The organism is Micromonospora sp. NPDC003776, assembly GCF_053605645.1.
Window position 1 is genome coordinate 1 of the sequence record NZ_JBSGJR010000008.1, and the last position, 41,214, is coordinate 41,214.

42 protein-coding genes are annotated in these 41,214 nt (G+C 69.0%); 22 read left to right on the forward strand and 20 right to left on the reverse strand.

Translation table 11 applies throughout. The features are described from left to right. Positions 1 to 1,105: 1,105 nt before the first annotated feature. Positions 1,106 to 1,780: a uridylate kinase gene (locus ACWEVO_RS01435; RefSeq protein WP_452305591.1), complete on the reverse strand. Its 675-nt coding sequence runs from the start codon at positions 1,778 to 1,780 to the stop codon at positions 1,106 to 1,108. A gap of 256 nt (positions 1,781 to 2,036) precedes the next feature. Between ACWEVO_RS01435 and ACWEVO_RS01440 the strand changes: the two genes are divergently transcribed. Then, on the forward strand, positions 2,037 to 2,609 hold the full coding sequence (locus ACWEVO_RS01440; protein ID WP_452305592.1) for a GNAT family N-acetyltransferase: 573 nt from the start codon (positions 2,037 to 2,039) through the stop codon (positions 2,607 to 2,609). Positions 2,610 to 2,714: 105 nt separating this feature from the next. Here the strand turns inward: ACWEVO_RS01440 and ACWEVO_RS01445 are convergent, their stop codons facing one another. Continuing rightward, positions 2,715 to 3,446 (reverse strand): carbon-nitrogen hydrolase family protein, encoded by a 732-nt coding sequence (locus ACWEVO_RS01445; RefSeq protein ID WP_452305593.1) that lies wholly within the window; start codon positions 3,444 to 3,446, stop codon positions 2,715 to 2,717. Positions 3,447 to 3,561: 115 nt separating this feature from the next. Between ACWEVO_RS01445 and ACWEVO_RS01450 the strand changes: the two genes are divergently transcribed. Next, the gene (locus ACWEVO_RS01450) at positions 3,562 to 5,163 is read left to right on the forward strand and encodes a DUF885 domain-containing protein (RefSeq protein ID WP_452305594.1); all 1,602 of its coding nucleotides are present in this window, start codon (positions 3,562 to 3,564) and stop codon (positions 5,161 to 5,163) included. A 128-nt stretch (positions 5,164 to 5,291) separates the two neighbouring features. Further along, positions 5,292 to 6,056 carry a phosphotransferase family protein gene (locus tag ACWEVO_RS01455; protein WP_452305595.1) on the forward strand — a complete coding sequence of 255 codons (765 nt, stop codon included), beginning with the start codon at positions 5,292 to 5,294 and terminating at the stop codon, positions 6,054 to 6,056. Between the two features lie 684 nt (positions 6,057 to 6,740). Here the strand turns inward: ACWEVO_RS01455 and ACWEVO_RS01460 are convergent. From ACWEVO_RS01460 to ACWEVO_RS01475, 4 genes are all read right to left on the reverse strand, one after another. Next, the gene (locus ACWEVO_RS01460) at positions 6,741 to 7,145 is read right to left on the reverse strand and encodes a hypothetical protein (RefSeq protein ID WP_452305596.1); all 405 of its coding nucleotides are present in this window, start codon (positions 7,143 to 7,145) and stop codon (positions 6,741 to 6,743) included. A 431-nt stretch (positions 7,146 to 7,576) separates the two neighbouring features. Then, the gene (locus ACWEVO_RS01465; protein WP_452305597.1) at positions 7,577 to 8,071 is read right to left on the reverse strand and encodes a GNAT family N-acetyltransferase; all 495 of its coding nucleotides are present in this window, start codon (positions 8,069 to 8,071) and stop codon (positions 7,577 to 7,579) included. Between the two features lie 79 nt (positions 8,072 to 8,150). Next, positions 8,151 to 8,573 carry a pantetheine-phosphate adenylyltransferase gene (coaD, locus tag ACWEVO_RS01470; protein ID WP_452305598.1) on the reverse strand — a complete coding sequence of 141 codons (423 nt, stop codon included), beginning with the start codon at positions 8,571 to 8,573 and terminating at the stop codon, positions 8,151 to 8,153. 56 nt (positions 8,574 to 8,629) lie between these two features. Next, complete coding sequence (locus ACWEVO_RS01475; protein ID WP_452305599.1) at positions 8,630 to 9,163, reverse strand: DUF6817 domain-containing protein; 534 nt, start codon at positions 9,161 to 9,163, stop codon at positions 8,630 to 8,632. 349 nt (positions 9,164 to 9,512) lie between these two features. Between ACWEVO_RS01475 and ACWEVO_RS01480 the strand changes: the two genes are divergently transcribed. Then, on the forward strand, positions 9,513 to 9,950 hold the full coding sequence (locus ACWEVO_RS01480; RefSeq protein WP_452305600.1) for a VOC family protein: 438 nt from the start codon (positions 9,513 to 9,515) through the stop codon (positions 9,948 to 9,950). Positions 9,951 to 10,463: 513 nt separating this feature from the next. Here the strand turns inward: ACWEVO_RS01480 and ACWEVO_RS01485 are convergent. From ACWEVO_RS01485 to ACWEVO_RS01515, 7 genes are all read right to left on the reverse strand, one after another. Beyond that, positions 10,464 to 12,260 (reverse strand): helicase-associated domain-containing protein, encoded by a 1,797-nt coding sequence (locus ACWEVO_RS01485; protein ID WP_452305601.1) that lies wholly within the window; start codon positions 12,258 to 12,260, stop codon positions 10,464 to 10,466. 237 nt (positions 12,261 to 12,497) lie between these two features. Continuing rightward, positions 12,498 to 12,635 (reverse strand): hypothetical protein, encoded by a 138-nt coding sequence (locus ACWEVO_RS01490; RefSeq protein ID WP_452305602.1) that lies wholly within the window; start codon positions 12,633 to 12,635, stop codon positions 12,498 to 12,500. 294 nt (positions 12,636 to 12,929) lie between these two features. After that, entirely contained in the window at positions 12,930 to 13,979 is a 1,050-nt protein-coding gene (locus tag ACWEVO_RS01495) for a CU044_5270 family protein (RefSeq protein WP_452305603.1), read from the reverse strand. Continuing rightward, positions 13,979 to 14,614: an RNA polymerase sigma factor gene (locus ACWEVO_RS01500; protein WP_452305604.1), complete on the reverse strand. Its 636-nt coding sequence runs from the start codon at positions 14,612 to 14,614 to the stop codon at positions 13,979 to 13,981. Before ACWEVO_RS01500 ends, ACWEVO_RS01495 begins: the two co-directional genes overlap by 1 nt. Before the next feature lie 222 nt (positions 14,615 to 14,836). Beyond that, entirely contained in the window at positions 14,837 to 15,091 is a 255-nt protein-coding gene (locus ACWEVO_RS01505; protein WP_452305605.1) for a hypothetical protein, read from the reverse strand. Positions 15,092 to 15,672: 581 nt separating this feature from the next. Then, the gene (locus tag ACWEVO_RS01510; protein ID WP_452305606.1) at positions 15,673 to 16,569 is read right to left on the reverse strand and encodes a VOC family protein; all 897 of its coding nucleotides are present in this window, start codon (positions 16,567 to 16,569) and stop codon (positions 15,673 to 15,675) included. Next, positions 16,566 to 17,234: a class II aldolase/adducin family protein gene (locus tag ACWEVO_RS01515; protein WP_452305607.1), complete on the reverse strand. Its 669-nt coding sequence runs from the start codon at positions 17,232 to 17,234 to the stop codon at positions 16,566 to 16,568. The genes ACWEVO_RS01510 and ACWEVO_RS01515 overlap by 4 nt, the downstream gene beginning before the upstream one ends. 112 nt (positions 17,235 to 17,346) lie before the next feature. Here ACWEVO_RS01515 and ACWEVO_RS01520 point away from each other — a divergent pair, with 112 nt between their 5' ends. The 12 genes from ACWEVO_RS01520 to dmpG all read left to right on the forward strand — a co-directional run bounded on the left by ACWEVO_RS01520 (position 17,347) and on the right by dmpG (position 28,812). Continuing rightward, positions 17,347 to 18,705 carry an FCD domain-containing protein gene (locus tag ACWEVO_RS01520; protein ID WP_452305608.1) on the forward strand — a complete coding sequence of 453 codons (1,359 nt, stop codon included), beginning with the start codon at positions 17,347 to 17,349 and terminating at the stop codon, positions 18,703 to 18,705. A 249-nt stretch (positions 18,706 to 18,954) separates the two neighbouring features. Further along, entirely contained in the window at positions 18,955 to 19,761 is an 807-nt protein-coding gene (locus tag ACWEVO_RS01525) for an ABC transporter permease (protein WP_452305609.1), read from the forward strand. Beyond that, on the forward strand, positions 19,758 to 20,600 hold the full coding sequence (locus tag ACWEVO_RS01530) for an ABC transporter permease (protein ID WP_452305610.1): 843 nt from the start codon (positions 19,758 to 19,760) through the stop codon (positions 20,598 to 20,600). The genes ACWEVO_RS01525 and ACWEVO_RS01530 overlap by 4 nt, the downstream gene beginning before the upstream one ends. Positions 20,601 to 20,616: 16 nt before the next feature. Then, positions 20,617 to 21,402 carry an ABC transporter ATP-binding protein gene (locus tag ACWEVO_RS01535; protein ID WP_452305611.1) on the forward strand — a complete coding sequence of 262 codons (786 nt, stop codon included), beginning with the start codon at positions 20,617 to 20,619 and terminating at the stop codon, positions 21,400 to 21,402. A 98-nt stretch (positions 21,403 to 21,500) separates the two neighbouring features. Beyond that, the gene (locus ACWEVO_RS01540) at positions 21,501 to 22,481 is read left to right on the forward strand and encodes an ABC transporter substrate-binding protein (RefSeq protein WP_452305612.1); all 981 of its coding nucleotides are present in this window, start codon (positions 21,501 to 21,503) and stop codon (positions 22,479 to 22,481) included. Between the two features lie 8 nt (positions 22,482 to 22,489). After that, the gene (locus ACWEVO_RS01545) at positions 22,490 to 23,281 is read left to right on the forward strand and encodes a 2-keto-4-pentenoate hydratase (protein WP_452305613.1); all 792 of its coding nucleotides are present in this window, start codon (positions 22,490 to 22,492) and stop codon (positions 23,279 to 23,281) included. Continuing rightward, on the forward strand, positions 23,278 to 24,102 hold the full coding sequence (locus ACWEVO_RS01550; RefSeq protein WP_452305614.1) for a 2-keto-4-pentenoate hydratase: 825 nt from the start codon (positions 23,278 to 23,280) through the stop codon (positions 24,100 to 24,102). Before ACWEVO_RS01545 ends, ACWEVO_RS01550 begins: the two co-directional genes overlap by 4 nt. Before the next feature lie 3 nt (positions 24,103 to 24,105). Then, on the forward strand, positions 24,106 to 24,372 hold the full coding sequence (locus ACWEVO_RS01555) for a tautomerase family protein (RefSeq protein WP_452305615.1): 267 nt from the start codon (positions 24,106 to 24,108) through the stop codon (positions 24,370 to 24,372). A 1-nt stretch (position 24,373) separates the two neighbouring features. Further along, the gene (locus ACWEVO_RS01560) at positions 24,374 to 25,816 is read left to right on the forward strand and encodes an aldehyde dehydrogenase (protein WP_452305616.1); all 1,443 of its coding nucleotides are present in this window, start codon (positions 24,374 to 24,376) and stop codon (positions 25,814 to 25,816) included. A 132-nt stretch (positions 25,817 to 25,948) separates the two neighbouring features. Next, positions 25,949 to 26,743, forward strand: coding sequence for an SDR family NAD(P)-dependent oxidoreductase (locus ACWEVO_RS01565; protein WP_452305617.1), 795 nt, complete (start codon positions 25,949 to 25,951; stop codon positions 26,741 to 26,743). 114 nt (positions 26,744 to 26,857) lie between these two features. Continuing rightward, on the forward strand, positions 26,858 to 27,793 hold the full coding sequence (locus ACWEVO_RS01570) for an acetaldehyde dehydrogenase (acetylating) (protein ID WP_452305618.1): 936 nt from the start codon (positions 26,858 to 26,860) through the stop codon (positions 27,791 to 27,793). Further along, positions 27,790 to 28,812 (forward strand): 4-hydroxy-2-oxovalerate aldolase, encoded by a 1,023-nt coding sequence (gene dmpG / locus ACWEVO_RS01575; protein WP_452305619.1) that lies wholly within the window; start codon positions 27,790 to 27,792, stop codon positions 28,810 to 28,812. Before ACWEVO_RS01570 ends, dmpG begins: the two co-directional genes overlap by 4 nt. Before the next feature lie 98 nt (positions 28,813 to 28,910). Here the strand turns inward: dmpG and ACWEVO_RS01580 are convergent, their stop codons facing one another. Beyond that, the gene (locus tag ACWEVO_RS01580; RefSeq protein WP_452305620.1) at positions 28,911 to 29,960 is read right to left on the reverse strand and encodes an aldo/keto reductase; all 1,050 of its coding nucleotides are present in this window, start codon (positions 29,958 to 29,960) and stop codon (positions 28,911 to 28,913) included. Positions 29,961 to 30,072: 112 nt separating this feature from the next. Here ACWEVO_RS01580 and ACWEVO_RS01585 point away from each other — a divergent pair, with 112 nt between their 5' ends. After that, entirely contained in the window at positions 30,073 to 30,549 is a 477-nt protein-coding gene (locus ACWEVO_RS01585; protein ID WP_452305621.1) for a MerR family transcriptional regulator, read from the forward strand. A gap of 258 nt (positions 30,550 to 30,807) precedes the next feature. On the opposite strand, the gene ACWEVO_RS01590 is transcribed toward ACWEVO_RS01585, so the two are convergent. Continuing rightward, positions 30,808 to 31,131, reverse strand: a complete 324-nt coding sequence (locus ACWEVO_RS01590; protein WP_452305622.1) for a TraR/DksA family transcriptional regulator — start codon at positions 31,129 to 31,131, stop codon at positions 30,808 to 30,810. A 136-nt stretch (positions 31,132 to 31,267) separates the two neighbouring features. Further along, on the reverse strand, positions 31,268 to 32,530 hold the full coding sequence (locus tag ACWEVO_RS01595) for an NAD(P)/FAD-dependent oxidoreductase (protein WP_452305623.1): 1,263 nt from the start codon (positions 32,528 to 32,530) through the stop codon (positions 31,268 to 31,270). Positions 32,531 to 32,663: 133 nt separating this feature from the next. Here ACWEVO_RS01595 and ACWEVO_RS01600 point away from each other — a divergent pair, with 133 nt between their 5' ends. From ACWEVO_RS01600 to ACWEVO_RS01610, 3 genes are all read left to right on the forward strand, one after another. Beyond that, complete coding sequence (locus ACWEVO_RS01600; protein WP_452305624.1) at positions 32,664 to 34,202, forward strand: PucR family transcriptional regulator; 1,539 nt, start codon at positions 32,664 to 32,666, stop codon at positions 34,200 to 34,202. A gap of 109 nt (positions 34,203 to 34,311) precedes the next feature. Beyond that, the gene (locus tag ACWEVO_RS01605) at positions 34,312 to 34,809 is read left to right on the forward strand and encodes an ATP-binding protein (RefSeq protein WP_452305625.1); all 498 of its coding nucleotides are present in this window, start codon (positions 34,312 to 34,314) and stop codon (positions 34,807 to 34,809) included. Positions 34,810 to 34,868: 59 nt separating this feature from the next. Then, entirely contained in the window at positions 34,869 to 35,279 is a 411-nt protein-coding gene (locus ACWEVO_RS01610; RefSeq protein ID WP_452305626.1) for a VOC family protein, read from the forward strand. A 231-nt stretch (positions 35,280 to 35,510) separates the two neighbouring features. On the opposite strand, the gene ACWEVO_RS01615 is transcribed toward ACWEVO_RS01610, so the two are convergent. The 3 genes from ACWEVO_RS01615 to ACWEVO_RS01625 form a co-directional block, all read right to left on the reverse strand. Continuing rightward, on the reverse strand, positions 35,511 to 36,098 hold the full coding sequence (locus ACWEVO_RS01615) for a histidine phosphatase family protein (RefSeq protein WP_452305627.1): 588 nt from the start codon (positions 36,096 to 36,098) through the stop codon (positions 35,511 to 35,513). 531 nt (positions 36,099 to 36,629) lie between these two features. Further along, entirely contained in the window at positions 36,630 to 37,571 is a 942-nt protein-coding gene (locus ACWEVO_RS01620) for a phosphotransferase enzyme family protein (RefSeq protein WP_452305628.1), read from the reverse strand. Positions 37,572 to 37,843: 272 nt separating this feature from the next. After that, positions 37,844 to 38,623, reverse strand: a complete 780-nt coding sequence (locus ACWEVO_RS01625; RefSeq protein WP_452305629.1) for an SDR family oxidoreductase — start codon at positions 38,621 to 38,623, stop codon at positions 37,844 to 37,846. A 481-nt stretch (positions 38,624 to 39,104) separates the two neighbouring features. On the opposite strand from ACWEVO_RS01625, the gene ACWEVO_RS01630 reads away from it, so the two are divergent. Next, positions 39,105 to 39,671, forward strand: coding sequence for a sugar O-acetyltransferase (locus ACWEVO_RS01630; protein WP_452305630.1), 567 nt, complete (start codon positions 39,105 to 39,107; stop codon positions 39,669 to 39,671). Positions 39,672 to 40,051: 380 nt separating this feature from the next. Then, a complete protein-coding gene (locus ACWEVO_RS01635; RefSeq protein ID WP_452305631.1) occupies positions 40,052 to 40,615 on the forward strand; it encodes a dihydrofolate reductase family protein in 564 nt (187 codons plus the stop codon). A 70-nt stretch (positions 40,616 to 40,685) separates the two neighbouring features. On the opposite strand, the gene ACWEVO_RS01640 is transcribed toward ACWEVO_RS01635, so the two are convergent. After that, positions 40,686 to 41,177 (reverse strand): zinc-binding dehydrogenase, encoded by a 492-nt coding sequence (locus ACWEVO_RS01640; RefSeq protein ID WP_452305632.1) that lies wholly within the window; start codon positions 41,175 to 41,177, stop codon positions 40,686 to 40,688. Positions 41,178 to 41,214 lie beyond the last annotated feature (37 nt).

The following is a 41,214-nucleotide window of genomic DNA, read 5'->3' on the forward strand; positions in this document are numbered from 1 at the left end:
TTGCGCATACCCAAGGCCAGGAACGCCTCGTTCGGCACCTCGGAGAAGGTGACGGTGGCGATCGGCTCGACGAGCTCGAACATGCGGTGGATCTTGGCCAGTGGGTGCCGCATGTCAGCATCTCCTTTGGTCGTGACCGCGCCCTCGTGGGCGGCCTCTCACACCGCTACGAACGACGCGGCCCGGATACGACAACTCCGGCCGACATCAATCCAGCCAAGATCGGCTTCACCCTCATGCCGCGAGCCGCGCGTTGCGCAGCGTGACTGAACGCCGGCGGGTCGCCGCTCAGTGCCGACGAGCGCCTCGTCGGCCTGAGCCGCTGGGCTCCGCTACGCCTGCTCAGCCGAAATGACTGCATTCAGGAAGGCGAGCACTTCGACATGGCCGGTCACGCAAGCGCCTGCTCACTCATATTCTTGGATGCCTTCGCCTGGCTCGAATGTCAGACTGCCGCAGTGGAGGGCTTTCGGTGTGCGAGCTGCGGTAACACGCTGAGCGTCCCAGTCCGCTTGGTGGAGCTGCCCGTGGGGCCGCACTGGTCGCTCCTGGATTGCCACCACGTGAACCCGCCGCTCCTCGACCCCGGCACTTATGCGATCGACGAGGCCGCGTATGGCCGTGATCAGGTCATCGGTACCTTCGTCCTTTCACCCGGCGACGTACGGGGGACACGCTTCGTCCACAACCTTGTGCACACGGGCTGCTGGTCCCTGGTGGGGTGGAACCCGTGTGTGGCTTGTGAAGGTTGCGGCGCCTTGGTCGCCTCCCGGACGGATGACTGCGAGGTGGCTCAGGAGACGCGCTTTTACCCAGCGATGGTCGTCCGGGAGCCGTGTGACGATGTGCCTGATCGCGCCACGGATCCTTTTGCGCTGATCGCAGACTGGGATAGCCCTGCGCCCGACACCAGAAAACACGGCTGGGTGCCCAGGCCCACCCGCCCTCGTCCCGAACTCGTTGCGACCCGCTGGGGCGGCCGAGGTGTGAAAGAGCAACTCTTTCGAGACGATCCGACAGCCTGACCGGCCGCCGACATCGGACCTCGGTGGTCGGCCCAAGGGATTGATGTGCGGTTCTCTCCGAGAGGTCGGCTCGACCACCGTCAGTGTGCTTGCGTCTCCCAGACCGGCTGCTGGGGATCGTCGTTGTGCACGACGATGTCGACGTGATCGGTCGGGCAGACCGTAGCGAAGTAGAACTGTTGGGAGGGGATGTAACGGCCGCGCCAGCGCCGTTCGACTTCGGCCCGAGATGACACCCGGCGCTCTCGGATCACGGCACGATCCACGGTCTTCTCGAGCGCGGTCGACACGAAAATGCGCAAATCCCACCGGTCAATCAGTTCCGGCCGCATGAGGAAGACGCCGTCGAAGACCAGCACGGCATCGACGGGAGCAGTCGTGACCGGCGGGGACAACGCGGTATCCGCAGTGCGGTCGTAGACCGCGTGCTGGAAGCGTCGATCTCCGCCCGGGCCGAGCGGATCGAGCAGAACCCGGTTCAGGGCGTCGTAGTCGTGGGTGTCGAAGTAGCAACCTTCGGCCGAGTACTCGCCGCGCGGGTAGCGCTGCGCCCGGGAAAAGAGGAAATCGTCAATCGTCGCGCGGATGACATCGCGGCCCTGTTCGCGCAAGACGACGGCCAGTTCGTCGGCGAGGGTGGTCTTGCCGGCGGCGGGCGGTCCGTCGATGGCAACCCGCGTCGGGTGTGCGACCGTGACGGATGCGACTGCCTCAGCCAGGCGGCCGAGCATCTCCTCGCGGGTGCTTTGGTTCATATCCGGCCCCTCTCAGTCTCGCGGAAGGTCGCCGTGCCGAGCCGACCTTAAGCGCGCAGCCTTCCACGCCCGGCCAGTTCCTCGAGTGAGCCCGATTGCCGCCGCATGCAAAGTGGTTGTGGTCGTGGCGCAGCCCGACTCATGCTGGCGCTGGTCGGTCCGTACAGCGTGACAGGTCATGCCGCACTGCGCGCGCTCATGCCGATCGTCGGGCACATCTTCCTGTCCGCTCACCGAGAGAGGCAACATGGCACTCATGCTCCTGCCCACCCCCACGCTGCACACCGCTCGCCTGCGACTGCGTCCCTTCGACGACGCGGACGCGAAGGGCCTCTTCGCGCTGCACAGCAGCGCCTACGTGCTGCGCTACTGGGACTCGCCGCCCTGGACCGAACCTGTGCGCGCCGAGCGGTTCATCACCGCGTGCCGGCAGATGGCCGAGGAAGGCACCGGGGCGCGGCTGGCCATCGACCGTGTCTCCGATGGGGCGTTCATCGGCTGGTGCAGTCTGACCCGGTGGAACCCGGACTACCGCAGCGCGTCGCTGGGCTACTGCTTCGACGATGCAGCGTGGGGCCACGGCTACGCGACGGAGGCCGCGCACGCTCTGCTGCAGTGGGCATACGACACGCTGGACCTGAATCGCGTCCAGGCCGAGACCGACACGCGCAACACCGCATCTGCCCGAGTGCTGGAGAAGCTCGGATTCGTGCGGGAAGGGACGCTGCGGGAAGACTGCGTCGTCAACGGCGAGGTCTCCGACTCGTGGGTGTACGGACTGATCAGGCGGGACTGGCGGCCGTCGCCCGAGCCGGCCCCCGCCCGCTGAGTCCTCGTCCCTGACGAGACGTGCCCCGGGCGCTCCGTAACGCTGATTTGATGGGCGGACGCGGTGCTCCCTCATGCCGTGGGCGGCGGGACGGTCGTCGGGGACTTACGACGGTTCGATCTCGATGGTGACCATGCCGGTCGTTCCCGTGCCGACTTGTGCCACCACCTGGCCGACCGGGTCGATCACGCACGTCGGGCCCAGCCCGATCCGGGACTCGTCACGTTCGCCGGTGACGTCGGCGGAGATCAGCCACATGCCCGTCTCCTGGACCCGTCGCGTGCGGATCTCGTTGTGCCGGTCCTGCCACCAGAACGCCTTCTCGCGGCGCATCATGTTCTGCGCCGGCACCAGCAGCACCTGCGCCCCACCCGCCGCCACCGCGGCCGCGGCTTGAGCGAACCGCGTGTCGTAGCAGATGTTGATGCCGAATCGCACACCCTCGTGGGTGAACACCGGGTAGGTGTCACCCGCGGTGAACACCGACTCTCCGCCGGTCAGGAAGGCCTTGCGATACCCGCCCACCGCCCGGCCACCCGCGATGACCAGCGCCGTGTTGTAGTACCGGCCCTGCCACCGCTCGATCATCCCGAGCACGAGCATCTGCCGGATGCCGGCCAGCCTTGCCAATACCGCAGCGAACTCCGGTGAACGCACGTCGAACGCGTGGCGGTGCACATGCTGGTCGGTGACCAGATATCCCTGCAGGAAGCACTCGGGGAACAGCAGCAGTTCCACGCCCGCCACGTCGGCCCGGTCCGCGAAGTCCTGGATGACGGTCACCGCCGCGTCCACGTCACCGAGGATCTCCGGGGTCTGGCAGGCACCGATCCGCACCACGCCAACCTACCGGTTCGCGCGGTGTTCGCTAACGTCCGTGGAGTCCGGCCCCGCCAACAGGTGAGGAGTTGCTCGCGCACGGCAAAGATCAACAACGACTAGCATCCTCGTCATGATCGAGGACTTCGCCAGCCGGCTCCTGCACGACGTGGCCCGCCTCGACCCCTGCGCGGCGGTGGTCGAGGTCGGCGAGCAGGACATCGACCGGCTCACCGACTACAGTCCGGACGGTCACCAGGCCCGCGCCGATCTCGCCGCCCGCGCTCTGCGCGAGCTCGCGGCCCTGCCCGCGACGAGCCCGCTGCACGCTCACCTCGCCGAACGGCTGCGTACCCGCATCGCCTTCCACGATGCCGGGGAGGACCTGCGCGAACTGCATGCGGCGGCCACCGGCCCCCTGCAGCTCATCCGCCAGTCCGTTGAGGCCGCGGTGCCCGGTCGCGACGTCGAGGGCGCCGCCTACGAGGATGGCTGGGCCCGCGTCGGCGCGCGCCAGGCCGCGATCCCCGCGGCCCTGGACGGGTACGCCGGCAGCCTCCTGCTCGCCGCCGAGCGCGGACACCTGCCGACGCGGCGCCAAGTGGAACTGGTGACACAGCGCTGCCAAAACTGGGTCGACGATGACCTCGCCCTGGTGGAGCGCTACGGCGAGGGGCCGCAGCGGGCGTCGTTGCAGGCCGCCGCGCAGGACGCGCGCGAGGCGTACCAGAGACTGGCCGCGATGCTGACCGCGGACCTGGCACCGCGGGCCCGCGGTGAGGAGGCTTTCGGGCCGCAGCGGTACGGCGTCTGGGTGCGAACCTTCCTCGCTGTCGAGCCGGATCTGCGCGAGCTCTACGAGTGGGGCTGGGACGAGTTCACCGCGATCGAGGCGGAACTGGTCGCGGAGGCGAAGGCCCTGGGCGGGAGCGTGCCCGAGGTGCTCGACCGGCTCGGCAGCCCCGACGCGCCAGGCACCCTGCACAGCCGGGACGCGTTCGGCGCGTGGCTGCAGGAGCTGCTGGAGGCGACCATCGAGCAGCTGCACGGCGTGCACTTCGACATCCCCGCGCCGCTGCGGCGCATCGAGTCCCGGGTGACAGTGTCGGGCGGTACCGCCTACACCGGGCCGTCGCAGGATCTGACGCGGCCGGGCCGGGTCTGGTGGTTTCTCCCCGACGGCCAGGCGAGCTTTCCCACCTTCTGGGCCTACAGCACCGCGTACCACGAGGGCGTTCCCGGCCATCACCTGCAGATCGGCCACGAGGCCTGCCAGGGAGGCCTCGGGCAGCGGCTGAACCTGCTCGGCGGACTCTCCGGCTGCCAGGAGGGCTGGGCGTTGTACGCCGAGCGGTTCATGGACGAGCTCGGGCTCTACGAGCAGCCGGGTGCACGGTTGGGATACCTGTTCATGCAGCTGCTGCGGGCGGCGCGGGTCGTCCTCGACATCGGCCTGCACCTGCGGCTGCCGGTGCCGTCCGGTGGCGGCGCACCCTGGACACCCGATGCGGCGCTGCAACTGCTGCGGGACCGCTGTCATCAAGGGCCCTACGCGTCCGGGGAACTCGCACGTTATCTGGGCCGGCCAGGGCAGGCGCTCACCTACAAGGTAGGGGAGCGGGTGTGGCTGGCCGGCCGCTCATCCTTCCCCGGCGACCGGCGAGCATTCCACCGCCGGGCGCTGGAAGTGGGCTCGCTGGGACTGGACCAGCTGACGGCGGCGCTTACCCGATAACCCCGCGTCGCTCATGCATAATGGTGAATCAAGCCGTGGACCGCGCCCGTAACCGGGTCTGATCTTCTTTGACATCCGGCCACTGGCAATGACGCGGACGTGGGCACGCAAATAACCCGGTGCCGTCGGTGGTCATCTCCGCCACACTGGCCGACGTGGAAGAGGTCGAGGTCGTCGTCGCCCACAACGAGCGCGCGACCCTGCGCGTCGGCGACGTGTTCCTGAAGATCGACGCTGACCAGGCGCGCACCGACGTCGAGGTCCAGGCAATGGCTATGGCGCCGATCCCCACTCCGGAGATCCTGTGGCGCAAGCCGCCCGTGCTCGCGCTCGCCGCCCTCCCCGGTACGGCACTCGGCCGTCTCGGCGAGCCGTCTCCCGCGTCTTCGGACGCGTGGGCCGCGGCCGGTGCCGCCGTACGGATGCTGCACGACGCGCCGTTGCCGCCATGGCCCGGTCGCCGCCTTGACGAGCTGGCGTCGCGCCTGGATCGTGAATGCGAGTTGCTCGTCACGAACGCCGTCCTTCCCGCCGACCTGGTCACGCGCAATCGCCAGGTTGCCGAGGCTGCGCTTCGACCGTGGACTCCGGTGTTCATGCACGGCGACCTGCAGATCACTCACGTGTTCGTCGACGGTGACGACATCACCGGCGTGATCGACTGGTCCGAGGCCGCCCAGGGCGATGCCCTGTACGACCTCGCCGTCCTGACGCTGGGACACGAGGAGCGCCTTGACGACGTGGTCGCCGGCTACGGCACCGATGTCGACCTGGACGTGATCCGCGGGTGGTGGTCGTGGCGAAGCCTGGTGGCGGTCCGCTGGCTGGCAGAACATGGCTTCGACCCGGCCGCGCCAGGCTGCGAGGTCGACGTGCTGAAAGCCCGGATGTGAGCCCGCGCGCCCGCCTGCCGCGAGTGCCGTGCGCGATCTGCGCGTGTTGGGGTGCCCTTCCGATCATGTCGGCGTGTGTGCGCCTCGGCGCTCGGTCAGGCCGTCGTTTCCGACCACAGTCAACGACGGCGCCGCGAGGCCCAGCGGGCCGCCGCCGGCAGCTACGCGGCCGACGAGGCTGGGGCACACAGAAGGCACAAGACCGCGTGAAATGTCAAGGAGCGACCAACGATGTGAGGCGCAGGACGGTCCTGGCCAGCGTGCCAGCCAGGCCGCGATGTACCGAAGCGAGCAGGCAACCAGCGAGCACGAGCGGACGACTGTCGACCCTGGCATCACCTCGGGCAGGCGAACCAAGCACGACCAAGAGCCCGAGTGGCGTACGGGAGGGCATGCCGGCTGCGGTCGGCGAGTTGGCGGTGGTCCCGGATGGCGCCTACTGCGCCTCCGGGGGTTGTGCGCTGGCTCCAGGATGGCCGGGCCTCCCTCTGCGGGGCCAGGTTCGTGGGCGGTTGCGGTAGGCCGTCCCACCCGACGACCCCGGACGAGCCGAGCACCGCCGGGGCCGCCAGCGGCCGTCGGCGCCCCAAGCCGTCTTGACGTGGCGGCCCCAACGGCGGCCGCTCCCACAAGGGCGGGTCGACGGCGACGGGATGGCGAAGCTCCGCCGGCTGGATCAACGCCTCACCAGTCGCGCCACTCGTCAGTCAGTTCCGCCCGGTCGATGTTTCGTCGGGAGGTCAGGCCATCGACATCGATGCCCGCGTCTGTCAGGACGTCGTCGATGTACTCACACAGATCCTCGCGCTCGCCCGTCTCGATCCTGCTGTCGTGTTCCTCATCGATCACGTTGAGAGCCATCACGATCCGCTCGACCGACGCGAAGATCTCGTCATCTGACGGTGACGAGAACGAACGTACGTCTGCTTCATAGGCGTCAAGAGCAGTATCGACAGCAGCGATGAATGCCTCCGGCCAGAGGGCCAGGGCGTAGGCGCCATCGTCATCCTCAGCAAGGGTTCCTGCGGCGATGCGGTGTCTCTGGTCCTGCACCTCGCGGCCCCACTTCGCGGTGGGTCGTGTGATCATGACGCGCAGGCTAGCGATGACGTCTGACAGCAATCGGAGTCGATCAGCTTGGGTGACCAACCGAGTGACCTTCGGTATGCACGCCGACGGACGAAATCGGACGACGGCCGACTGCCGCAGCAGGCAAGCAGCGGCTCACGTGGCCGCTCAAGGACCGCCGATCATTCTTTCGGGGCGAAGGGCAGGTCGCAGCGTGTAAACCCGTTATCGCATGATCCAGCGGTGGATGACGTGATGGAGGTGCAGGCAGGGCCTACTACCAGCGCAAACGGCAAGCCGGTAAGAGCCACCGAGAAGCACTACGCTGCTTGAAACGCCGCCCCGCCGACGTCGTCTACCGAGCCCTGCTCCACGGCGCCAACAGCTCGTCCGGGACTCCCTCTTGACACAGAGAGGCGCCGAAGAGATCACCGGCGCACCCAGTGGCTACGTCAGGTTGTCAGCAGCAGCCACGTATCTGGAGGAAGGTGCGGCTTGCCGGGAACAGCACGCCGTTCTTCGCGGTAGCCCCTTGGGCAGACCTCGACGGCGAGCCGGCGCCAGAAGCGGGCGGCACCTGGGTTTTCCTCCTGGAAGGCGATCTCCCAGTGTCCCGTATGTTTCGCGAAGAGTTGTCGGGCGGCGAGACTGCCGACGCCCGAGCGGCGCACGGCTCGCACGACGAAGAATTCGGAGATGTGCAGGGGCTGGGTCGCCAAGCCGGACACGAATGCGAAGCCCACCGGCCGGGTGTCCTGGCAGATGATGTAGCCGCAGCTGTCTGGGTCAGGGAGATAGCTCTGCAAGGGGCCAGAGGTGAACAGGCCCGTGTCGTCTGGCAGCATGCCCCGGAACTCAGACAGGTCGTGTCGGTACAGCTGCCATAGCCGTTCGATCAGGGGCAGGTCGGCGGGCCGAGTCGATCGAAGGGTGATAGGACTCGGCATGCCGTCATCGTGTCAGATCGACAGGACGTCCCGATCTGGGGCCCAGTGCTCGCTGCCGTCGCCGTGCCCGATGTGGCGGTCAGCTGCGTCGACGAGGGTCACCTCCCAGCGTGCGCACCGCAGTGGAGGACACCGCGGCCAGTTCGGGATGTGCAGGCAGGAAGACTGTGGGGATACCCAGCGACTCGTTCATCCCGGCGAGCTGGCCCTCGGTCTGAAGGTCGCTGCTGTTACGTACGCCGCGGATGATCACTCCTACGTCATGGCGACGGCAGTAGGTGGCGGTCAACCCGCGCCAGGCCGCAACGGTGACGGTGGTCCAGTCGGCCGGCAGGATGGCTCGAACAGCGGCGGCTCGCTCCTGTTCGTCGGCGCCCGGATGCTTGGCGCTGTTGACCGCGACGAGGACGACCACTTCGTCGAAGAGATTGCGTGCCCGGTTCACCACATTCAGATGCCCGGGAGTGAAGGGATCAAAGGTGCCGGGGTAGACGGCACGCACTCGTACGCGACTGGGGGTGGCTGCTAGCGACCGCGGCGCTGGCGATGGTTCGGGTGTCATGGCCGCAAGACCCGCTGCGCATCGCGGATGACCTGCTCGGAGGCCAGCGAGGCCCAGGAGGCGAACAGTTCCCGGAAGTAGGTACCGTGCCGGTCCGCCACCGCAGGGTCCTGCTCGATGACGTCCAGTTCGTTGACGATGCTCAAGTCCGTGAGCGACCGGAGTTGAGTCGCACTCGGCGTTCTCACCTGATCTGCGAAGCGGTCGTACACCTGGCCGGTCTCTGCCAGCTCCCGCCAACTGCGTTTGCGGTCGCAGGCGCCGTACAGATAGACGAGCTCCTCGGCGTCGGCGCCGGCGAGGTCCCGTAGGACAGCACGATCGGCCAGATCAAGCAGGGCGAGGTCGAACCCGTCGGTGCCGTAGACGGCGTGGGTAAGACCGGCGGCTTGGACTTCACTGCTGCAGCCGAGCGCGGCGAGTCGTTCGCTGACTCGACACAGGTGGGCGTACAGGTTGCCCCCGGGATGCGCGATCTGCTCAGCTCCATGCCGGCGGAGCCAGACCCGCACGCCTTCGTCGGTGCTCATGGCCCGACTGTAGGTACCGGCTGTCGGATTCGGTGGCGCCTGGGTGCGAGCGATATGTCACAGTGCGCGGATACGTCCGGCACGGGATCCGGTGGGGGATCCGGAATCGGTGTTCTCGTGCCCGCCGACAGCTGACGAATCCGCTAGAGGCCCTCAAGGTCAGTCAGAAGGTGAGTCAGACGGCCGGGTAACCCGCTCCTACATCCTGAGTGTCAGAAGGCGACCAAAGCAACAGCAATGATCAGCGGTCGACGACACGAGACTGCGCACTTGCCATGCAAGTGACGGTACGGCTCGGCGGTCGCGCATCAGCAGGGCGGCAGCCGAGCGCCCGGCGAATACTACTGCCATGAGCACACCTGCAGCCCTCGCGGACGTAATGATCACCCTTGGGGCCCGTGATCTTCCTAGACTCCGGGACTTCTACCGGGAACTCGGCTGGCCGCAGATCGTCGACGACGACGACTTCGCAGCTTTTGAACTGCGCGGCGTCGTCCTTGCGCTGTTTCCCATCGCTCAGCTCGCTCAGGACGGGAACACCGAACCAGACTCGAGCAGCGGCATCCGTTTCACTATCGGGATCATGGTCGACACCCCGGAGGAGGTCGATCAGTTGACCGAGCAGATGCGCAGCGTCGGCGCTCGGGTTACCAAGGAGCCCGTCGATGCCGAGTTCTTCACCGGCCGATCGGCCTACCTCTGCGATCCCGAAGGCAACTACTTCGAGATCACCTGGGCCGAACCGAACAACCCGATCACCTCGCGCCGTAATCAGAGACGCGAGTGACTGTCGGAGCCGATGCCAGCGGCCGTCTCCCGTCGCCCGGGCTGCCGGCAACCCCCGCACCGCCAGCAGCAGGCAGCCGGTGATGATCACACCCCACACGCTGAAGAAGGCCGCCGAAGACGCCACAGCGCCACACCGAGATCGCCACCCCGGTCAGCAAGGGCGTCGGCACCACCGCGATCTGCAACGCGCTCAACCGCGACGGCGACACCCTGCGCGAATACCCGGCTGGCGGCGGCCGCCAAAGAGCGTCCCACCGAACCCGTCCGTCGATCGCGGAACCGATGAACACGTCGCTTACCTCGTCGAACGTTGGCGGCAGGGCTGCGCCAACGCAGCCCACCTGACCATCGAACTGCGCGACCAGGGCTACCAGGGAGGCGAATGCAACACCACCGGCTGCTGCACACCCTGGCGCGCCAACGCCGTGCCGCCAGCCGGGCGTAGCGGGAGTCCTCGCCGCCACCGGCAATCGGCGATTCGGTTCTCTGGGTGTGAGTTGTCGTCAGCCCATCAGGCGCGGTGGCGGCGGGCCTTTTCGATGACATCCCGGCCATCGGCGTTCTGCTGGCGGGGCGCGTAGCCGGCTTTCCGCAGAGCGGCGATCGTGTCAGCCGTGTTGACTTGGCTGGCCAGAACGGTCGGGGCGAGCAGACGCAGATGGAGCTTCTCCAGCCGCTTGTCGGCGCAGATCTGCGCCAGCAGCGCGGTGTCGTCGCTGACCAGGGTGCTGGCCAGGGGCGCGACCCGTACCGACCCGTGTTGGCGAGCGACGTCGGCCAGCAGGTAGACCAGCGGTTGCGGCAGTGCGCCGTCGGCGATCTTCGTCAGGGCTCTGGTCAGACCTTGCTCGGTCCAGCCCGCGTCGTACGCGCCGCGAACCGTCGTCGGGCTGAACCGCCAGGTCGTCGCCGTGCCGCGGGATTCCACGACGGCGACAGCGTCGAGCAACTCCGCCAGTGCTGGAGCAGGTGTTCCCATCACCACAGCGGTTAGGTCGGCCTGCAGTCGAGCGCTGCGGGACACCTCACCAAGGTCGCCGACGGCCTTGGCGATGTCCTCGCCGTTCAGCAGGGCCTGCCCGGCAGGGCTGATCCCACCCGCGCCGAGGACCCCCAAGGTCACGGCCTCGTCCAGCAGGCCGCGCACCGTCGCAGCGCCGCCGAAAGCCAACGGCTGCCGCCACCACATCCACTGCGCCGCCTGCTCGAGGTCCGACGTCGCCCGGTCACCCAACAGCCGCAGCGCGTCCATCCGGGCATGCGTAGACCAGCCCTCGTCGTAGGCCGGCACCCACGGACCGCTCTGCGACGACGGCAGATAGCGCAGTTCACGCCACGCCTGCAGCATCACTGCCAGCCGGCGGTGCAGACCGAGGCTCAGCCAGCGGTCGTACGCGGCCGTCGGCATAACGCGTTCGTCGAGTTCGGCCAGTCCGGCCTCCTCGGCGACCGCCAGCAACAGCCGGACGGTAGAGACAGGCACGCCAAGCGTCCTCGCCGTCCGAGTCAGCTCGCGCACGCCAACACCGCCGGCCTTGACCGTGGCCAGCGGCTCACGCCCGGCCCCGTCCAGCAGCGCCGACAACAGCCCGGCCACGGCGATGCCCTGCGCCTGGGCGTCGCGGCGCACGGCCGCCGGGTCCGGCGTGTGCCAGGCCACTGACGGTTCCTGCGGCTGGAACGGCGCCCGGTAGTCCGCTCCTCGCACAGCGAGCGCGACCTGGCCCGCCAGCTGATAGTCCTCCCAGGTCACGCGGTAGATCAGCCCGTGTTCCTCGGCCCAGTCCAGTGGATGCACCTGACGGTAGCGGTTTGGATACCGGCTACGGTGCGCGATGCCGCTGCCGCCGTAGCGGCGGATCCGTCCGCCGTCCCGGTCAGCGTCCTCCAACGCTGTTCGCGTCGCTTTGGGCATCCGCTTGACGAGGCCATGCACGTTGTCCGCATCGAGGAAGAAGTTCGCTACCGCCTCCAGCAGGTCCGCCTTGCGGCCCTTCGGAGACAGCCCCAGGTTGCTCGCGACAACCTTCAGATCATCGGCGTTCAACACAGCGGCGAGCTGACCAGCCGACGGACCGACACCCAGGGGACAGGCGAAGACGTCGCCGAGGACGCTGTTCACCGCTAGCCGGCCCCGCAGCCGCACGACCAGCCCTGCGTCGGCGGCACGCTGCAGGTACGGCGTCGCGTCGGCGCCGACCAACGCTGACACCTCCGCCTCGGTGACCAGGCCACCCAACGCCGAGGCCGCCTCCAACACCTGCAGGGTCGGTAGGTCAAGGCCGGCGAGCTGATCATATGGACTCACGGCAGGGCTCCCAGGACATGCGGCGACGCCCTGAATCCAACCGCATGAACCGCATCCGCCTGACGCGACCCCGCCAGCCGCCAAACTCTGCGCCCAGCGAACTGGCCCGCCGCCGGTGGCCCGAAGCCCGGGCGATCTCTGACGCCGGATAAGAAGCAGCTGGCAGCGCCGTCACGGGGTGCGACGCGAACCACCGGCAAGGCTGCCCGAGCTGTGGCCGGAGCAGTATACGTGTCGCTACGCCCGTGCGGTGAGCACGTGGCCCGCACTCCTCGCCCCGAACTTCCGCCACTGCCGGTCGTCGAAAACGTCGCCGAGCAGTTCCCGGTGCGGCCGTTCGGGCTCCTTGATCCGGGCGGCGGAGTGCCGGCGCATGGCGGTGAGCTGGGCCGGCCCGAGCCGTGCGGGTGGCGTTCGAGCAGCTTGCAGCCGTCGCGTTGTGTGGCGTCGAGGTCGTCGGCGAGCCGCCAGCCGACGTCAACGGTGAGCCCGGAGGACATCCGTCGGGCCGCATCTGGCTGTCCATCGGCGCCACCAGGTTGCGGCCCTCGATGGTCCGATTCGTCGTAGACCTGGAGCTGTACGCCGCGACATCGGAGCAGTTCAGTCGGGGCCTGGACGGCATCCATCGTCCAGGCCCCGCCGATGCGGTGCGCCCGATGCTCGGCGTCAGCCGGTCTGGCCGGCCTTGTCGACGAACTTCGCCGCGACCCGGGTGATGGTGAACTGAACCTCACCCCGTTTGGTCCGAATGGGTCCCGTGGGCGACGTGAAGGTGTGGTCCTTGGCCGCGACGGAGCGGTACCCGACGAACTCGTGCGTACCTGCGTCCAGCAGGAGTTGCTCGGAGCGCCAGCCCTCCTGAATCCGACCGACCGCCACCACCGGCCGCCCGTTGACCATGACCGTTCCCGGCTCCTGCGTAGCCCCCGGAACCATGCCGATCGCCCGCCACAGCGCCGCCGCGACCCGCGGCGGGAGCACGTTGCCCTCCAAGATCATGGCGAGGCGGCCGAACAGAAGGCTGTCCATGTCATCCGACGGTTTGAAGTGCGTCGATACGCTGGCGGTCTCTTGCTGCAGTTGGCCGCGCACGGCATCCAGCAGCTTGCCCGGGTCGGTGGGCAGCGCGACCGCCTCGGGATAACCGTTGTCTTGCGTCCACGTGTCGAACTTGCCGGTGTCGGGGTTCCACTCGGCCATCTTCAAGCCGTCGACGCTGAGCCACACCTCGGTGATCTCGTTCTGCCGCTGGCCCTTGTCCTTGGCGATCGAACTCGGGTTGCTCTTGCGGTCCTTGACGTAGACCCACTGGTCCGGGCGGGGCGGCGTGTACGGTTGCGCGGCCGCGTACTGGGCGGCCAGCTCGAACGCGGGGGCCGTGGCGTGCTTCGGCGGTGGGTTCTGCGCCGCATGCTGCGGTGTGGTGTCAGTGAACAGGCTGTCAGCGGGCACGGCGCCGGTGTGCAGGGCCCCGGTACCGACCGCCACGGCGGCGACAGCGGCGGCCGCCAAGCCCGCGGTGGCGAAAAGGAGCCGCCGCTGCACCCGCCGGGCCGCCCCGACGGACTCGCGTTGGTCCCGCTGGATCTCGCTCATCAGAAACTCCTGGAGTTGGCGCTGGCGGCCGCCCGGTAGATCAACCTCCGCCAGTTCCGGCAGCAGCCGGGCCACCTCGTCACGGTCATCGCCGGCGGGCTGGTTCGGGGTCATGTCCATCAGATCTCCTGAACGAACCGGACCGCGTTGTCGCGGTCGACTGTTACCTGTCCGGGGCGGGCCGGCGGTTCCCGCCGCATCCGCTGGGGCTTCACAACACCCCCGGCGACGAGTGCGGTGAGCTTCCTGCGGGCCCGGGAGAGCCGGGAGCGGACCGTGCCCACCGGTACGTCCAGTGACGCCGCAGCCTGCGCGTAGTCCAGGCCCGACCAGACACACAACGCCAGCACCTCACGCTCGGCGCGCCGTAACGACCGCAGCGCCGCCACCACCCGGGTCAGCCGCTCGCGGTCGGCTAGCCGGGCGGTGACCCCCTCGGCGAAGTCCGGTTCCGGTTCGGCATCGGGTAACCGCGCCAGCGCACCCTCGTGGCGCCGCGCGGCCCGGCGCACGTTGCGCGCCACGTTGGTGGCGATGCCCAGCAGCCAGGGCCGCAGCGAGCCGGCCCCATCATCGATGTCGACCCGTTCGCGCAGCCGCCACGCCTCCAGGAACGTCAGCGACACCACGTCCTCCGCCGCCGACCAGTCACCGATCAGCCGGAAGGCATGGTTGTAGACGGCGCGCACGTGCGCGTCGAACAGTTCACGGAACGCCTCAGGATCCCCCTGGCGAACCCGATGGCGCACATTCATCTCCACACGTGATAACTGTCCGCGGCCCACGTCCCGGTTCCCGTCAGGCGCAGTGAAGGGCGCCACGACCCGCAGGGACCGGTTCTACCTGATGAACCGCGTCACCGGCGCGGCGGACGCATGGGTGAACTGTTGGAGCATCCAGTCGGGCTACCTGAAGTGCCGGGTACGCGGGCTGTGCTGGAGACGGCTGCCCGGTGGGGATGTCCGAGAAGGTGGAAGCTATTCGGCGACGCGTAGTACCAGGGATCCTGTTCCGCTGGTTCGCGTCGCGTTGATCGTCCAGCAACCGGCGGTGGGGAAGACCCAGCCGGTGCCCCACTCGTCGCCCGGCCGGTCCCAGTTGCTGCCGCCATGAGGCTCGGGACCCCAGACGGGCTTGACCACTCTTCCGTCGGGACCTGTGGCGCTGATCGCGAAGTCGCCACTGCCGGTCATGCGCCATACCACCTTGAGCTCCTTGCCAGCGGTCAGCACAGGCTCCGTTGGAAACGGCAACGCCCACAGCGTTGCGCCGTGACCGGTGCCCTGCAGGTCCGGGGGCGCACCGGGCCCGGACAGTCGGGCGGTCGGCGGACAACCCGAGGAGGTAGGCGGCGCAGGCTCTGCTGCCTGCTGTTGTCCAGTGACGGACGCCTGGGGTGAGGGTTCGGGTGGGGTGCCGGGTGTGGAGTCGCACCCGGCAACCACGATCACGGAGATCAGACCGAACCACCAGATTCGCATGGGCGAAGAACCCGAAGCCATAGGCGACCGTATCGCGGATCTGCTGAGAGGGTGGGCCCCAAGTCGTCAGCTGTGCCCGCTTCCCGGCCTGCCCGACCGCAACCGCAGCAGTCGGCCGGTCAGCGCGGTGCTACGCAACTGTGCGGGGTCGACCTCGATGTGGCGTCACTGCGTAGTGGCGCCTTCGGCCTGTCATTGCCGAAGGGCACTCTCGATGAGCTCGATTCGGCCCGTGATGACGCTTCCGTCGATCGGGTCCGAAGCGGAATGACCATGCCGGCCGGCGGCGGCGCGGTGAGTGGCCGCGCCGCCTCCGTACGCCTCGGGCGGGTTCAGTCCCAGGTGGCGTCATCCCTGGCCGGGATCTGGTACTGCGTGCTGACCCGCGCCTTGGGGCCGAGCCACATGTCGATGGCTCCCGGTCCGTCCGGGTCGAACCAGCGGGGTGTCCAGGCCGCGTCGTCCTCGATCCGCCGTACGCCGTACGAGTACTCGTAGGTCAGTCCCTCGGGCCCCTTGAAGTACAGGAAGATCGCGGTCGACTGCGGGTGGCGTCCCGGCCCCTGCTCGATCTCGACGCCCTTCTCCTCCAGGAAGTGCCAGTTGCGCATCACGTCGTCGATGCTCTCGACCTGGAAGTTGATGTGGCACAGACCGGGCCGGTCGCCGCGGAACACGGCCAGCTTGTGGTGGACGGGGTCGATGCGCATCAGGCACGCCGCGTCGGTCACCCAGTCGGAGACCTTGGCGTTGAAGTGGGTCGTCCAGAACCGGCCGGCCTCGTAGATGTCCGGTGCGTCCAGGCAGATGTGGCCGAACTCGGTGATGCCGGCAGTGCGGTGGAACTTGACCGGCGTCGGCCTCGCGGTCTGGCCCACCACGAGGTCGACACGGTTGCCGAACGGGTCCTCGAAGGCGACGTACTCGTGGACGCGGCGCGACTTCGCGCCTTCCTTGGAGCCGCGCTTGACGGTCAGGCCAGCCCGCTCCAGTTCGGTCTCCGCGTCGCTCAACGCGTCCAGGTCACGCAGGGTGAAACCTGAGCTGATCACGCCGGACTCTCCTGCCACGAAGGCCAGGCAGTGGTGCCGCTGGTCCGCGCGCAGGTACGCGATCCCGTCCGACTCCTCGACCAGTTCCAAGCCGACGATGTCGGTGGCGAAGTCCACCGCCGTGCGGAGGTCGGCCGCCCCCGACCGCACGTAGGCGATGTCCTTGAGTTCGATCATGATGCCTCCTCGCGGCTGAGATGCAGCCAGATCCGGTGGAGAAGCTCGGGCGCGACGTCGCGCCACGACTGTTGTTCGTCCTCGCTCAGCGGAACCGGTGTTCCGCATCCGGACGCGGTGGCGTTCATGACGGCGGAGGCTTCCAGCACCCACATGCGCGCAACCGCCTCGCCGATCGTGGCGCCGACGGTCACCGCGCCGTTGCCCCGCATGATCAGGGCGGGGGCGCTGCCGAGGGTGTCGGCCAGGGCCTTGGCGCTGTCCTCGTCGCGTACCAGGCGGGGATTGGGGTGTACGGGGACCTCCGGCCCGAGGAACGAGCCCTGGCCGTGTAGCGGCCGGATGGGTACGCCGGCGCTCGCCAGAGCGGTCGCCGTGGGGGGTTGTGCGCGGCAGATCGCGCCGACGTCCGGGCGGGCGACCGCGATCGCCTGGTGGATCCACGCTTCCCGAGGTGTGCCGGGGGTGAGGTCGGCGGCGTCGAGGTTCAGGGACTGGACGGCGTTCGGGCGCATGGTGGCGAGCGGGACCGGTGCCGTGATCAGCAGGGTGTGCGCCGAGGCGCGTGCTGAGACGTGGCCGAAGGCGCTGACCAGCGCGTGCCGGGCGAGCGCGCGGCCGGCCGCGGCGAGTTGTTCGGCGAGGTCGTCGTCGGGCTTGGTCACCATTCCTCCGTCTCGGAGCACGGCCGGCGCGGCCGGTCCCCCTAATCATGAGTATTCCTGTGTAGGAGGGTCAAGAGGTGGTGTTCTCTTCCTGCTCGCTATGCTGTCCGGCATGTCCCTGCCGCACGCGCTGCTCGGGGTTCTGGACGCGAGGCCGATGAACGGGTACGCGCTGGCGCAGTTCTTCGCCGGGGCGCAGAACTGGATCTGGGCGGCGCCACAGAGCCAGGTTTACGGCGCCCTGAAGAAGCTCGAGTCCGACGGGTTGATCGTCGGCACCGAGGCGGAGGGGCAGAACGGCCTCACCACCACGGTCTACTCGCTCACCCCGGAGGGCCGGGCCGCGCTCGTGGAATGGATCTCCACGCCGCACCCGCCGGCCCCTGTCCGGGATGCCTTCGCGCTGCAGGCGCTGCACTTCGACTCGATCGAACCGCAGGCGGCGATCGCGGTGGTCGACGCGTACGTCGCGCACCAGCGCAAACTCGTCGATGAGTGGTCGCAGCACCGCGACGCCCTCGCCGCGATGGACACGCCGCTGCTGCGTGAGCGACTGGAGGATCGGGACCCGGCCGAGCACAAGCGGATCGCTCGTCTCAAGGCGCACGTGTTCGACGGCCAGGTCGCCCAGGCTCAGGCCCGCGTCGACTGGGCGTTGCGGGCCGTGGAACTGCTGGGCGATCCGGACGCCGACCCGGCCGGCCGGGCCGAGCCGGTCGACGGGCCGACGCGGGGTGGTGCTGGGACGGGCGATCGCCGCACCGAACTTCCGAACGAGCGGATGTCGCGGGCGCAGGCGGTGGCCCAACTGCTGAGTGACCTGATCGCCAGCAAGCAGGTCAGCCCGGGTGACCGCCTGGGCACCAAGGAGGAGTTGCGCCAGCGGTACGGGGTGGCGGCCGGGACGTTGAACGAGACGATCCGACTGCTGGAGACCCGCGGCCTGATCGAGACGCGGCCCGGACCGGGTGGCGGCATCTTCGTGGCGGCCCAGCCCGCCCACATCCGGCTCAGCCACCTCATCCTGGGCCTGGGGGCCGACGCGCTGTCGGTGGTGGACACCCTTGAGATCCGCAACGCGCTCGAGGCGCCGATCGCGCTCAGCGCCATGCGCAACGCCCGAAGCCGCAGCATCGCCCGTCTGGAGAAGCTGGTCGCGGCCATGGGGGAGTGCGCGGACAATCCCGCCGAATACCTGCGGCGGAACTGGGATCTGCACCAGGCCATCGCCGAGCTGTCGACGAACCCTCTGCTGCGCACCATCTACATCTCGCTGCTGGGCGCCGCGCGGGAGGCGGTCCGGGAGGTCGTGCCGGACGAGGAGTTCCGGGCCTCCTTCCCGCGCAACCTGCAGGTGCACATCGATCTGGTCGTGGCCATCGCCTCCGGGGACCCGGTTCGGGTGGCCCGGGCGGTCGAGGCGCACGCTCCCGTGTCGATGTCGCTGTCCGAGCCGGCCGTGGCCTGGTAGCGACCCCCGCTCTCTGCTGCGCGCAAGAGGACGACCACGCCGAGCGAAAGCCGTCCTCGACTATTGCCTGTAACCCGCCTAATGAATATGGTGATTTCCTCGACGTGGCGAGGAGGTTACGTGACCGCGACACCCCCTGCACGACACGACCGGGCGGCAGGCCCGCCTCGTACGGCCACCCTGGGTGACCGGCGAGCCGATGCTGCCGCCCCGGTCGGTCCCGCGCCGACCCCTGCCGCGTCACCCGCCGTGCGGTCCTCCACCGGGGAGGACGGGACGCGGCGGTGGACGAACCGCCGCCACGTCCGGGGCGCAGTCGGGGTCCTCGCCACGCTCTGCGTGCTGCAGGTGCTCTCCTGGTCGGGCCTGATCCCCACCACGATGCTCCCGTCGGCCGCGCAGGTGCTGGCGGACACGGTGGGCCTGTTCGGCAACAGCGAGTTCCTGCTCGACGTGGCCCACACGATGGGGGCCTGGGCCCTCGGGCTGGCCATCGCCACGGCGATCGGCGTGCCGCTCGGTCTGCTGCTGGGTTCCCTCCGGGTGGCCTACGAGGTGTCGAGCGTCGTCGTCGAGTTCCTGCGTCCGATCCCCTCGGTGGCGCTGATCCCGCTGGCCATCCTCCTGTTCGGGCAGGGCACCGAGATGAAGGCGTCGCTGGCGATCTACGCGTGCGTCTGGCCGATCTTCTTCAACACCCTCTACGGGGTCCGCGACGTCAACCCCATCTCCAAGGAGACCGCCCGGACCTTCCGGCTCACGCCCGCCGCCATCCTGCGCCGGGTGGCCTTGCCGCATGCGGCACCGTTCATCCTCACCGGAGTCCGGATCTCGGCCGCGATCGCCCTGATCGTGACCATCAGCGCGGAACTGCTCGCCGGGTCCAGCGCGGGGATCGGGGCGTACGTGCTGCGCATCAGCTCCGGTGGCGGCAGCACCTCGATGGTGTTCGCGGGCACCGTCGTCGCCGGGGTTCTCGGCGTACTGGTGAACTCCGTCCTCCAGGCGGCGGAGCGCCGCCTGTTCCCCTGGAAGCACCTGGAGGCGGCAGCATGAGCGCCGCGACGCAAGCGGAGGCCGCCGGGCCGTCGATCGCCGTACGGTGGACGAGGTACCTGTCCCGGATCGCCCTGCGGTGGGTCGTGCTGGTCGCGCTCATCGGGAGCTGGCAGTTGGCGACGGTGAACCTCAGTTCGCCGTACTGGGTTCCGCCCTTCACCATCCTCGAACGGGTGGCGCAGCTGTGGCTGCCCAGTGGAGAGGGGATCCTCAGCACGAGCATGGCCCAGGACGTGCTGCCCAGCCTGGCCCGGATGCTCGTCGGATTCCTGCTCGCGATGGTCCTCGCGATCGCCGTGGGTGTCGCGATCGGGCTCAGCGACGCCTTCGGCGACTACGTCAACCCGATTCTGCAGTTCCTGCGGGCGGCCCCACCGCCGGCGCTGATCCCGGTGTTCCTGGTGGTGTTCGGCACCGGCGACCAGATGCGCATCTTCCTGATCGCCTTCGGCGCCGCGTGGCCCATCCTGCTGAACACGATCGAAGGGGTCCGCTCGATCGAGCCGATCAAGTACGAGACGAGCGAGGTGTTCCGGATACCGCTGCGGCTGCGGTTGACGCACATCGTTCTTCCGGGGGCGGCCGCCAAGATCCTCGCGGGAGTCCGGACCAGTCTGTCCATCGGTCTGATCCTCATGGTGATCTCCGAGATGGTCGCCAGTTCCAGCGGTATCGGGTTCCGGATCGTGCAGGCCCAGCGCTCCTTCGCCCTGGTCGACATGTGGGCGGGCATCCTGCTGCTGGCGATCCTCGGCTACCTGCTCAACCAGGTTCTCACCGTCGTCGAACGGCGCATCTTGCGCTGGCACCGGCTCGCCGGACACGAGACCTCCTGACCCGGAAGGCACCGCCATGCTCGTCGTCGAAAGCCTCTCGCACGCCTACGGGACGGGGGCGCACCGCCACCTGGCGTTGAAGGACATCAGCTTCAGCGTCAACGAAGGCGAACTCGTCTCCATCGTCGGACCATCCGGCTGCGGTAAGACCACCCTGCTGCGCGCGATGGCCGGTCTGATGCCCCCTACCGGCGGGCAGGTCCGGTTCCTCGGCGAACCCATCACCGGCGTCCCGGCCGGCCTGGCGATGGTGTTCCAGGACTACCGCGGTTCGCTCTTCCCGTGGCTGACCGTCGGGGACAACGTGCGCTTCCCCCTGCACACCGCCAAACTCTCCAAGGCGGAGGTCGCCGAGCGGGTCGGCGAGTCGTTGGCCGCCGTCGGCCTGACCAACTTCGAAGGCCGGTATCCGACCCAGTTGTCCGGCGGCATGCAGCAACGCGCGGCGATCGCGCGGGCGCTCGCGTACCGGCCGAAGATCCTGTTGATGGACGAGCCGTTCGCCTCGGTGGACGCCCAGACCCGCGAGGACCTCGAGGACCTGGTGCTGCAGGTGCGCGACCGGTTCAACATGACCATCCTGTTCGTCACCCATGACATCGACGAGAGCGTCTACCTGGCCGACCGGGTCGTCGTGCTCTCCAAGCCGCCGACGTACGTGCTGACCACCCTGGACATCGACCTGCCGCGTCCCCGCGACCAGATCGCGACCAAGGAACTGCCTGAATTCATCCATCTGCGCAGCGACGTCGCCCGCCTGATCCGGCGGCCGGAGACGAGCGAACTCGCCGCCACCTCGTAGGCACATCACCGGGTGGGCCTCGCGTCCTGCTGCCCGCCCGGCCGCTGACCAAATCGATTATATCCATTATGCTCTGCTGTCCCTCAGAGGAGAGAGACATGCGTAATCCCGCTTCGCGGCGCCCCCTGCTGGGCGCGCTGGCCTCCGTCGCCCTGCTCGCCACGCTCACCGCCTGCGGCGGTGGGGACGGCGGCACCGCCAAGGCCGACGGCAAGCTCGAGACGACGAACCTCAAGGTCGGGATCGTGCCCGTCATCGACCACGCCGCCGTGTTCATCGCGAACCAACAGGGCTTCTTCAAGGAAGAGGGGCTCACGGTGCAGACCCAGGCGGTGCAGGGCGGAGCGGCCGCCGTGCCGGCCCTGATGTCCGGAGACCTGCAGGCCGCCTTCGCGACCTACCCCTCGTTCCTGCTGGCCCAGAGCCAGAAGCTCGAGGTGACCATCGTGGCCGAGGGGGTCCGGGCCACCGAGACCACCGGCGGCGTCTACGTGCCGGCCAACTCACCCATCACCGACGCCGCCGGGCTCGCGGGCAAGACCATCGCCGTCAACACCCTGAACAACACCGGCGACATCACCATCAAGGCCGTCCTCAAGGAGCAGGGGGTCGACCCAGCCACGGTCAAGTTCATCGAGCTGGCCTTCCCCGACATGAAGCCCGCACTGGAGAAGGGCAGCGTCGACGCGGCCTGGCTGGTCGAGCCGTTCCGCACCGCCGTCGCGGGCGCCGGCGGCCGGATGGTGCTCAAGTCGTATTCCGGGGTGGCCGCCGGGATCCCGGTCTCCGGGCTCGGCATGTCCGACGCGTTCGTCGCCAAGAACCCGGACACCGCCGCGGCGTTCGCGCGCGCGATCGAGAAGGCCAACGCCTACATCGCCGCCGACCCCGAACGTGCCCGGCAGATCGTCACCACCTACTCGCAGACCAAGCCGGAGCAGGCCGCCGCGATGGAGTTGCCGAAGTGGACCGCGGGTAAGCCCGACGTCGCCCAGCTCGGGCGGTGGAACGACCTGATGGTCCAGACCGGCGCACTCACCAAGCCGGTGGACGTCGCCGCCATGGTGCTGGACAGGTAGGCAAGAGCATGGATGCCAAGGAGCGCCGCGCGGCGGCCGAGTCGCTGCTGGGCGCCTACCGTGGCCAGCCCATCAGCCCGCTGACCCAGACCTACCGTGACATCACGCCGGAGGACGCCTACGCCGTCCAGCAACTGCAGGTCGAGCGGTGGAAGGCGGACGGACGCGTCATCAAGGGGCACAAGGTCGGTCTCACCGCCCGGGTGATGCAGCGCCAACTGGGCGTCGAGCAGCCGGACTACGGCCACCTGATGGACAACATGATCGTGCTGGAGGGTCAGCCCCTGCGGATGTCCGACTTCGTCTCGCCGAAGGTGGAGCCGGAGATCGCCTTCGTACTGGGCTCGGACCTGGCCGGGCCGGGCGTCACCGTGCCCGACGCGATCAGCGCGGTCGACTACGTCCTACCCGCCCTGGAGATCATCGACTCCCGAATCGCCGATTGGCGCATCACCCTGGCCGACACGATCGCGGACAACGCCTCCTCCGGCGCGGTGGTCCTCGGCAGCCGCCCGGTCCGGCTCGGTGACATCGACCTGCGGCTCGCCGGGTGTGTGCTGTCGGTGAACGGTCAGGTGGTGGGCACCGGCGCCGGCGGTGCCGTACTCGGTTCCCCGATCCACGCCCTGGCCTGGCTGGCCAACACCCTCGGCCGGCTCGGCGTCGCGCTCGAGGCCGGGCAGGTCGTCATCCCCGGCTCCCTGACCGCGGCCCAGCCGCTGGCGCCCGGCTCGGTCGTCACGGCCACCTTCGCCCACCTCGGCACCCTCACCACCCGGATGGAGCGTGTGAACCAATGACCAGAACGGTTCCCGCGACCAGCGGCGGCCCCGGCGACATGAGGCAGTGGACGGTCGACCGGGTGGTCGATGAGCTGTCCGCCGCGGAGGCGCAGTGCCGCGACCGCGGACCGATCACCGACGAGTATCCCGAGTTCGACCTCGACGCGGCCTACCTCGCCCAGGACAGGTTGATCGAGCGGAAGGTGGCCTCGGGCGAGACGATCATCGGTGTCAAGCTCGGCCTGACCTCGCGGGCCAAGCAGTCGCGGATGGGCATCGACGCGCCGCTGACGGCCTGGCTCACCGACGCGATGGTGTTGCCGGCCGGTGAGCCGGCACCGATGGCGCGGCTCATCCACCCCCGCGTCGAGCCCGAGATCGTGTTCGTGCTCGGCGAAGATCTCGCCGGGCCGGGGGTCACGGCCGCGCGGGCGATGCAGGCCGTCGAGTACGTGTACGGGGGCTACGAGGTCATCGACTCGCGCTACCGGGACTTCAAGTTCACGCTGCCGGACGTGGTCGCCGACAACGCCTCCGCCGGCCGCTTCGGAATCGGCCCGGTCGCACGGAAACCGCACAACATCGACCTCGCGCTCGAGGCATGTCTGCTCGACGTCGACGGGGAGATCGTGGACACCGCCACCGGCGCGGCAGTCCAGGGCCATCCGGCCGAAGCCCTCGCCCTCGCCGCGAACGCCCTCGGCCGCCGCGGGCACCGCCTCAAGGCCGGCTGGATCGTGCTCACCGGGGGCATGACCGACGCCGTCTTCCTCAATCCCGGAAGCACCGTCTCGGTGCACTTCACCAACCTCGGCAGCACCAGCGTCTCAGGAGGATGAGCATTGCCTCTCGTCGAAGTCACCCTCACCGCAGGGCGTGACCCCGCGCGTCTGCGTGAGCTCATCCACCGGGTACACGAGGCGGTCGAAACCTCCCTCGACGCCAATCCGCAGCAGATCCGGGTGATCGTGCGCGAGGTACCCCGAAGCCTGTGGGCCGCCGGCGACCAGACCCTCGCCGAGCGCGACGCCGCCCAGGCGGACCTCGACAACCGGGCCGACGCGTCGACGCGGCCGGCCGGCCAGGCAACAGAACAGGAAGGACGCTGACGTGGAGACGTTCGGCCACATCATCGACGGCGAGGAGGTCCCCTCCCGCTCGGGGGAGACCTTCGACAGCGTCGACCCATACACCGGGCAGCCGTGGGCACGGTTTCCGCTCGGCGGCGCGGCGGAGGTCGATCTCGGCGTCGCCGCCGCCCGTCGCGCGTTCAACGACGGACGCTGGTCGGCGCTCGGTCGCGCACAGCGGCGGTCGATCCTGCACCGCTTCGCGGACCTGATCCTCGAACACGCCGACGAACTCGCCCTGGCCGACACCCGCGACATGGGTAAGCCGATCACGCAGAGCCGGGGCAACGACGTCCCCCGCACCGCCGACAACATCCGGTTCTTCGCCGACCACGCCCTGATCACGGCGGCCGAGACACTTCCGATGGACTCCGGGCACCACGCCTACACCCGGTACGAGCCGGCCGGTGTGGTCGCGGCCATCGCGCCGTGGAACTTCCCGATGATGCTGGAGAGCTGGAAGGTCGCGCCGGCGCTGGCCTGGGGCAACACCGTCGTGCTCAAGCCGGCCGAGGACTCCCCGGCCTCCGCCACGATCCTGGCGCGGCTCGCGCTCGAGGCCGGGATTCCGCCGGGCGTGTTCAACGTCGTGCACGGATTCGGCCCGGACTCCGCCGGCGCGGCCCTCACCGCGCACCCCGACGTCGACCGCATCACCTTCACCGGCGAATCCGCCACCGGCCGGATCATCAGCGCCGCCGCGGCGAAGAACCTCACCCCGGTGAGCCTCGAACTCGGCGGCAAGGGCGCCAACGTCGTCTTCGCCGACGCCGACCTCGACACCGCGGTCAGCTGGTCGATCAGGGCGATCTTCACCAACGCCGGGCAGGTCTGCCTCGCCGGCTCGCGGCTGTACGTCCACCGCTCGATCCAGGACGAGTTCCTGGCACGCTTCGTGAAGGCGGCCCAGGCAATGGTCGTGGGCGACCCGAAGGACGAGCAGACCCAGGTGGGGCCGCTGTCCTCGAAGACGCACTACGACAAGGTCCGCACGTACTTCGACTCGATCGAGTCGGTCGGCGGCACCGTCCTCACCGGCGCGGTCGGGGAGGGCCTGTTCATCCATCCGACGGTGGTCACCGACATTCCGGCGGACGCCCCGCACCAGTGCGAGGAGATCTTCGGGCCGATCGTCACGGTCACGCCGTTCGACACCGAGGACGAGGTCGTCGGCCTGGTCAACGACTCGCCGTTCGGGCTCAACGCCATGCTGTTCAGCGAGAACCTCTCCCGCGCCCACCGCGTCGCGGCCAGGCTGAACGTCGGGACCGTCTGGGTGAACTGTTTCTTCATCCGCGACCTGAGGGCGCCGTTCGGCGGCGTCGGCGCCTCCGGTGTCGGCCGCGAAGGCGGCTCCTTCAGCCGGGAGTTCTTCACCGAGCCCAAGGCCGTCGTCATGCAGATCGACCACACCGCGGACTAGCCAAGTAGGCGAGTGGCCAAGCTGCTCCGGCGTCGCCGCCCCAGCGCCGGCCGGAGCAGCATGGCTGCCCCGACCCGGCGCGGCGGTGCGATCGCCCGGGGCCGCCCGGCTGCAGAGATGGAAGGAACCCCGGTGGAATTGCGGATGGCAGGTCGTCGCGCCGTCGTCACGGGAGCGGGCGCCGGCATCGGGCGCGCCGTCGTGGAAACCCTCGCGTCCGAAGGGGTGCGCGTGGTCGCCGCCGAACTCGACGTGGCAGCCTGCGCGGAACTGGACAGGCTGCCCGGGGTGCACGCCCTACCGGTCGACCTCGGCCAGCCGGGCTGCGGCGACCTCATCGTCGAAGGCGCCGGCGCGGTGCTCGGCGGGATCGACATCCTCGTCAACAACGTCGGAATCGCACCAGCCAGGAGGAGTTTTCTGGACGTCGACGACGATTCCTGGCGCCGTACCCTCGACATCAACCTGATGAGCGTCGTGCGGACCGTCCGCGCGGCCGTCCCGTTGCTGCAGGCCTCCGCCCGGGCGTCGATCGTCAACCTCGCATCCACCTCCGGGCGTTACCCCGAGCCGATGCTGGTGGACTACGCGGCGAGCAAGGCCGCCGTGCTCTCGCTGACCGGGGCACTGGCCACCGAGTACGGGCCGCAGGGAATCCGGGTGAACGCGGTGGCGCCCGGCCCCACCCGAACCCCGATGTGGGACAAGCCGGGGGGCTTCGTCGACGCCCTGGCCGAGCGCCACGGCCTCCCGCGGGAGGACGCGGTGACGCACCACGTGCGGGACGTACGGCGGTTGGCCCTGGGCAGGCCGGGCACGGCGCAGGACGTGGCGGACGCGGTCGTGTTCCTCGCCTCCGACCGGGCCAGCCACATCACCGGGACGGTGCTGGCCGTCCATGGCGGCATGGCGACCCACCTGATGTGAGGGCCTCGACGTCCGCTCGGCCAGCAGTTAGCCAGCACGTTCAGCCTGGGTCGACGCCGAGATCTCCGATCTCGGGACGGTGGCCGTTTCATTCCAAGCTGCGGAGAAGGAGACATGCCAAAGACGAAAGTTGCCATCATCGGCTCCGGAAACATCGGCACCGATCTGATGATCAAGATCCTGCGTGGGTCGGAGACCATGGAGGTGGGTGCCTTCGTCGGCATCGACCCGAACTCCGACGGGCTGGCGCGGGCGGCGCGACTCGGCGTACCGGTCGTCTCGACCGGGGTGCGGGGGCTCATCGACCACCCCGACTTCCGTGACATCCGGATCGTGTTCGACGCGACGTCGGCGCACGCGCACCTGGCGAACGACGCGGCGCTGCGGGATGCCGACGTCACGCTCGTCGACCTGACGCCGGCGGCCATCGGCCCGTACGTGGTGCCGCCGGTCAACCTCGACGAGCATCTCGGCGAGCGGAACGTCAACATGGTGACCTGCGGCGGGCAGGCGACCATCCCGATCGTCGCGGCGGTCTCCTCGGTAGCCACCACGCATTATGCCGAGATCGTCGCGTCGATCTCGTCGCGGTCCGCCGGGCCTGGCACCCGGGCCAACATCGACGAGTTCACCGAGACCACCTCGCGGGCGATCGAGCAGGTCGGCAAGGTTCGGCGCGGCAAGGCGATCATCGTGCTGAACCCCGCCGAACCGCCGCTGATCATGCGCGACACGGTCTTCTGCATCGTCGACGACTGCGACCGCGACGCGGTCACCGCCGCGGTGCTGGCCATGGCGGACAAGGTCAGGGCATACGTGCCTGGCTACCGGCTCAAACAGGACGTCCAGTTCCGCAGGATCACGGCGGACAGCCCGGAGTCCGATCTCATCCCGGACGCCCCGCCCGGGGACCGCTGGGTGGTGAGCGTGTTCCTGGAGGTGGAAGGGGCGGGCCACTACCTGCCCACGTACGCGGGCAACCTGGACATCATGACCTCCGCCGCGCGGCAGGTCGGCGAGCGACTGGCAGCGGCGGTGACGGCCCGATGAGCACCCACATCTACGTACAGGATGTGACCCTCCGCGACGGCATGCACGCCATCCGGCACCGCTACACCCTCGACCACGTCCGGACCATCGCCGCGGCGCTGGACGCCGCCGGCGTGGCCGCCATCGAGATCTCGCACGGGGACGGGCTGGCCGGCAGCAGCCTGAACTACGGCCCCGGGGCGCACACCGACTGGGAGTGGATCGAGGCGGCCGCTCAGGTGGTGGAGCGGGCCACCCTGACCGGCCTGCTGCTGCCCGGCATCGGCACCGTGCACGAGCTGAAGAGGGCCTGGGAGTACGGGATCCGCTCGGTCCGCATCGCGACCCACTGCACCGAGGCCGACATAGCCAACCAGCACATCGCCGCCGCCCGCGAACTCGGCATGGACGTTTCCGGCTTCCTGATGATGTCGCACATGGCGCCACCGGAGGTGCTCGCCAAGCAGGCGAAAATGATGGAGACGGCGGGGGCACACTGCGTCTACGTCACCGATTCCGGTGGTCGGCTGACCATGGACGGCGTCCGGGAACGCGTCCGCAGATACCGCGATGCGCTCGAACCGGAGACCCAGATCGGCATCCACGCCCACCACAATCTGGGCCTCGGCGTGGCCAACTCGGTCGTCGCGGTGGAGGAGGGGGTGTACCGGGTCGACGCGTCCCTCGCCGGCCAAGGCGCCGGTGCCGGGAACTGCCCGATCGAGGCCTTCATCGCCGTCGCCGACCTCAACGGGTGGCAACACGACTGCGACCTCTTCGCGCTCATGGACGCGGCCGACGACATCGTCCGTCCCCTGCAAGACCGCCCGGTTCGCGTCGACCGCGAAACGCTGACCCTGGGTTACGCGGGCGTCTACTCGAGCTTCCTGCGCCACGCGGAGACCGCCGCCGCCGAGTACGGTCTCGACACGCGCAGCATCCTCGTCGAGGTGGGGCGCCGGCAGATGGTCGGCGGCCAGGAGGACATGATCGTCGACATCGCGCTCGACCTGCAGCGGCAGCAGCGCGAGCAGCCGTAGCCGGACGCTTCACCAAGCCAGAAGGCTCGGGAGGCGCGAGGGAGACGGGCGGACGCCCGTCTCCCTCGATCCAGCAACTCACCACCACATCAGCTCACTCAGGCGGCCGCGCGGTCGGCGAGCGGGCGGCGACGACGTGCGGTGTCGGTCAGTGAACGCGGGGGCAGGAGAGCGTTGGGGTTGTAAAGATTGGTGCCCGGCGGCACGATCTCGTCGATCCGGTCGAGCGTCGCATCGTCCAGGGTCAACGCGGCGCCCTCGAGGAGGTCCTCCAGCTGCGGCATGGTCCGCGGTCCGATGATCGCCGAGGTGACGGCCGGGTGGGCCACGGTGAACGCCACGGCCAGCTGTGGAATGGTGCAGCCGACGCTCTCCGCGAGCTCCACGAGCTGCTCGACGGCGTCGAGCTTGACCGCGTTCTCCGCGTTCGCGGGATCGAACAGCGCCGGCCGGATCGAGGCACGGCCGGCTGACAGGTCGACGGGCTGGTTCTTGCGGTATTTGCCGGTGAGGAACCCGAAGGCCAGTGGGCTCCAGACCAGTACACCCATCCCGTAGCGCTGACAGACGGGCAGGAGCGAGGCCTCGATTCCGCGAGCCAGGATCGAATAAGGCGGCTGCTCGGTACGGAAGCGTCCGAGGGCACGCCGCTCGGAGACGTGATGCGCTTCCACGATCTCCTCGGCAGGGAATGTCGAGCAGCCGAAAGCGCGGATTTTTCCCTGATGCACGAGGTCGCTGAGCACCGAAAGCGTCTCCTCGACATCGGTCGAGTCGTCGGGGCGGTGGACCTGGTAGAGGTCAATCCAGTCGGTGTTCAGCCGCCTCAGACTGTCCTCCACCGCCTTGACTATCCACCGCCGCGAGTTACCACTGCGGTTTCGGCCCTCGCCCATCTGGAAGTGCACCTTGGTGGCGAGTACGACATCGTCACGGCGCCCGCGCAGCGCCTTGCCGACGATTTCTTCGGACTCTCCCTGCCCGTACATGTCGGCGGTGTCGACGAAGTTGATCCCCTGGTCGAGGGCGGCGTGGATGATACGGACGCAATCGTCGTGGTCGGAGTTGCAGCCATCCTGGAACATCATGGTCCCGAGGCAGTAGACACTGACTTCCATACCGGTTCCGCCGAGGGCGCGATAGTGCATGGTGATGCTTCCCTTGCTCGTGCAGGCGATTACGCGAAGCGACAGAGGCGTCGATCACGGAGGACCCTAGGATCTAGAGTCGGCTCTAGGTCAACCCGCTACGGTGCACGGTATGGCCGAGGTCACCGCAAGTCTGAGCATCGGGCAGGTCGCCGAACGCACCGGTTTGAGCGTTCACGCGCTGCGCTTCTATGAGCACGAGGGCCTCTTCGTCAACCCTGTGCAGCGCGGACCTGGCGGGCGCCGCGTCTACAGCCAGGATGACGTGGACTGGCTCACCGTCTGCATCATCTTGCGCGCCTCAGGCATGCCCCTGCCCGCGCTGCGCCGATACGCCGACCTCGTCAGGCACGGAGCCGGCAACGAGCAGGAACGACTCGCGCTCCTGCGCGAGCACCAGGCGAACGTCACGACCCAGATCGGCAAGCTGACCGAGTGCCTGGACCTGATCAGGTTCAAGGTCGGGGTGTATGAGGACCTCCTCGACCCGGACAGCGCCGGCGCCCACCAATGTCACGCTCCGATTTCTTCGGCACCGGCGCAGCCGACTGAGATCAGCGCCGGCGCCGCCCGGCTGTCGGGCTTGTGAGCACGGCGTCCTGCGAGCCGACGCCTGGCAGCGCCGACGTCGTCGACGGTGTCGAGCAGGCCAGCCGCCGGGACCGGCCGTGGGGCGGGGTGCGCGGCCGGCGGAACGGGACGGTCCGGGCACGCCGAACCCGACGCGGCGGCCGGCGAGGGGTGCCGACGGGAACGCTGCCACCAGCAGAGTAAGTCGAGCGATCGTCGCAGCTGCCTCGCTGCTGGCCCGGCACGCTCCGCCGCCGGTACCAGGATTCGATTTCGTTCAGTGCTCGTCGGCTGGGTCGTCGTGTGGGTGGCGGGGCCCGCAGGTGGTGCAGAGCCGGGTCGCCGGGCGCAGCGCCAGCTGTTCGATCGGGATGTCGCCGTGGCACTCCTCGCAGCTGCCGTAGCGGCCCTGTTCCAGGTAGTGCAGAGCTCGGGCGATGTCGCTCAGAGCTCGCCGGGACGCGGCGGCCAGTGCGGCAGCGGCCCCGTCCCGGGGCACCTGACGGGCCTGGCGAGCCAGCAGCGCCAGCTGAGTGCTGTGCCGCTCGCGCTGCTCCTCCAGGACGACGCGCAGCACACCCAACTCGTCCTGCCTGCTCACGACGTACACGGTCGGTTTTCCTCTCCACAGGAATGGGTGCGGGCGGGGCGCTGTCGCGCTCCGCCCGCAGTGCTGATCGATGCTGGCCGTCGTGTCGCCGGACCGGTCGTAGCCGGCCTCCGGTGCGACTGGCGGGTCAGCGCAGCGGGTCGAAGGGCCGCAGCTCCTCGGGCTGCCGGCCCGTGGTGATCTGCTCGGCGAGGAGCCGGCCGGTGAGGGGTCCGAGGGTGATGCCCCACATGCCGTGGCCGCCGGCGGCGAAGACGCGGGGCGAGCGGGTGGCGCCGATCAGGGGCAGCCCGTCGTGGGTGCAGGGCCGCGCACCGACCCATTCGTCGACGCGGGCGTCGAGGTCCGCGCCGCGCAGCAGGGGACGGGCGGCCTCGGCGATGGCCCGGATGCGGCGAGGGTCCAGCGGAGCCTCCGCGTTGCGGAACTCCATCATCCCGGCGACGCGAAGCCGGTCGCCGAGCGGCGTGCAGGCCACGCGCTGCGTGGGGAAGTAGACCGGCCCCGCGGGGACATGTTCGATCGGCACGCTGAAGCTGTAGCCGCGTCCGGCCTGTACGACGGTGCGGACGCCGAAGCGGCGGGCGAGGTCCCCGAGCCAGGTGCCGGTGGCCAGCACGACGGCGTCGTAGCGATCGTGCGCACCGTCGCCGGTCACCACCCGCACCGCCGTCGCCTCGTCGCGGACGTCGACCACCCGCGTGCCGGTCAGCAGCGACGCGCCACGGTCGCGGACGGAGTCGGCGAGGGCGTGCACGTACTGGCCCGGGTTGATGTACCGCTGGTCGTGCAACCGGACGGCGGCGCCGATCTCGTCGGACAGGGCCGGCTCCACCTCGCGGGCCTCGGCGCCGGTGAGGACGTCGAACTCGATGTCCTGGCCGGCGGCGCGGATGTGCGAAAGTTCGTCCAGCAGGACCGATCGTTGCGCCTCGGTCCGGTACGCCGCGATGAACGACTTCGCCTCGTACGTCATCGACCCGACCCCGCCGGCGGCGAGGACGTCGAATCCCTCGAAGGCGCGCCGGTTCATCGGAATGTAGGCGCGCATCGCGGTGCGCCACTTCGCCGGGGTGCTGTGCCGGACGAATCCGGCCAGGAAGCGCAGCAGTCGCGGGTCGGCGCGGGGCGGCACGTAGACCGGCGACGACGGGCTCAGCGCGGCGCGCAGCCCGTAGCGCAGCACTGCCGGCTCGGGCAGGGGAGTGGTGATGCCGGGGGTGAGCCAGCCGGCGTTACCCCAGGACGCGCCCGCCGCCACGCCCGTGCGATCCAGCACGGTGACCTGCACTCCCTGCTCCTGCAGGAACCAGGCGGTGGCCAGACCCACCATCCCGGCGCCGATGACGGCGACGCGGTCCGGGGTGGGCGTGGAGCTCGTGGCGGGCATGTTCTTGTCTCTCCTTCGGGGCACCTGTTGCGGCCATCCTGTCTCCGCCGTGCCGGAGCGTCATTGTTCGGACCGGCCAATCCTGATCATGGTGATTGGCCTGGTGAGACAACCTGCGGGCATACTTCGGGGCGTGATCACCGTGGCGGGTGTGGTGGAGTCCGTGGGCGCGGCGCTGCTCAAGATCGTCGTGCCCGGTCGGGGCCTGGAAGTCCGCGACGTGACCCTCGCCGAACCCGATGAGGCGCCGGCGGGTGGGGATCTGGTCCTCGGTGCCGGTATCACCACGCCGCAGCAGGCGCTCGCCGCCGTCGAGCGCTGCGTCGCCGCGGCCGGGCTCGTCCTGAAGCCGCCGCTCGCCGCGCACCCGGCCGTGACGGCGCGGGCCGCCGAATGCCAGCTGACCCTGGTCGAGCTGCAAAGCCACGGCTCGTGGGCGCAACTTGTCTGGCTGCTGCGCGGGGTGATCGACCGGGCCGCCGCGCCCGGCCCCGCGGAGACCGGCGAAGCCGGCGTGTACGACGAACTGTTCGCCCTGGCCGACGCGACCGCCGCCGTGCTCGACGCGCCGGTGACGATCGAGGACGCCCAGTACCGGGTGATCGCCTACTCGTCGCGGCAGGATCGGGCGGATCCGGCGCGGGTGTCAACCATCGTCGGCCGTCGGGTGCCCGGGGACGTCATCGCCCACTTCCGCGCTCGCGGCGTGTTCCGCAAGCTCACCGCGGGCAGCCAGCTGATCTTCGTGCCGCAGGGCCCGGACGGTACGCTGCCCCGACTCGTGATCCCCATCCGTGCCGGCGGCGAGCTGCTCGGCTCGATCTGGGCCGTCGTCGACGGCCCGGTGCCGCACGAGCGCCTGCGTGATCTGCAGGGCGCGGCGTCCGCTCTGGCGCTGTACCTGCTGCGGCTACGCGTGCAGGCCGACGTCGCCCGCCGGGTGTCCGCCGACCGGCTGCGGGCCGCACTGCGGGTCCCCGGCTCGATGGGCCGGGAGGAACTGGGGCTGCCCGACGGGCCGTGGCGGGTCGTCGCGCTCGGCGCGCACGGCGGCGCCGGAGAGACGGTGCACAACCTGGCGCTGTGGGAGTCGATCACCCGCCGCCACGGCTGGCGCCAGCCGCTGATCACCGACATCGGGGACGTGCTCTTCGCGGTGGTGGTCGACCAGGGCGAGTCGCCGGGCTCCCGGCGGTGGCTCGAGCGGCTGATCGTCGATATCGCGGCGCACGACCCAGGGTTGCATGCCGCGTCCGGCAGCCCCGCCCGGCAGGTGGGAGACCTGCCTCGCTCCCGTGCCGAGGCGGCCGAGCTGCTCGCGCTGCGCGACCCGGACCGCCGGCGGGACCCGGTGCTGCGGTTCGAGGACCTGTGGGCCGAGGTGGTCGTGCACCGGGTGGTCCGCACGGTGCCGCAGGACGACCTGCTGGTCGGCGGGCCGCTGCCCGACCTCGTCGCGCACGACCGCCGGCACGGCACCGACTACATCGCTACGGTCGCCGCGTGGCTGAACCATCAGGGCGACCCGAGAAAGGCCGCCCGCGCGCTGCACGTACATCCCAACACGCTGCGGCACCGGATGCGCCGCATCGCCGAGGTCACCTCGATCGATCTGGAGTCGCCCCAGGCACGGCTGGCGTTGCAGATCCAGCTCGCGGCCCTGCGGCCCTGACACCGATGTCGACGCGGCCGGGTCGATGCTGGCCTGTTGCCGCTGAGCTGGCATTTCTTGCCCGGTGACAAGGGTCGCGGACGGTGCGGAACGGAGTAAGGTCCGCGCCGTGGACGACAACACGGGGACATCCGACCCAAGCCGACCAAGGTGGGTCGAAGCCGTTGTGGTGATCCTGTCCGAAGACTTCACCGCCGCGACCGTCACCGCCCTGAGACACCGGCTCAAGACCGCAGTGACCACCGCGGGACTCACCGGAGAGGCCACCTACGACTTCGTCCTCGCCGTACACGAGTTGGTCACGAACGCGGTACGCCACGGCGGCGGCCGCGGCCACCTCCAGCTGCACCAACACGACGATGTGCTTGTCTGCGAGATCAGCGACCAGGGCGACCCGAGTGCGGAGCTTCCGGTGCAGCTGTCACCTGCGGACATGCCCGGTGGGCGAGGTTTGTGGCTCGCACACCAGTTCGCCGAAGGGCTTGTCCTCACCCGGGGAGTGGACGGGGTGACCGCAACAGTCACCGCCTGCCTCACTCCGGCCGAGCACTCCCGTCATCACGACGGCGCGGGACGTGATCGGACCACGAGCACCGACGCCGGGTAGGGCCTGTCGCAAACTCTGGCGTATTTGATCTTGCTTCGATCTTGTGGCAGCATCGCCGGATGCTGCGACTCACCGATTTCATCATCGACTGCCCGGACACGATGGCGCTGGCAGCCTTCTATTCAAAGGTGACGGGTCGCCCGGTCAAGGAGGGCAGCAACGGCTTCTGGGCCGGTATCCAGTTTGGCGAGATCGAGCTGGCCTTCATCCGGGTGGAGGACTACCGCACCCCGCAATGGCCCGACAGCGAGCACCCCAAGCAGTTCCATCTCGACTTCGAAGTCGACGACATCGAGGCCGAACAGAGCCGCCTCCTGGCCCTCGGCGCCACCCTGCAGCAGGACTCCATCGGCCCCGAGGGCTACGGCTGGCGCGTCTACACCGACCCCGTCGGCCACCCGTTCTGCCTCTGCCGCAACAAGGGCGTCACCTGGACCGACCAGGGCCCCATCTGGGCCAAGAGCGAGTAGCGCTGCCGTCCGCACGAGCCAAGCAAGCTGGTGACGGGCCCTCTGGCGGGCGTCCGCGGGCGCGGGCTGCGGCGGATATGGCGATCCCGGTCAGGAACGCGGCGCCCGCCTTCGGCGCGAAGCCGCTGCTGCCCAGCGCGAGTCCGGTGAACAGGATCAGCTCGCCGAGCGCGATGATGAAGAACTGCCGGTAGCGCTAGACAGGTGCTGCTTGCCGCTGATCGGACGCGATTAACCGGCCGACACTTGCGTGGACTCGGTCCTGTCCTGCCGATCACGCGGGTCGGCAATCCGGTACTCCCAACCCTCACGCCAGGCGAAGTCGGCGTTGATCAGGTCCTCCAGCCGGACGCCGTTGATCCAATGATCGAGGGCCCATCGGGTGGCGACGTGCCCGATGACCAGGATGCGCTGGCCGGCCCAGAGAAGCGATACATCGTCGAGGAATCGACCCACGCGGTGTACCGCCTGTCGCCAGCTTTCACCGCCAGGGTAGGCCTCGTCGAGGTACCGGTCCCGGTGCTCGTGCAGTTCGGCGGCGGGCATGCCGTTGCGGTGGCCGTAGTTGCATTCCCGCAGTCGCCAGTCGTGCAGCACGGGGATCTGGGTCCCCGAGAAGGCTATGTCGGCCGTCTCCGCTGCCCGACGCAAATCCGAGGCGAAGACTGCGGCGATGCCGTCGTCCTGCCTGCGCTGACCAAGTTCCGCTGCCAGCGCCCGTCCTCGCGGCGACAACCGGCCGGGCAGCCAGCCGGTGGCGATGCCACGGTCGTTGTCCTCACTCCAGGAGTGAGTCTCAAAGACGATCTCGGTCGGCATAGAGAGAGGCTACCGGTGAAGCGAGACCTGCGGGGGCGCTCGGATTCGCGAACATGAACCGGCGGGACCACCTTGGTAGTGCGACCGGTTGGGCTCCTTCCGGACCGCCTCCGTGGGATCCCGCCGGGCGCCAGCCGAGGTCTTCATCAACTCGGTGATTGTCCGCCCGCCCGACCGGCGCGTGCCGCCCCCGGCGCGAGCGGAAGGACGGAACGACGCAGAATGACTGAACGAGAGGCAGGACGCCGCATCGTAGCGTGGTCGGCGGCGTGGACACCCACGGCGACACTCCCCATGCGGCTGTCATGGATGAGGTCGGCCGGCACCTGGCGGACCGAGTGCCCTATGTCAAGCCGAGGCGCCGTTGGCGGGTGCGGTGAAGGTCGGGTTGGAAGACTGTGTGGTCTTGCCAGCATCGCCAGGTGATGCGGAGCCAGGCGCGGGCCTCGCGGCCTGCGCCGAGGGCGAGGCGCAAGCCGGTCATGTCGCCGGCCAACCCGTCTGTAGACCCGGGTGTGGCCGGTCGTTGGATCAGGTCATCGCCAGTGCTATGAGCCCGGCCGGTTCCAGGTTCGCGGCTAGAAGCCGGTTTGCTCTCGCGCGCCAGGTGTCGCCGTAGTCGCCCGGTGTGAACGCCTCCCCGGCCAGGAAGGCGATGTCGGCGAGGCCGCGGCTTCCGCGCCAGTACGCGAGGTGGAGCGGGTCCATCGTCACCGGCCCGTATCCCTGGAAGAACCAGTCTCGTTCTCGGTCGCCGATGTGCTCATCGCCGTAGGTGCCACCGAGGACGAACATCAGGTCGTGTTCGGGCGTGGACAGCGCTGCGTCGTCCCAGTCGATGAGCCACATCCGGCCGGGCGCTGCCAAGACGTTGCCCAGGTGTGGATCGGTGTGGCACACGGTTGACGGCGTCACCGCCGGCGCCAACGACTCCACCCGGTCCGCGACCGCCGCGATGCGCTGCGCGTGATCCATCCAGATCTTCCTGGTCTGGGCGGCAATGGCATCGGGCGGTGGCGAGGCGTGGAGCAGCGCTTCGGTCGCCCGGGCCGCCGCGAGGTCCTTATCGTGGCCGGCGACGGGCAGCACGGCCGCAAGTTCCGGCGTGACCGGCAGCGAGTGCGTCGCGGCAAGCACCGCCCCGAACTCCCGCCACTGGGTCTCATCCAGGCCGCCGTCCAGGCCGTTGCGGTCACCGACCCACGGTGTGACCGACAGGCGGCGTCCGTCCCGCTCGGAGCAGAGGCGACCGTCCCGCGTGCGGACCGGCGCGGCCACCGCTCGCAGTCCCCGATCGGCTAAAGCGCTCGGCACCACAAGTCCGGCGTCGCTGCCGCCAGCGGACCACTTGATCGCGTACGCGGCTGTTTGCGTGCGTCCCAGAAGGTTCTGCGCTGCCCGATCCACCCCGCCGTTGATCACTTCGACGGTAGTCAGGCGGATACCGAAGTCCTCGGCAACGTGGTCAATCACGACGGGAGATGTTAGCCCGACCGTTCCCACCGGGCATTTATATATCCGACCATCCTCGACCGCTGCCGGGCCCACGTCTACCGCATTGGGGACGGTGGCGCGCACTGACATATCTGGATCTCCGACCGGCCCCGAGGGTCAGGCCCAGCGGTACGGGCCGTGGTTCGTCGTCTGGGACGACCTCTTGCCGGAGTACCCGGCGGAAGTGGCGGAGACAGACGCTGCGATCGCGACGTGCGCGCGGAGGTGTCGCCCTCGAAGGCGATCGCTGGTTAGGAGATGCCGCCGTCGCTGCGTAAGAGTTGACCGTTGATCCAGCCCCCGTCGGGTGAGCACAGGAACGCAACCAGGTTCGCACAGTCCTGCGGGCGCCCGAGGCGACCGAGCGGCGTGGACCGTAGAACAGCAGCCTTGATCTCTGCGGTCATCCAGCCGGTATCGGTCGGACCCGGATCGATGGCGTTGGCGGTCACGCCGAGGTGGGCCAGTTCTTGAGCAGCGGCCAGGGTGATCCGATCGAGAGCGCCTTTGCTGGCTCCGTATGGCAGGTTGCCGACAGTGGCGTCACTGGTCAGGCTGATGATGCGTCCCGTGCCATGTGGTCCTTGGAACCGTTGGGCGTACTCGCGGATCAGGAGCCAGCTCGCCCGGGTGTTGACGGCGAAGTGACGGTCGAAGCTCTCGATGCTGGTATCCAGTAGTCCCGAGTTGACGCTCTCGCAGTGAGCGAGGACCAGCGCTGTGACGCAGGCCAGTTCGCGCTCCACGGTCTCGAAGGTGGCAGCTGGGGCGTGAGGATCACTGAGGTCCACCTCGACTGCGGCTGTCCTTGCCCCGTGCTTGGCCGCTTGGTTGCTGAGCTGCGTCACGGTCTCGGGATCGGCTCTCCAGGGCATCCGTTCGTCATAGGGAGTCCAGTAGGTGAATCCGACATCCCAGCCGGTTTGAGCCAGTGTCAGCACCAGTGACGCAGCGATACCGGCGCTGCGACCGGCACCAGTCACCAGGGCGACAGGTCGATGCTGTTGATCCGTGCCATCCATGAGCGCCATCCGTGGCCGCACCCCCTCGGCGCACCATTCTTGCTGCCTACCCAACGGCCGTCATCGGCATTACCTGGCCAAGGCAGTGAAGCCGCCTGGTATATCGACACGGCGTCAAGCATCAAACGAGGCCGCCGTGCCAACCGTCAGCAACAGGTCCTCGGCGAGCTGATGGTCCCGGTGAGCAGGTACGCGGTCCGGGACAGCGCGCCGACGCAGGACACCTGGCTGCCGGCGGTGTCGGGCTCCAGTTGATCCGTTACACATCAACTTTACTTGAAGGGTGACAGTTGGCCGCGTTTCTCCGGGCTCGGCTGTCACAGTGCGTAACTGGCGGGCTGCCTGTCGCTGGGCACGCCAACCTCGATGCCGGTCAAGACGCCCGGTCAGCGGCAGATCCGGACGTTCGATGAAGATCCCACGATCACGGACGCGTTCCGTGCCGGGGGGTCGTCACCGGGTGTCTGGCTCGTCGTGCCAGCATCGCCTCGTGCGCAACGAGCAACGCTTACGAACAAGGACGCCCGAGTCCCGAGCCTTCGCGGAGCGCGTACAACTCGCCATGAGCCTGACCTCGCGCCTCAACGTGCTGCCGTTTGACGACCTCGACGCGCGCAGGGCGATGCTCACCGAGATCTTCGGTGGACCCATCCCGGACTCGCTGTCCATCCTGCCCCCGTTCTATTGCGACTACGGGCTTGGGGCATCGTTCGGACAGCGCGTGTTCATCAACCAGGGATGCTTCTTCCTCGACTACGGGGGCATCACCATCGGTGACCGCGTCCTGATCGGTCCCCGAGTGACTCTGAGCACGGCCGGACACCCCGTCGAGCTCGACGAACGGGACGACTTCATCACGCACGCGCCCATCGTCATCGAGGATGATGTGTGGATCGGCGCTGCGGCCACGGTCACCCCTGGAGTGACAATCGGTCGGGGCTCGGTCGTCGGTGCGGGCGCCGTTGTCGCGAAGGACGTGCCGCCGCTGAGTGTGGTGACGGCATCGAGCGTTGTCGAGCGAAAGCGTCTGAAGCCGGCGTCTACTGCAACCTCCTGACGCCTGCGGCTCCCCCTCGCACATCGGCATGACGGCGCGCCGCGCCGGGCGCGGTCAATGCGCGATCAGCGGCACATGAGTCCGGACGCCGCCAACCTCGGTGACTCCGAACCGGCGTGGGTGCAGCAAACGGCGGTTGATCTTTGCAAACAACTGGGGACGGTCACCCGCGATAGAACTCGCGGGACCGATCGATGTCCCGGACGATCAGCAGGTTACTTGACGGTTGGTCTAAAGATAGGTGCGGAGATCGCATCGCCGTCCTGACGCTACGGGGTCCCGACGTGGTGGTGAACCGGCCCTCGGTGTGGCCTGACCGATGATTCTTCCGCGCCGTGCCGGTCTATACGCCGAGTACCGAATCACGGGAGGCTGACACCATGCGAAAACTGACCTTCGGCATGAACCTGAGCCTGGACGGCTACATCGCCGCGCCCGGCGACGACCTCGGCTGGAGTGTGCCGAGCGACGAGTTGTTCCAGTGGTGGTCCGACCGCGTGGGGGCGACAGGCACGGCGCTGTACGGGCGCAAACTGTGGGAGGCGATGAGCTCCCACTGGCCGACCGCCGACCAGAAGCCCGGTGCCACACCGGCGGATTTCGAGTACGCCCGCCGCTGGCGGGACATGCCGAAGGTGGTGTTCTCCTCGACGACCAGCACGGTCGACTGGAACACCCGCCTGGTCACCGGCGACGCGGTCACCGAGATTACCCGGCTCAAGGCCGAAGACGGCGGCCCCATGGACATCGCCGGCGCCACACTCGCCGCAGCGGCCATGCGGGCCGGGCTGATCGACGAGTACGCGATCGTCACCCATCCGGTCCTGGTAGGTGGCGGCACGCCGTTCTTCACGGCCCTTGACAACTGGGTGAACCTGAACCTGGTGGAGACCCGGACGTTCCCTGACGGCGTGCTCCTGACCAGGTACGAGACCAGGCGCTGAGTACCCGACCTCGGATCGGCCCGGGCTTCGGGCCGCCGAAAGATTCTCGTGGCGACGCAGACGCCAGCGATTAGTCAGCGACGTGGATAACGATCTTGCCGCGGCGTTTGGCCGTCTCGAGCGCCTCGTAACCTGAGCGCGTCTCACTGAGGGGCAGCACCCGGTCCAGCACCGGCCTCATCCGGCGGCTATCGACGAGTTCGGTGATGGAACGCAACGCGTTCTGGTCGGGCTCGACGATGAAGTACAGGGCCCGAACGCCATGCCGGGCTGCTTCCTGCTGGTCGGGTGGGGTGACGAGGGAGACCAGGACACCGCCGGGTTTCAGGACCGACCAGGACCGCGACTGCGTGGCTCCTCCGACAAGATCAACGACTACGTCCACGTCGCGAATGTGATCCTCGAAGCGGTCGTGCGCATAGTCGATGACCTGTTCGGCACCCAGGCCCTTGACGAAGTCCAGGTCGGCCGCCGCCGCCGTGGCGCTCACGTGAGCACCGAGACCGGCCGCCAGTTGCACCACGTAGATCCCGACGCCGCCGGCGCCGCCCTGTACCAGCACGTGCTGGCCGGCCTGGAGGTCGGCGTGGTCTACCAGC

Excerpts from the sequence above, each read along its gene's own strand:
- ACWEVO_RS01435 (WP_452305591.1), bottom strand. The coding sequence starts at position 1,780 with ATGAACCAAAGCACCCGCGAGGAGATGCTCGGCCGCCTGGCTGAGGCA.
- ACWEVO_RS01440 (WP_452305592.1), top strand. The coding sequence starts at position 2,037 with ATGCTCCTGCCCACCCCCACGCTGCACACCGCTCGCCTGCGACTGCGT.
- ACWEVO_RS01450 (WP_452305594.1), top strand. The coding sequence starts at position 3,562 with ATGATCGAGGACTTCGCCAGCCGGCTCCTGCACGACGTGGCCCGCCTC.
- ACWEVO_RS01460 (WP_452305596.1), bottom strand. The coding sequence starts at position 7,145 with ATGATCACACGACCCACCGCGAAGTGGGGCCGCGAGGTGCAGGACCAG.
- ACWEVO_RS01465 (WP_452305597.1), bottom strand. The coding sequence starts at position 8,071 with ATGCCGAGTCCTATCACCCTTCGATCGACTCGGCCCGCCGACCTGCCC.
- ACWEVO_RS01475 (WP_452305599.1), bottom strand. The coding sequence starts at position 9,163 with ATGAGCACCGACGAAGGCGTGCGGGTCTGGCTCCGCCGGCATGGAGCT.
- ACWEVO_RS01480 (WP_452305600.1), top strand. The coding sequence starts at position 9,513 with ATGAGCACACCTGCAGCCCTCGCGGACGTAATGATCACCCTTGGGGCC.
- ACWEVO_RS01490 (WP_452305602.1), bottom strand. The coding sequence starts at position 12,635 with ATGCGCCGGCACTCCGCCGCCCGGATCAAGGAGCCCGAACGGCCGCAC.
- ACWEVO_RS01495 (WP_452305603.1), bottom strand. The coding sequence starts at position 13,979 with ATGGACATGACCCCGAACCAGCCCGCCGGCGATGACCGTGACGAGGTG.
- ACWEVO_RS01500 (WP_452305604.1), bottom strand. The coding sequence starts at position 14,614 with ATGAATGTGCGCCATCGGGTTCGCCAGGGGGATCCTGAGGCGTTCCGT.
- ACWEVO_RS01510 (WP_452305606.1), bottom strand. The coding sequence starts at position 16,569 with ATGATCGAACTCAAGGACATCGCCTACGTGCGGTCGGGGGCGGCCGAC.
- ACWEVO_RS01520 (WP_452305608.1), top strand. The coding sequence starts at position 17,347 with ATGTCCCTGCCGCACGCGCTGCTCGGGGTTCTGGACGCGAGGCCGATG.
- ACWEVO_RS01530 (WP_452305610.1), top strand. The coding sequence starts at position 19,758 with ATGAGCGCCGCGACGCAAGCGGAGGCCGCCGGGCCGTCGATCGCCGTA.
- ACWEVO_RS01535 (WP_452305611.1), top strand. The coding sequence starts at position 20,617 with ATGCTCGTCGTCGAAAGCCTCTCGCACGCCTACGGGACGGGGGCGCAC.
- ACWEVO_RS01540 (WP_452305612.1), top strand. The coding sequence starts at position 21,501 with ATGCGTAATCCCGCTTCGCGGCGCCCCCTGCTGGGCGCGCTGGCCTCC.
- ACWEVO_RS01545 (WP_452305613.1), top strand. The coding sequence starts at position 22,490 with ATGGATGCCAAGGAGCGCCGCGCGGCGGCCGAGTCGCTGCTGGGCGCC.
- ACWEVO_RS01550 (WP_452305614.1), top strand. The coding sequence starts at position 23,278 with ATGACCAGAACGGTTCCCGCGACCAGCGGCGGCCCCGGCGACATGAGG.
- ACWEVO_RS01570 (WP_452305618.1), top strand. The coding sequence starts at position 26,858 with ATGCCAAAGACGAAAGTTGCCATCATCGGCTCCGGAAACATCGGCACC.
- dmpG (WP_452305619.1), top strand. The coding sequence starts at position 27,790 with ATGAGCACCCACATCTACGTACAGGATGTGACCCTCCGCGACGGCATG.
- ACWEVO_RS01580 (WP_452305620.1), bottom strand. The coding sequence starts at position 29,960 with ATGCACTATCGCGCCCTCGGCGGAACCGGTATGGAAGTCAGTGTCTAC.
- ACWEVO_RS01585 (WP_452305621.1), top strand. The coding sequence starts at position 30,073 with ATGGCCGAGGTCACCGCAAGTCTGAGCATCGGGCAGGTCGCCGAACGC.
- ACWEVO_RS01595 (WP_452305623.1), bottom strand. The coding sequence starts at position 32,530 with ATGCCCGCCACGAGCTCCACGCCCACCCCGGACCGCGTCGCCGTCATC.
- ACWEVO_RS01610 (WP_452305626.1), top strand. The coding sequence starts at position 34,869 with ATGCTGCGACTCACCGATTTCATCATCGACTGCCCGGACACGATGGCG.
- ACWEVO_RS01615 (WP_452305627.1), bottom strand. The coding sequence starts at position 36,098 with ATGCCGACCGAGATCGTCTTTGAGACTCACTCCTGGAGTGAGGACAAC.
- ACWEVO_RS01625 (WP_452305629.1), bottom strand. The coding sequence starts at position 38,623 with ATGGCGCTCATGGATGGCACGGATCAACAGCATCGACCTGTCGCCCTG.
- ACWEVO_RS01635 (WP_452305631.1), top strand. The coding sequence starts at position 40,052 with ATGCGAAAACTGACCTTCGGCATGAACCTGAGCCTGGACGGCTACATC.